Annotated in this window: 43 protein-coding genes, 1 tRNA gene and 1 pseudogene; 9 read left to right on the forward strand and 36 right to left on the reverse strand. The window is 64.7% G+C overall.

Annotated elements, in window-relative coordinates:
• Both ACIQ09_RS08875 and ACIQ09_RS08880 read right to left on the reverse strand, forming a co-directional pair.
• Positions 1-300: pseudogene (locus ACIQ09_RS08875) on the reverse strand (malate synthase A); the annotation flags it as partial.
• A 36-nt stretch (positions 301-336) separates the two neighbouring features.
• Positions 337-1,029, reverse strand: a complete 693-nt coding sequence (locus tag ACIQ09_RS08880; protein WP_398308314.1) for a haloacid dehalogenase type II — start codon at positions 1,027-1,029, stop codon at positions 337-339.
• Between the two features lie 187 nt (positions 1,030-1,216).
• Here ACIQ09_RS08880 and ACIQ09_RS08885 point away from each other — a divergent pair, with 187 nt between their 5' ends.
• Positions 1,217-2,125 carry a LysR family transcriptional regulator gene (locus ACIQ09_RS08885; protein ID WP_398308316.1) on the forward strand — a complete coding sequence of 303 codons (909 nt, stop codon included), beginning with the start codon at positions 1,217-1,219 and terminating at the stop codon, positions 2,123-2,125.
• Here ACIQ09_RS08885 and ACIQ09_RS08890 read toward each other — a convergent pair.
• Positions 2,104-2,694: a hypothetical protein gene (locus ACIQ09_RS08890; RefSeq protein WP_398308318.1), complete on the reverse strand. Its 591-nt coding sequence runs from the start codon at positions 2,692-2,694 to the stop codon at positions 2,104-2,106. The genes ACIQ09_RS08885 and ACIQ09_RS08890 overlap by 22 nt on opposite strands.
• Positions 2,695-2,922: 228 nt before the next feature.
• Between ACIQ09_RS08890 and ACIQ09_RS08895 the strand changes: the two genes are divergently transcribed.
• From ACIQ09_RS08895 to ACIQ09_RS08925, 7 genes are all read left to right on the forward strand, one after another.
• Positions 2,923-3,345, forward strand: a complete 423-nt coding sequence (locus ACIQ09_RS08895; protein ID WP_398308320.1) for a type IV pilin protein — start codon at positions 2,923-2,925, stop codon at positions 3,343-3,345.
• Positions 3,346-3,347: 2 nt separating this feature from the next.
• The gene (locus tag ACIQ09_RS08900) at positions 3,348-3,938 is read left to right on the forward strand and encodes a GspH/FimT family pseudopilin (RefSeq protein WP_398308398.1); all 591 of its coding nucleotides are present in this window, start codon (positions 3,348-3,350) and stop codon (positions 3,936-3,938) included.
• Between the two features lie 8 nt (positions 3,939-3,946).
• Positions 3,947-4,408: a hypothetical protein gene (locus ACIQ09_RS08905; protein WP_398308322.1), complete on the forward strand. Its 462-nt coding sequence runs from the start codon at positions 3,947-3,949 to the stop codon at positions 4,406-4,408.
• Complete coding sequence (locus tag ACIQ09_RS08910; protein WP_398308324.1) at positions 4,383-5,594, forward strand: PilW family protein; 1,212 nt, start codon at positions 4,383-4,385, stop codon at positions 5,592-5,594. The genes ACIQ09_RS08905 and ACIQ09_RS08910 overlap by 26 nt, the downstream gene beginning before the upstream one ends.
• Before the next feature lie 17 nt (positions 5,595-5,611).
• Positions 5,612-6,256 (forward strand): hypothetical protein, encoded by a 645-nt coding sequence (locus ACIQ09_RS08915; protein WP_398308326.1) that lies wholly within the window; start codon positions 5,612-5,614, stop codon positions 6,254-6,256.
• A gap of 29 nt (positions 6,257-6,285) precedes the next feature.
• Positions 6,286-10,095: a pilus assembly protein gene (locus tag ACIQ09_RS08920; RefSeq protein WP_398308328.1), complete on the forward strand. Its 3,810-nt coding sequence runs from the start codon at positions 6,286-6,288 to the stop codon at positions 10,093-10,095.
• A gap of 103 nt (positions 10,096-10,198) precedes the next feature.
• Positions 10,199-10,274 (forward strand) — tRNA-Thr (locus ACIQ09_RS08925).
• A 118-nt stretch (positions 10,275-10,392) separates the two neighbouring features.
• Here ACIQ09_RS08925 and ACIQ09_RS08930 read toward each other — a convergent pair.
• The 33 genes from ACIQ09_RS08930 to ACIQ09_RS09090 all read right to left on the reverse strand — a co-directional run bounded on the left by ACIQ09_RS08930 (position 10,393) and on the right by ACIQ09_RS09090 (position 41,959).
• Complete coding sequence (locus ACIQ09_RS08930; protein ID WP_398308330.1) at positions 10,393-10,650, reverse strand: helix-turn-helix domain-containing protein; 258 nt, start codon at positions 10,648-10,650, stop codon at positions 10,393-10,395.
• Positions 10,651-10,685: 35 nt separating this feature from the next.
• On the reverse strand, positions 10,686-11,300 hold the full coding sequence (locus tag ACIQ09_RS08935) for a hypothetical protein (protein ID WP_398308332.1): 615 nt from the start codon (positions 11,298-11,300) through the stop codon (positions 10,686-10,688).
• 412 nt (positions 11,301-11,712) lie between these two features.
• Complete coding sequence (locus ACIQ09_RS08940; protein WP_398308334.1) at positions 11,713-17,640, reverse strand: PLxRFG domain-containing protein; 5,928 nt, start codon at positions 17,638-17,640, stop codon at positions 11,713-11,715.
• A 140-nt stretch (positions 17,641-17,780) separates the two neighbouring features.
• Positions 17,781-18,134 (reverse strand): hypothetical protein, encoded by a 354-nt coding sequence (locus ACIQ09_RS08945; protein WP_398308336.1) that lies wholly within the window; start codon positions 18,132-18,134, stop codon positions 17,781-17,783.
• A gap of 14 nt (positions 18,135-18,148) precedes the next feature.
• On the reverse strand, positions 18,149-18,391 hold the full coding sequence (locus tag ACIQ09_RS08950) for a helix-turn-helix domain-containing protein (RefSeq protein WP_398308338.1): 243 nt from the start codon (positions 18,389-18,391) through the stop codon (positions 18,149-18,151).
• Between the two features lie 42 nt (positions 18,392-18,433).
• Positions 18,434-18,640 carry a hypothetical protein gene (locus ACIQ09_RS08955; protein ID WP_398308340.1) on the reverse strand — a complete coding sequence of 69 codons (207 nt, stop codon included), beginning with the start codon at positions 18,638-18,640 and terminating at the stop codon, positions 18,434-18,436.
• 22 nt (positions 18,641-18,662) lie between these two features.
• Positions 18,663-19,742, reverse strand: coding sequence for a hypothetical protein (locus tag ACIQ09_RS08960; RefSeq protein WP_398308342.1), 1,080 nt, complete (start codon positions 19,740-19,742; stop codon positions 18,663-18,665).
• Between the two features lie 9 nt (positions 19,743-19,751).
• Positions 19,752-20,444 (reverse strand): hypothetical protein, encoded by a 693-nt coding sequence (locus ACIQ09_RS08965; RefSeq protein ID WP_398308344.1) that lies wholly within the window; start codon positions 20,442-20,444, stop codon positions 19,752-19,754.
• Positions 20,429-21,361 carry a hypothetical protein gene (locus tag ACIQ09_RS08970; RefSeq protein WP_398308346.1) on the reverse strand — a complete coding sequence of 311 codons (933 nt, stop codon included), beginning with the start codon at positions 21,359-21,361 and terminating at the stop codon, positions 20,429-20,431. The genes ACIQ09_RS08965 and ACIQ09_RS08970 overlap by 16 nt, the downstream gene beginning before the upstream one ends.
• Positions 21,358-21,567 carry a DNA-binding protein gene (locus tag ACIQ09_RS08975; RefSeq protein WP_398308348.1) on the reverse strand — a complete coding sequence of 70 codons (210 nt, stop codon included), beginning with the start codon at positions 21,565-21,567 and terminating at the stop codon, positions 21,358-21,360. Before ACIQ09_RS08975 ends, ACIQ09_RS08970 begins: the two co-directional genes overlap by 4 nt.
• Before the next feature lie 49 nt (positions 21,568-21,616).
• Entirely contained in the window at positions 21,617-21,907 is a 291-nt protein-coding gene (locus ACIQ09_RS08980) for a hypothetical protein (protein WP_398308350.1), read from the reverse strand.
• 255 nt (positions 21,908-22,162) lie between these two features.
• Positions 22,163-24,364, reverse strand: coding sequence for a DUF3987 domain-containing protein (locus ACIQ09_RS08985; RefSeq protein WP_398308352.1), 2,202 nt, complete (start codon positions 24,362-24,364; stop codon positions 22,163-22,165).
• Positions 24,361-25,101 (reverse strand): helix-turn-helix domain-containing protein, encoded by a 741-nt coding sequence (locus ACIQ09_RS08990; RefSeq protein ID WP_398308354.1) that lies wholly within the window; start codon positions 25,099-25,101, stop codon positions 24,361-24,363. The genes ACIQ09_RS08985 and ACIQ09_RS08990 overlap by 4 nt, the downstream gene beginning before the upstream one ends.
• Complete coding sequence (locus ACIQ09_RS08995) at positions 25,101-25,346, reverse strand: helix-turn-helix domain-containing protein (protein WP_398308356.1); 246 nt, start codon at positions 25,344-25,346, stop codon at positions 25,101-25,103. The genes ACIQ09_RS08990 and ACIQ09_RS08995 overlap by 1 nt, the downstream gene beginning before the upstream one ends.
• A gap of 101 nt (positions 25,347-25,447) precedes the next feature.
• Positions 25,448-26,017 carry a hypothetical protein gene (locus ACIQ09_RS09000; RefSeq protein WP_398308358.1) on the reverse strand — a complete coding sequence of 190 codons (570 nt, stop codon included), beginning with the start codon at positions 26,015-26,017 and terminating at the stop codon, positions 25,448-25,450.
• A 73-nt stretch (positions 26,018-26,090) separates the two neighbouring features.
• Complete coding sequence (locus ACIQ09_RS09005; protein WP_398308360.1) at positions 26,091-26,288, reverse strand: hypothetical protein; 198 nt, start codon at positions 26,286-26,288, stop codon at positions 26,091-26,093.
• 151 nt (positions 26,289-26,439) lie between these two features.
• On the reverse strand, positions 26,440-26,730 hold the full coding sequence (locus ACIQ09_RS09010; protein ID WP_398308362.1) for a BrnA antitoxin family protein: 291 nt from the start codon (positions 26,728-26,730) through the stop codon (positions 26,440-26,442).
• The gene (locus ACIQ09_RS09015; RefSeq protein ID WP_398308364.1) at positions 26,720-27,019 is read right to left on the reverse strand and encodes a BrnT family toxin; all 300 of its coding nucleotides are present in this window, start codon (positions 27,017-27,019) and stop codon (positions 26,720-26,722) included. Before ACIQ09_RS09015 ends, ACIQ09_RS09010 begins: the two co-directional genes overlap by 11 nt.
• A gap of 125 nt (positions 27,020-27,144) precedes the next feature.
• Positions 27,145-28,506, reverse strand: a complete 1,362-nt coding sequence (locus tag ACIQ09_RS09020; RefSeq protein ID WP_398308366.1) for a tyrosine-type recombinase/integrase — start codon at positions 28,504-28,506, stop codon at positions 27,145-27,147.
• A 410-nt stretch (positions 28,507-28,916) separates the two neighbouring features.
• Positions 28,917-29,996, reverse strand: a complete 1,080-nt coding sequence (gene tal / locus ACIQ09_RS09025; protein WP_398308368.1) for a transaldolase — start codon at positions 29,994-29,996, stop codon at positions 28,917-28,919.
• 81 nt (positions 29,997-30,077) lie between these two features.
• Complete coding sequence (gene gspN / locus ACIQ09_RS09030) at positions 30,078-30,830, reverse strand: type II secretion system protein N (protein WP_398308370.1); 753 nt, start codon at positions 30,828-30,830, stop codon at positions 30,078-30,080.
• A gap of 6 nt (positions 30,831-30,836) precedes the next feature.
• The gene (gene gspM, locus ACIQ09_RS09035) at positions 30,837-31,343 is read right to left on the reverse strand and encodes a type II secretion system protein GspM (RefSeq protein WP_398308372.1); all 507 of its coding nucleotides are present in this window, start codon (positions 31,341-31,343) and stop codon (positions 30,837-30,839) included.
• Complete coding sequence (gene gspL, locus ACIQ09_RS09040) at positions 31,340-32,557, reverse strand: type II secretion system protein GspL (RefSeq protein ID WP_398308374.1); 1,218 nt, start codon at positions 32,555-32,557, stop codon at positions 31,340-31,342. The genes gspM and gspL overlap by 4 nt, the downstream gene beginning before the upstream one ends.
• Positions 32,554-33,504, reverse strand: a complete 951-nt coding sequence (gene gspK / locus ACIQ09_RS09045; protein WP_398308376.1) for a type II secretion system minor pseudopilin GspK — start codon at positions 33,502-33,504, stop codon at positions 32,554-32,556. The genes gspL and gspK overlap by 4 nt, the downstream gene beginning before the upstream one ends.
• A gap of 14 nt (positions 33,505-33,518) precedes the next feature.
• The gene (gene gspJ / locus ACIQ09_RS09050) at positions 33,519-34,112 is read right to left on the reverse strand and encodes a type II secretion system minor pseudopilin GspJ (protein WP_398308378.1); all 594 of its coding nucleotides are present in this window, start codon (positions 34,110-34,112) and stop codon (positions 33,519-33,521) included.
• Entirely contained in the window at positions 34,109-34,492 is a 384-nt protein-coding gene (gene gspI / locus ACIQ09_RS09055) for a type II secretion system minor pseudopilin GspI (protein ID WP_398308380.1), read from the reverse strand. The genes gspJ and gspI overlap by 4 nt, the downstream gene beginning before the upstream one ends.
• Positions 34,489-35,001 (reverse strand): GspH/FimT family pseudopilin, encoded by a 513-nt coding sequence (locus tag ACIQ09_RS09060; RefSeq protein WP_398308382.1) that lies wholly within the window; start codon positions 34,999-35,001, stop codon positions 34,489-34,491. The genes gspI and ACIQ09_RS09060 overlap by 4 nt, the downstream gene beginning before the upstream one ends.
• On the reverse strand, positions 35,001-35,429 hold the full coding sequence (gene gspG / locus ACIQ09_RS09065) for a type II secretion system major pseudopilin GspG (RefSeq protein ID WP_398308384.1): 429 nt from the start codon (positions 35,427-35,429) through the stop codon (positions 35,001-35,003). The genes ACIQ09_RS09060 and gspG overlap by 1 nt, the downstream gene beginning before the upstream one ends.
• Before the next feature lie 10 nt (positions 35,430-35,439).
• Positions 35,440-36,645 carry a type II secretion system inner membrane protein GspF gene (gspF, locus tag ACIQ09_RS09070; protein WP_398308386.1) on the reverse strand — a complete coding sequence of 402 codons (1,206 nt, stop codon included), beginning with the start codon at positions 36,643-36,645 and terminating at the stop codon, positions 35,440-35,442.
• The gene (gene gspE, locus ACIQ09_RS09075; protein ID WP_398308388.1) at positions 36,642-38,108 is read right to left on the reverse strand and encodes a type II secretion system ATPase GspE; all 1,467 of its coding nucleotides are present in this window, start codon (positions 38,106-38,108) and stop codon (positions 36,642-36,644) included. The genes gspF and gspE overlap by 4 nt, the downstream gene beginning before the upstream one ends.
• On the reverse strand, positions 38,105-40,339 hold the full coding sequence (gspD, locus tag ACIQ09_RS09080) for a type II secretion system secretin GspD (RefSeq protein WP_398308390.1): 2,235 nt from the start codon (positions 40,337-40,339) through the stop codon (positions 38,105-38,107). The genes gspE and gspD overlap by 4 nt, the downstream gene beginning before the upstream one ends.
• Positions 40,336-40,989, reverse strand: a complete 654-nt coding sequence (locus ACIQ09_RS09085; protein ID WP_398308392.1) for a type II secretion system protein N — start codon at positions 40,987-40,989, stop codon at positions 40,336-40,338. Before ACIQ09_RS09085 ends, gspD begins: the two co-directional genes overlap by 4 nt.
• A gap of 208 nt (positions 40,990-41,197) precedes the next feature.
• Positions 41,198-41,959, reverse strand: a complete 762-nt coding sequence (locus tag ACIQ09_RS09090; protein ID WP_398308394.1) for a tRNA pseudouridine(65) synthase TruC — start codon at positions 41,957-41,959, stop codon at positions 41,198-41,200.
• A gap of 109 nt (positions 41,960-42,068) precedes the next feature.
• Here ACIQ09_RS09090 and ACIQ09_RS09095 point away from each other — a divergent pair.
• On the forward strand, positions 42,069-42,810 hold a 742-nt coding region (locus ACIQ09_RS09095), incomplete at its 3' end, for a hypothetical protein (RefSeq protein WP_398308396.1).

A 42,810-nucleotide genomic window follows, 5' to 3' on the forward strand; every position in this document is an offset into this window, starting at 1 on the left:
CATCTTGGCTTCGACCGGGCCGGTGATCTCGGTGCGACGACGCTCGAGGGCCTTGGGCAGGGGGGCGATCTTCCAGTCACCTTCGCGGATGGCCTTGGTTTCCGGCAGGAAGTCGAGCTTCTCGCCGGCGTCGATGCGGGCCTGGCGTTCGACGCGGGCCTTCAGCAGCTCCTGGCGGCGGGGCTCGAAGGCGCGGTGCAGCTTGGCGACCAGTTCGAGGGCTTCCGCAGTGAGGATGGTTTCGTAGCCCGGTTGAAGCGGGGCGTTGATCTGCATGCCGGCGGGGAGGGTGAGGCTCATGGTTACTCCTGTGAGGGAAAGTTGGGAAACAAAGGTTCAGGCGCGCTGGCGCGCCACAAAATCGACGACATCGGTGAGCAGGCTGCCCTGAACGGTGGGCGTCACGTCCAGTTGTTCGAGGGGCTGGCCGCTGCGGTTGATCCAGAAAGTCTGGAAGCCATACCAGCTCGCGCCGGCGGCATCCCAGCCGTTGGAGGAAACGAAGAGGATACGCTCGGCAGGGCAGTTAAAGGCTGCCGGAGCAAGGGCGTAGGCGTCGGGGCTGGTTTTATACCTACGCACTGCATCCACTGACAACACGTGGTCGAACAGACCGTGCATGCCGGCGCTCTTGATGGCCACCTCAAGCATCCCGGGCGTACCGTTGGAGAGAATTGCAGTGGGGATGCCCGCTTGCTTGAGGGCCTTGAGGGCGCCCAGATTTTCAGGGAAGGGCGACAGGCAGGCGTACTGGTTCATGAGCTGGGTGCAGCGCACCGTGTCCAGTTCGAGGCCCAGCTTGGCGGCGGCGAAGCACAGACCATCCCGGGTGATGTCCAGGAAGGGCTTGTAGCGCCCGGACAGGCTGCGGATGAAGCTGTACTCGATCTGCTTGCTGCGCCACAGGTCTGCCAGCGCAGCGCCTTTGCCGGGGTAGAGCTGCTCCGCCAGAAGGCCAACTGAATACACGTCAAAGAGTGTGCCGAAAGCATCAAATGCGACAGCCTGGATTCGCGGCGGGTGAGCCATGCTCTGTGACCTTGTGTTTGAAATCAGGGTTGTGGTGGGCTCCTCGGAGGTGCATCTGCCGGGCTCGTGGCCGGGTGGCACCTCTCGGGATCCAGTCTCCTTCACCTCACTGATACGAAGTTTATTCAATGACTAAAGAAAAAAGAAGCCATAATAAAATCAAATTATTTTTTACTTTTAGTATCAAATGAACAACTTCAAGGAAATCGAAGCCTTCGTCAGCGTGGCCACGCGGGGTAGCCTGTCCGCAGCCGCCAGGGCCGATGGCGTGACCCCGGCCATGATGGGGCGGCGTATCGATGCCCTGGAGGAACGCCTGGGGGTGAAGTTGCTGGTACGAACTACCCGCAAATTGAGTCTGACCTTTGAGGGCAGTGCTTTTCTGGAGGATTGCCAGCGCATCCTCAACGATCTGGCCAACGCCGAGGCGTCGGTCAGCCTGGGCGGCGTCAAGGCCAGCGGACACATCAAGGTGTCGGCACCGGCCGGGTTCGGGCGGCGCCACGTGGCACCACTGGTGCGAGACTTCCTGCGCGCGCACGCCGAGGTCACGTGCAGCCTGGATCTGAGTGACCGCCTGGTGGATCTGGTGAATGAGGGCGTGGATTGTTCCATCCGCATCGGCGAGCTGAGCGACTCCAGCCTGGTTTCGGTGCGCCTGGCCGACAATCGGCGAGTGGTTGTAGCGAGCCCTGATTATCTGGCCCGTTGCGGCGTGCCCGAGACGCCGGAGGCGCTGGCGCAGCACGACTGCCTGTCCCTGGACCCCCAGCGCGGCTGGGTGTTTGCTGATCCGGATGCGCCTGGCAAGACGCGAACGATCAAGGTCTCAGGGCGCTTCGAGTGCAATGACGGGACAGTGCTGCACGAATGGGCGCTGGGCGGAATCGGGCTGGCCTGGCGCTCCATGTGGGAGGTTGAGAGGGATCTCGCCGCGGGGACGCTGGTGTCGGTACTCGATGCATTTTCCGCTCCGCCCACGGGGATCTACGCCGTGTTTCCGCAGAATCGGCGTCTTCCCCTGCGGGTGCGCTTGCTCATCGACCACCTACGGGGCTGCTTCGGAAGGTCTGATTATTGGCTCGGCAGCGTCTGAGGCGAGACCGGGGTGGCGATGAAGCCTTCGCTTTCAGGCGAGCCTATTTCAAATTCGATGTGAATGCGGCTTGAAACCCGGTGCCCGAGGATTTCTGCCGGGGTGAAGCGCCATCCGGTGATGGTGCCGGCGTAAGTTGCGGCCGCCTCGCAGATCTTTGGTTCACACACTGACTTGACGCGCATCACCCGGCCGTCCGGCCCTACGTCTACTTCTATCCGAAAGCTGCCAGACGGCGCGCCGGGGGTGGAGGGCCAGTCATCCTGGGTGATCTCGGTGACAAGGGCTGGCAGGCGGGTGAGTGCCTCGATTGGAAATATCGGTTCGGGGCGTATATCCGCTTCGGGAGGCAGGGGCGCCGGCGCTGCCAGAGGCAATACAGGTTGATTTTGGGTTGGTGCCCGGGCGATGGGTACGGCCGCGGGCTTGGCCTCTGGTACAAGCCGGGGATTGGGCGCTTCGAGAGAAAGTGTGGATTGCGCCAGCCTCGCTTTCAAGGGGCTCGCCAGATCGGCGGCTCTGCCAGGTGAGGGTGGCTGTGGCCAACTGGTGATCACCATCAGATGCATGAGGATCGACAGAGCCGTGGCAATGGCCAGAGCGGGCGCTGGAGGGGCTGTGGGGGACGTCATCGAATCAATGTGGCGGTCTCGAGCGCTGTAGAGCGCCCAGCGGAAGGATAGGCCTCTCTGTCCCATTCCCATTGTGCCGCCGGTCTGCAGGCGGACTCCGCCTGTCGCCGCGTGCTCGCGTTCGACAGAACGTGGCGCGATGATCAATCATCGAAGGAGAAGATCATGAAGAGAATGCGTGGGTTCACACTGGTCGAGTTACTGATCGCAGTGGTGATCATCGGAATCCTGGCGGCTATCGCCATCCCGGCCTATATGGATCACATCGCCCGCGGCAGGATCGCCCAGGGGGTTGAGGCCCTGTCCGAGGCCAAGGTACGGATGGAGCAGGTGTTCAACTCCCGGCGGACTTACAAACCCGACGGCAATTGCCCTGATATGAGCCCTTACTTTGCCGATATCCCCTTCACGGTCGCCCATTCGCCGGCATGTACTGACACCAGTTTCACGCTCGTGATAACCGGCGATACCGCGAAGGGCACCGCCGGCTACTCATACTCCATCAACGAAAGTGGCGAAAAGACCTCCACAACACCCACTGCCACCGGCAAGTGCTGGTTGATGAGCAAGAGTCAAACGTCGTGCTGACCATGTCCAGTCGGGCCCAGAGGGGCTTCACCGTTCTTGAGCTGATGATCGTCATGGTGATCGGCGCCATTTTGATATCCGTGGCCTTGCCGTCCTTTACCCAGGTCATCCGCAATAATTCTGTGGGTACTGCGGCGGAGCTCATCCAGAACGCCCTCCGTCAGGCTGAGGGCGAGGCCATTCGGCGTAACGGAGAGGTCGATTTCATGCTCACCGACAGTACCCCCGGCGCTGCGTCAGTCAATAGCCTTGTGGCCAAATCGAACGGGCTGAACTGGGCGATCAGGATGGTCGACAGCACCGCGCCTAATCGTTATGTGAATGGCTACAACACCAGCCAGATGGCCGAGGGCGTGACCTACCAGGGGCCTGCTGGCGTGCGCTTCAACGGCTCCGGACGGGTTCTGGACCTTTCCAGCGCGCCGGTAGGTGGTAAGCAGATTTTCCGGGTCTCCCGGACCGGTGCCGCGGTGGCCTACTGCGTGTTCGTGACGCCGGGTGGCGCGGTCAAGATGTGTGACCCGTCCAAGGCCAGCGGAGATCCTCGGGCTTGTCAGCCCATGTTGTCTGCATCCGATTGTCCGGCTGCTTAGGAGATGTCATGAGAGTCCGCGGGGAACGTGGCTACGTGTTGCTTGAGGCACTGGTGGCTTTGCTCATCTTTTCGCTGGGGCTGCTCGGGATGATCGGCTTTCAGGCCGCCTCGACGCGGATTGCCACTGACAGCCGTTTCCGGACCGAGGCGGCCATCCTGGCCGATGAGCTGATCTCCAAGATGGCGGTGGACAAGCGCGCTGTCGTGGTATCGCAGTATGCCTATGACTCGGCGGCTGGAGGCGGCGGTGCTTCGGCCCATGAATGGTTCTCCAAGCGCGTGAAGGATGCGAGCAAGCTGCCCAACGCCAAGGCCAAGGTGTCGGTGGTGAAGGGTAATGCCGTGGATACCTTCGCGGTCACGGTGACGATCGAGTGGGATCTGCCGAACAGTGGCGGTTCAGACACTGCCGCGGGCAAGAAGAACCTGGAGCATGGAATCTATGTCACCCAAGCAATGCTGTTCTGAGCTCCGCCGGCGCCAGGCCGGCCTGAGCATCGTCGAGATGATGGTGGGCATGGTCGTCGGCCTGATCGCGAGTCTGGTGATCATGCAGAGTTTCTCGTCGAGCGAGGCCTATCGCCGGAATATTTCCGGCGCCGGGGATGCGTTGCAGTCGGCGGCGATAGCTGCCCAGCGGCTTGACCTGATCATCCAGGAGGCGGGTTCCGGTCTTGCGCGTGGGGGGCAATGGGTATGGGGGTGCAAGCTCCTTGCCAATTCTTCCGGCAATGCGGTGCTCCCCAGCGCATCGGCCTACCCCAGTCCGTTTGCATCCGTGCCCCAGACCCTGCGCGCGGTTCCGGCGGCCATCATTGATGGTGGGGAAGAGTCGGATGTCATCATCACGATGGCCGGAGATTCGGCTTCGGGCAACAAAGGCCTGGCTTTTTCTTCGGCCAGCGGGAGTTCCCTGGTAGTGCAGACACCGACGATCGGAATAAATCTGAAGACGTCAGCAGCTGCGGCTGCCTACGATCTGTTTCTTGCTGTGCCACGCAAGATTGCCGACGATCCGGGTGACTGCAGAATTGTCCAGGCAGCGAATACCATGACCGCGCCGGTGATGACCTCCGATGCTTCCCTGGGGCTGAAGGTTGTCACATTCAGCAAGGTGATTCCCCTGAATACCCAGACTTACGGAGCAATTGAATCTTCCATTTACGAGAAGTCTCCGGCGGCTTTCCATCTGGGGCTCCGGGATAATCCCAATTTCACGATGCTGGGGGTCAATAGCGACAAGGAACTGGTGCAGTACGATTTGCTGAAGCGTGTTGATACTCAGGTCGTCGGTGAGAACATTTTCCTGGTCAAGGCTCTCTACGGGCTCGATAACGGTGTGGGGGGCGATATCAACGACAACGCCGTAGACGAGTGGGTCTCCCCCTCGAAGTGGACCCTGGCCAAGCTGATGGACGGCAAGCTGGCGACCCAGCAAGACATCGGTCGCATCAAGGCGATCCGCATCGCGATGGTGGTGCGCTCGTCTCAACCGATTGCCAGCGACGCCCCCATGACCAGTATCAAGCTTTTCCAGGATCTCGACTCTCGGCAATTCAGCCGGACCCTGAGCTCGGACGAGCAGCGTTACCAGTACCAGGTCTATGAATGGGTGATTCCGCTCCGGAACATGAGAACACCCCCCAATATCTGATTTGGAAGTGGATCCGAATGTCCTCGAATAAGCAACACCTCTCTTATGGACGACAGCGCGGCGTGGTCCTGGCCGTAGTGCTGGTGGTGCTGGTCGTCATGATGCTCGGCTCGGTTTCCTTGCTGAACTCCGTTGACACCTCGGCCCTGCTGTCCGGCAACATCGGTTTCAAGCGTGATTCGATCAACAGCGCTGGCGGGGGCCTTAACAAAGCCTTTGAAGCCATGAAGTCGGCTAGTTTCCAAAAGTACCAGGATTCGGTCGCAGGTTGCCCTCCGCCTGCAGGCACCGGAGCCGCCTGCACGGCTGCAAGTGAGTGGGCGAAGCTGAACTTCTATCCGCGTGTCCTGGAAACGGATGAAAATGGGATTCCGCTGATCATCAAGAGCAAGACCCAGTTCGACGCAAAGTTCAACAAGATCGCGCCAGTCAAGGTCAACGGAAATGAAATGCGCTTCCTGATTGAGCGTATGTGTGAAACCTATGGACCCTCCAGCAAGGTGACCTGCGTTCTTTCGACCGATTCACCTCTTGGCGGCGACAAGTGGGCGGACAAACCGGGCTCGACAGCTTCGCCCGTCTATCGCGTCACAGTCCGCACCGACGGTGTGCGCAATAGCCAGACTTACGTCCAGTGGAATGTGACATTCCTGGGCGAGTGATACTGAATACGTTCTGGGGATATGACGAAATGAATGCATCCACGACCCCGTCCGAGGTCTTGTCTCCTCGCTGGAAGTCCTTTACGAAGCGCTTACTTGTCGTGACAGCGGTATGGAATGCCATGCTGCCGGCGGTCCATTCTGCCGAGACGGCATTGGCTGATGTACCCATCGCTGCAAGTAACGAGGCTGTGCCAGCGAACGTGATGCTGGCCCTGTCAGTGGAGTTTCCCACGGCCCAGAGCCATGCGAACTTCAGTGTTGGAGGACCGTCCGGCATTCCTGCACTGCCCGGCAGCTCTGTAGCGGATCCCTACTTCGAGCCATCCAGAAAATACCTCGGTTACTTCGATCCAGCCCGTTGTTATGCCTACAATGAAAGTAATAGCTATTTCTATACTACTGACAAGGTCCAGGGAAGCAACTATACGTGTCCGGGTCAATGGTCTGGAAATTACCTGAACTGGGCGACAATGCACGTGATTGACCTGTTTCGCTGGGCGATGACGGGGGGCGCGCGGGACAAGGATGAGCCGGCGGACTTCTCGGCCAGCAATCCTGCGGGGGAGACCATTCTCAAGAAGGCGTGGTCCAACGGACAGGGGGGGAAGAGCAACTTCCCGGACAAGTCCCTGAAGTCGGAATACATATCCAACTACACACCCCTTGCCACCAACGGAAAGAAGAACCTCGTAGGGACCGTGTTTGACAAGGGTATCAATATCGAATTCACCTATAGCGACAACGATTCCGCCAGTGGGGCCAAGGTTGCAAGCTATCAGGTCAGGGTTCTTGTATGCAGTGGCACCGACACCACCAAGCACGAGCATATCGATCAAGCGTACTGCCAGAAGTATGAGAATGCTGACAAGACCAAGCGGGTCTATAAGCCGGTAGGGTTGATCCAGAAAAACATCGAGAGAATGCGTTTCGGTGCTGTCGGCTATCACAACCTGAACAACCAGACCTATGGCGATGATACGAAGCTCAGGGCGTGGGATGGGGGTGTGCTGAAAGCCCAGATTCGTGACACGAGGGAGGAAATTCTTGAGACAGGTGCCTTCCTTTCAGACCCCTTTCCTGCTGACCGGGGAGGGGATGGGGAGGTTTCCCGGACGGGTGCCATCAACTACCTGAACCTGTTTGGATACAAGGCGAAGAGCTACAAACGTTATGACAACGTGAGTGAAATGTACGCCGTTGCCCTGCGCTACCTGTTGGGGCCGTCCGGAATCGGGCATGTGCCGAGTTACTCTGTGATCCCCCCTGGTGTGACGGCAGCGCAGCGCGTGGAAATCAAGGATGATTTTCCCGTCATCACCAATTGGATCGACCCTGTTCTGCCTGCATCCCACGGGGGGAGTTGCCAGAAGCAGTTCATCATCGGCATCGGCGATACCAATACCTGCGGTGATCAGTGCGACAACAATCTTTCGGGCAGCGGCTACACCATGGACCCCCTGGTTGCAGGCGAGCGTTTCGCAGGCAAGACCGCCAAGGATTGGACGAATGCGATTACGGGCAGAAACCTTGCCTACGACTACATTGCAGGCATGGCCTACGCCGCCAATACGGCACCGCTTCGCTCGGATTTCCCCGAATCCCGGATCAAGACTTTCTGGGTGGATGCCTTGGAATATTCGAGCATGGCAGCCAACAACCATTACTTTAAGGCAGCCAAGTATGGTGGTTTTACCGACAAGGACAACGATGGGGTGCCCGATACGGGCGAGTGGAATGCGCTGGGGCAGGATTACAAAGGAACTACCCTCCCGGACACCTACTTTCCTGCGTCCGATCCAGAGCGTCTTGTTTCTGGCTTGAATTCGGCGTTTAGCCAGATCAAGTCGTTGATCGGGGCCGCGGCAGGTGTGGGTACGACGGGGTCGGTAATTTCCGACAGTCTGGCCACCGATGGTTTTTTTCAGACGGTCTATAACTCCCTGTACTGGTCCGGTGATCTCAAAGGCCTGAAGATTGATTCGATCGACCTTAATGCTGGAACGATCAATACCTCTCAGGTTTGGAGCGCGGCCACGAAGCTTGATGCGCTGGTAAGCGGTTCTGGCTGGAATTCGGCCCGCAAGGTGGTTACCTTGGCGCCGGACAGCTCCGGCACCCTCAAGGGCGTTCCATTCCGGGTTGCCAATCTGTCCGCAGCGCAGCTGGCAGCCCTGGGTTCATCGACAGAGCAGGCTAAGGTGCTGAACTACCTGCGGGGCGATACCACCAACCAGTCCACTCTCACCGCACGCAAAGCCTACCGCTACCGTGCCTCGGTTCTCGGTGACATTGTTGACTCCGGTGCGCTGTTTGTCGGTCCTCCGAATCAAGACTACTCGGACGCCTACAACCCCGGCTATTCGATATTCAAGGCCAATAATGCGTCGCGTAAGCCCGTGGTTTATGTGGGTGCCAACGATGGCATGCTCCATGCCTTTGACGCGCAGATGACGACTGCCGGGGGGCAGGAGCTGTTTGCGGTCGTGCCCAATGCCACCTACCTTGGCCCGGATGGAAAACCGGCGGAGAGCGGTCTCAAGGCGCTGAGCGACAATGCCTATCTGCACCGCTACTATGTGAATGCCACGCCTTTCGCCCGGGATGTGGATTTCAAGCGGGCGGGAGGAACGATTGAGTCGAACCCCGATTCCCACGACTGGAGGTCCTTGCTGGTTTTCGGGCTGGGCAAGGGTGGCCGGAGCTACGTTGCCCTGGATATTACCGACACCCCGACAACGTCGACTACTGAAACCACGATCGCCAATAAGGTGCTTTGGGAATTCACCGATGAGGATATGGGCTTCAGCTACGGACGTCCTGGCATCGTCAAGACCCGCAAATGGGGCTGGGTGGTCATCATCGCTGGCGGCTACAACAATGTCTTGGGGACATCCAAGACCAGCGTTCCGGGCCAGGGCGTGCTGTTCGTGCTTGATCCCAAGACCGGCACCCTCCTGCAGAAGATATACACCAACGAGGGGAGTGCCGCGAATCCCGCGGGTCTGGCGCATTTCACCGGCTATGTTCAGGACTATGCTGACATGACCGTTGACTACGTATATGCGGGTGACCTGCTGGGTAATATGTGGCGTTTTGATTTCTCCAGCCCCACCAACAACGTCCCCAATCCGACGTCGCCGATTCTTCACTTGCGGGATTCGCTGGGCAACCCCCAGCCCGTCACGACTGAGCCCCGGGTCGATCCTGGCCCTGATCTGGTCAGATATCTGTTTGTCGGAACGGGGAGGCTCCTGCACACCAATGATCGGGACAATAAGCAACAACAGACTTTCTACGCATTGCGGGATGGCACCGCTTCCGATCCTTATTCTTCGGCGGCGAATGCCACCAACCCGCTCCCGAGTGGTGTGAGCTTTCCAGTAAAGCGTACCAACATGGTTCAGGTAGACAGCCTGATTACGGGTGTCATACAGGAGTCGTCCAAGCCGATGGGCTGGTTCTATGACCTTACCGGTCTCCGCGGCACTCTTGCCGAGCAGGTGGTTATTCATCCGCAGGTCAACGAGGGGGTCGTATCCTGGATCGGAACCCTGATGAACCAGGATAAATGCAATCCCGGTGGTGAGAGCGCAGCTTATGCCGTCAAGTATGGTTCGGCCAAGAGCACATTTGCCAAGATCGTGGATAACGTGCGGGTGCCGATTGCCTTCGTGACACAGGACTCCGGCCTGGTTGGCTCAAAGATGGTTCGCCTCGGCTCCTCCATCCGCCTGCTGGGCTCCGATGGAAAAGGGGGCGCGCCAGCCCTTGTTGGAAGTCAGGTTGGTGGTTTCGGTGATCCCCGCGTTCTCAACTGGCGGATCGTCGGACAGTAAAGTAGCCGCAGCCCCCACCCGGAGAACGGTGCAGGGCGCGGCTTTTCCGCTGGATAGGCTTGCACAGCCTATGCGGGCAATGTAATATGTTGGGCTGTTGTTAGCCGCTGTAGCTCAGTCGGTAGAGCAGCGCATTCGTAATGCGAAGGTCACCAGTTCGATTCCGGTCAGCGGCACCAACAGAAACAAGCACTTAGGGCAATCCTCCGGGGTTGCCCTTTTTGTTGGGGTTACGCCGGGGTTACATGAATGGGGCACGAAGGGGGGCTCATTCCCGGGTAAAGCCAGAAATTGGCCTTATCGATCAGGGTAGGAATCGGTACCACGACGCCCCCTACGTCGCCCGCCCGCACTGGCAGGTAACGGCACTCCACGCCGCTCTGCCGTCTGCTTGATGATCTGATCCTCCAGGTACTTCATGACGTGGACCGTCATCATCACCCAGGCCCGGCCGACCTTGGCCGCGGGGATGATCCCTTCGTTGATCAGGCGCTCGACCGTCTTGGGATGAACCTTCAGCGCTTCGGCGGCTTCGATCACGTTCATCGTGGACATTCTTTCTCCTCTCGGTTTCGGGGTGACGCATACATTCACGCATCTCCTTGCACCCCATGCAAGTGCCCCCCCCTCCCCAGCATCCCCCGCAAGGCAACATCCACCAACCCCCCGTGCTTCTCCACCAGGCGCTGGAAGGTCGCCGACTTCATCCCCGCCGGCTTGTCGCCCTGGGGGTTCAGAATCCCGGCCCGCCACCCCAGCCGCTCCCGGATGGATTCAGCCTTCAACCGTGCCCGCCCGGCTGCCCGCTCCCGTTGGCTTGGGTACGCCAAGTTGAGGCAGCGCCGGCAGGCATAGGCGCCGTGGCCCTTCGCGTAGAGGATGCCCACCCGGCGGGCGCAATCGGGCTCAGGGCACACGAACCAGGCGCGCTGGCCTCCCAGGTTGCACGGTGACCATGCGAGCGCCAGGAGGCCGGAATCGGCCTCCCATGCCCCGCTCGCTGCACGGTGGTAGATCTCCACGAAGTCGGCGTGAGGCCTGGCCAGGAGGCTGGGCCGACGTTCGCCCCGGTAAGCCCATGCGAAGGTGTGCCCGGGGATCAGCTGGCCAGCGCCCTGAAGTCGCCGCACATCCAGGCTGGGGAAGTCCGTGGTCAGGTACTTGGCTGTGCCGGTCCAGCGCCGGCCGCTCCCGATTCCGCCCATCTTCGTTTCCGTTCTGCCGAAATCCGTTGGAATGTTGGAAGGCAGTTGATGCTCTGCCTATACTCAAAATTCATTTTTTGAGGGTGCGCCAATGTGGTGTTTCCGGTGGTCCATCATCGCATGTGCCTCGCTACTGCTTCAGGCCTGTGCCACGCCATCGACCGGCGTTGTCCCGATTGGAGATGGCATCTCCAGCGTCACGCACCAGGGGGCCGGTGCTTGGGTCAGCACGAACAGTTTGAAGGCGGCAGCCCTCCAGGAGGCCGGTGTCAGCTGCCACCAGGCAGGCAAGGGGCTCCGGGTTGTTCATACCAAGGAGATCCCGGCCGGAGCATTCGGCCGGTGGCCGGAAGCCGAAGTGCTCTTCCGGTGCGAGTGAGCTCCAGGCGGCCAGGCGCCGCCGTACCCTCGATCACTCCAGCGAATCCAGCCCCAGGCTACCCCGCATCCGCCGCGGCGTGGCTTTCACCGCCCGGGATTTGGCATCCCAGTGCAGCTGCCACACGGCCCGCCTAACAGCCTCGGGTTGCAGGTAGATCTCCAGCTCCGGATTCCGGCGGTTCCAGGCGTCGATTCGACTCATGATCTTGTCCTGCTCTTGCCGGTCGTCGTCCCGAACCGCCACGGCGTACTGGTGGAGGAACTGCGCCTGCATGTCCTTCTGCGCGGTCACGTCCTTCATTAGGGCGCTGATGCCGCGGTTCGTGGAAGCAATCGACTGGGGCTGCAGGCCGATCCCCTTCAACACCGACTCGGTCTTCGTGACTTCGCCGACCTTGGCGCCGCGGCTATTCCGGTACTCGCCGGTCTCCCACATGCTGGCGCCCTTGGCGGCGTTGGCGATGGCCGTGGGGGCCATCTCCTTCAGGCCGGCCAGGAAGCCCTCATCGGCGCCACGGTCCATGGCGTTCTGAACCTGCTGGCCCAGGCCGCCCACCGGTCCCGCGATCTCCACCAGGCCGCGCATGAGCTCTGATGGCGTGCGGGCCGTCATCCACTGGGTGGGCAGAATCCGGCCCATGCCAAGCCGCTGCATATCGAATGGGGTCAGGCTTGAGAGGCCGTACATGAATAGGTTGCGGCCCTTCCTGGCGTACTCCTGGGCCACCTGATCATCAAAGCCAATGGCCAGCGCCTCGCGAAGCAGGTCTTCGACCATCTCCCGCTTCGTTCTGGTCACGTTGATGTGATAGCCCGCCCACCGGGCAAGGAAGGTGGCCACGTCCTCGATGTTCAGGATGAAGGGCAGGCCTTCCTCCCCGGCCGCCATGAGCATGACGATCCCCATCATCAGCAGCGCGCGGCGCCCCTCCGGCCCGCCGGCCTTCAGGTAGCGCCCCATCTGTTCGAGGTAGGCTATTTTGAACTGCTGGAAGATCAGGAGGGTGCGCCCGACTGCACCGCGGGCCACGTTCGGGCGGTTTATCTTGTCGAAGATGCCCTGGGTGTTGTCAACCACATCTACAGCGGTCTCAAAGGCCTTCCTGTCTCCGGCCTCCCTGGCCATGGTGTAGGCCGCGATGAACGATACCCGGCGGTTGAGCGACTCGCCCATGGCGAACATGCTGCCCCACAGGTTGCCGAAGGCCTGCAGGCGCACCTGCGCGCTCGAGCTGGCGTGGTTGAAGGTGTTCTTCGCTCCGGGGATGGCGGCAAGGCGAGACGCGGCCCAGGAGGCGAAGTTGCGGGCGCCGGCGGAGTACAGGTGATAGATCTCCTGCGCCTCGACCACGCCCAGCTGGCTGGCACGCTTGAGAGCGTCGCGCAGATCCTTGTCGGTGATCTCCTTCTTGCCGAGAGCGTAGGGGAGGGCGGCCGTCAGGTGCTTGGCCGCTTGAGCATGTCCGCCCCGAAACACCAGCTCGGGGAAGGTCTGCAGCGGCACCTGGAAAAGCTGGGTGATCGCCGACCCGATGTTGCCGCCTATGAACCAGGTGAAGGCGGCCGTCGATACTCCGCTGCCGGCATCGTCCGTGCTCTGCAGCACGTCGGTGATGAGCCGCTTGGCCTCGGTCTGGGCGTCGCCCTGCTCCATGAAATGTGCGGTCTCACGGATCTCCCTCATGAACAACTTCTGTGAGGCGTACCGGGCGTTGCTGGTGATGAAGGTCGCGAGCGTGCGCTGGATGTCCTCGGACCATCCCGGGGTGTTTTTCCGCTCGAGCAGCCGCTTCATCACAGATCGTTCCGACACGACTGCTTGAATTAGTCTTTCCGTGGCCTCCTGCTCGCCGAGGATGTCACCGAACATGGCGATGGTCTCGGGTGAGACGCCGCTGTAGAGCTGATACTTCTCGTCTGTCGTCTTGCTCCAGCTCACCCCGGCGTCATCCCGGCTGACATACTTCGCCTCCAGCTGGCCCTTGGCGAAGCGTGCCTCGCCCTCCGTCTCGAAGTGGTGGCGCTCCAGGGTGATCGGCTGCCCATCGGCCCCTCGCTGCAGCTCGCCCGACTCGGGATCGATGGCCCGAACGGTGACCACGTACCGCCCGAAGCGCATCAGCGGGGCATAGCCGGCGGCCTTCAGGGCTTCCGCCCGCTCGAAGATCGCCTTGACGTTGGCGATGGCTTGCTCCTGGGTTTCGAGGAGGCGGCGGAGGGGATTCGCCCGGTCGTCGGTGTCTTCCACGCCACGCAGAATCAGCCGGGTCACGTTGGTTGCGCGCTCCAGATGATTCGTGATGCTTGCCCGGGTTGATCTCGGATCGTCAATGGTCTCTTCACGGACAGCGCCCTTGAGGTAGGCGAGCAGCCCATGGGCGGCGGAGAAGGCTTCGGCGGCCGCGACTTCATCCAGGCTGGCGTCGATGGCCGCCCGGGCTTGCTGGTACAAGCCCCATGCCGCCTCGCTATCGCCGAAGCGCGCAGCAAATTCCTCGCGGGTCCAGACCTTGCCCTCGAGAACGGTCTGGCCGTTGGTGGTGCCAGCAAACAGCGCCTGGGCGGCAATGTGGCGCTCCTGCTGCCGCGACTTCAATGAAAGCAGCGTCTTGAAGGCCACTCCGGGAGAATCGATCTTTGGGAGAAGGCCCGGGGCAAGCTCGGCCGCCCGGTTGGCGGTGCGAGATAGCGCGGCCTGCATCCCACGGGCGAGCCGCCAGACCCGCCCGTAGGCCGGCATCAGCTCCGCCTTGCGCTTCTGGGTGTGCATGGCGTTGCCGATGACCCCAATCTCGTCCAGGGTGTCGGCTGCCCGTCGAAGGGTGCGGCGGAATGAGGGCTCGGCCGGGAAGTCACCGTCGCGAGATGCTGCCGGCGCATCGTCGCGGAGCTTGCCGAAGATCTCGCGCACCAGGTCGCGGGCTTCGTCGTGGGAGACGCTGCGGTAGGCCGTGGCCCATTCGTGAAACCCGAGGCGCTCGGCCATCTCGGCCAGCCACTTGAGAACCGCCCGCTTGGCCGTGGCCACCACTCCGGTGTTTCGATAGCCTCCCTCGTTCGTTTCCGCCAGCTCGGCCAGGGCCTCATCGACGCCACGCGCCAGGGCGTAGGCACTGCCTTGAGCCTTGGCGTCGCTCGCCTCGTCGGTGGCAGCCCAGGCGTCTGCCTTCGCCTTGATCCAGGCGTCACGACCGTAGAGGCGCTGCATCTCGGCGATATACTGGCCTTGGTTCAAAAAACGACGGAGGCCGTAGTGGAGCAGCTCATGCCAGAGGGTTCGGACGGCCTCGCCGGTGTCGGTGATGCCATCCCGGAAAAGGAACACCCGGCCGCCCATCGTCATCCCGGAAGTGACGCTCCCGTCATTCTCGGAAGCGCCCCGCAGATCGACTTCGTCAACGCTGTCCCGAATGACGATGGGCGGCTGGTGGCGAAACTGGGCCAGGCGCTCCTCGACTACCTGAGCAAGGGCGCCGACTGATAGCTGCCGGTCTGCAGGCACGCGGGGGTGCGCGGTTGTGGTTGAACGAACGGTGGTCGGGCCCGGCCCGTCGGCGGGCTGCCTCTCCCATGCAGCCCTGGCCCGCTCGGCTGCAGCGCCCTCTTCGGCCCTTTGCATCGCAGATTCAAATTCCGCCTTCGCGGTGGCCGTGGCCGCCGTCACCTGGTCAGCAGGGAGCACACCTTCGGCGACCTGGGCGGCACCGGCCTGGCCTGGCACCGTCGGTTCAGGGGCCAAGCCATAGAACTGCCGGAGCGTGGCCGCATCGTTCCCCGCGGCCTGGATGGCCCGCAACTCTGACGCCTCGAAGGAGGAAAGGCCGGTCGGTGCAATCTCCTGGGTGATGACTCCATCGATGCCAGGCACGAAATCCACGGAACCACGCTGCTGCTCGCGCAGGCGCCGGAGTCGCGTTCTGGCGAAGTTGAGGACATCCTGGTCGGACACCTCTTCGATGCCAGGGGCCTCGGGCCTGGCCGGCTCGAAAGGCACCTCGGGCACCGGCTCAGCCGCGACCGGCTCATCTTGCCGGCGGATCGCATCCTGCTCGGCTGCCTTCTCGATCTCCTGGCGGATGATCGCCATGGCCTCGGGGTTGGACACGGCAACCTCGATAGCCCTCTGCCGGGTTACCGGATCGTTCTCGTTCACCAGGTCGAGATAGCGGACGACATCGGCCTCGGCCTGCGGATCTACCGCTTGACCGGGTTGAACTTGTTGGCCGGGCTCTCCGACGGTGGAAGGCAGCACCATCTCCAGGGGGATGCCGGCCTCCTGGGCAAGCTCGCGCACGATCTGGTCGGCCGATGCGCTGGGCGTGGGCGCGGCGGCGGCCGGCTCTTGCTGCTGGCCGGGCTGCACCGGCGCGGGGGCGGGGGCGGGCACGGCAGGGGCTTCCAGCTGGATCGGGGCGTCCGAGTCCGCGGGCTTCGCCTGTGGCGTGAGCTCCACCCGCCCATCCGGCGTAACAGCGGCCTCGGGCGCCGGCCGGCCAGCCAGCCCGTTCTTCCACGCATCCATGGCGCTGGCCCGGGCACCTTCGGCCGAACCCGCAGCGTCCCGCTCCTGGAAGAAGCGCACCGCAGCCGAGGCGCCCGTGGTGCCTCCGGCCATCATCCCGGACTGCAGGATGGTCTGGGCAATGGTGTCGCCCACCTGCTTCAGGTAGTCGGCGCCGGTGGCATCCGGGGTCAGGCCCACGCCGCCGGGGGCGAACTTGTCGGTGCCAAACTGGCCGGTGGTGGTCAGCAGCTCGCCCGGCACCTCCTTCTTGAGGGCCGACCACAGAAAGGCCGCGATCTGGTCCGTGGGCATGCCCTTGGCCGCGCCCTTGAGGGCCTGCAGGGTTTCGCCCAGGCCGAACTTCTCGCCGATCACCTCGAAGGCGGCGAAGATCCCCGCCCGGGCGGCCGCCTGGCCGGCGTCTTGGCCACGGGCCTTGCCGTCGCTGTACTCCTGGCCGAAGGACTGGAAGGCCATGCCGGCCAGCGGCACCGCCTGACCGGCTGACACGCCGGCCAGCAGCAGCGGGAGCTGTTGGGTGATGGAGCTGATCGCGCCCTCCACGTTGCGGCTCATGAAGTCGCCGCGCTCGCCGATGGCCTGCTCCTTGCCGCGCAAGGTGCCGCCCACGCGCTTGCCGGACTCCGCCATGCCGTCGATGCCCAGCACGTCGCCAACAAATTCGGTGTAGCCGGACACGGCCTTGCCCAGCCCCAGGCCGCCCTTGGCAACACCCCGGGCAAGCGGGTTGTTCAGGCCGTTGGCGCCCTGGTTGGGGTCAAACAGGTTTTTGGTGTCGAAGTCGTAGGTCGATTCCTGCACCGACCCGGAAACCTCCTGGCCCGGGAGGATGCCGGCCCGGGCCGCCCGCGGAGCGATGCCGGCCGCTGCGGTCGGGTCCAGGCCGTCCTTCACCAGGCGGGCGCGGCGCGCCTCGGCCCGGGGGTCCAGGGCGGCAGCGGTGGGCGCATCCGGGGTCTTGGCGAAGGATGCGTCGCGCTCGCGGGCAAGCTGGCCGCGCCAGTCGTCCAGGGCGGCAATCTGCTGGCGCTGCTCCGGCGTCGCGGCATCCCACTGGGCATTGAACGCGGCCCGCATTTCCGGGCGCACCGGGACCGTGCTGCGCTGGCCCTGCGGTGTGGAGGCGCCTTCCATCAGGGGCTTGGTCGGTTTGAGCACGTCCAGCATGTTGGTGCCGGCCTTCGTCAGCACATCCTTGGCCTGGTCGATGAGCCCCGGGCCGTCCTTCATGTCCAGGAACTGCTGGCGGAGCGTGTCGCGGTCGCCGCCGGCGTGCGGGGCAATCCAGTGATCGAAGTAGGCTTCCTTGGCCTGGCGCTTGGTGGCGTCGTCCAGGGCGAGGAATTCGGGCTTCTTGGTGATGTCGGCCCACTTGGGGGCCTTGGTGATGTCGGAGGCGGCCGGGGGCGCTGAGGGCGCATTGGCGCTGGGCATGGTGCCTCCGGCCTCTCGAGCATCGTTCAATCCGATGGGGGGGGAAGGGCGGCGGGGCGGCCTGTCCTGGCTCGGCTGAGTGGTGGGTGCATCGGGCAGTGCGAAACTTGCGAGCCCGTCGGACTCAAGGCCGGCGGTGCTCATCGTTTGGCCCCTCGCTCGAGAAGACGGCGCAGGTCAGCCGCGATGGACACGAGCAGCCCTTCAAGCCGGCCAATGTTGGCGGCGTGCTCTCGCAGCACCCAGGTCTGATCCCGAATCGCGCCAAGATGATGTCTCTCCGACTTCTGGATGGCGGCGGTCTGCAGATGGATGGCTTCAGCGATCAGCAGCGCACCGGCTGCATCCGGTCGGGATGCGTTCTTGGCAAGCTCGTCGAAATCCGCCAAGGAGCGGCGAAGGGCTTCCCTCACCTCCGCCCGGGTTGCGTCAATCTCATTGGGCCGCGGGGCGGTGGTCGCCGGCCCCTTCTTCATGTTCTCGGGGGGAAGCATCGGGTGATGACCTTTCAGGTACGTGGGGGAGTGCGCTTGCGTCGCGTGATGTAGCTCAGCGGAATGCCACGCCGGACGGCTGTCTGCTGGATGACTTGGTCTTCCAGGTACGCCATGAGGTCGGTCTTCAACATGACATAGGCTCGCCCGATCTTTGCCGCCGGGATGGTGCCGTCGTTGATCAAGCGCAGTACTGTGTTGGTATGAACCTTCAGGAAGTCGGCGGCTTCATCGACATTGAGGGTGTCCATGCTCATGACGAGGTCTCCTTTGCCCCGGCCGAAGCCGGGGTGGTTGGGTTACTCGACCTTGGGGGGCGGCTCGGCAGCCGGCTCCTGCGCCGCCTTCTCGGCAGCCTGAAGCGTCTGCACGGCGGTGGAGCGAATGCCGATCACCAGGTTATCCACGCGCTCATGGGCCAGCTTGCCGAGGCCTTCCAGGACAAGATTCACCTGGGCCAGGTTGAAGGTGAAGGGGATGGGGACGTTTTGTGCGCTGGTGCTCATGATTTATAGTGGTGGTGTGAAGTCAGGGAATCCCGATCAGTGACTTGATGCGCGGATCGGTCCTGCCGGGTACTGCCGGCCGACTGGGGTTGCCGGTACTGGGCTGCGGAGCTGAAGGTGCCCCACCTCCGCCCTGGAGCGAGTCATAGACCTTCTCGGCCATGGATGCGGTGTCCCGCTCGCGACCCGGCATCGCGTTCTTGGCCACGTAGTCCATGACGAAGGCGCTCCGGGTCTTCTCGCGGGCGGAGCGCACCATCTCCCAAGCTTGCGTCTCGTTCTTGGCTACGCCCTTCTCCATCAGCCATTCCATGGTCTGCACCTCGGCCGGGGCGTGCTGGCCGCGCATGTTCTTGGATTCGGGTGCTGCATACAGTTCGGTGGCTTGGCCGTTCTTGACGCCCACCAGGCGCTCGCCGGGCTTGATCTCCTTCAGGTCGGTCTTGCCCAGGGAGTCGGCCACGCGCTTCATGTGGCTCTGCGCCATCTGGAAGACGGGTTGCCCGTCGGCGCCCATGGCCACCAGGGTCGGCTCGCCGGTCTTCGGGTCCTGGATGACGCGGGCGCTCACCGCGGCAGGCTTCCTGGCGTTGTCCGGCAGCGTGGCGTTCACCCCGTTGATGAACGACACCACCTGACCAGGGTCGCCGGTCTTGGTCACGTCGTAGAGCTTGGCCACCGATGCCACCGCGGCATCGGCATCGCTGAATACGCCCTGGCGCTTCTTCTCGGCGATGGCCCGTGGCAAGTCGTCGAGCTGGAAATCAGCCAGGGTGCTGGCGATCTCTGCTTGCTTGATCGCCGTCGATTGCTGGGTGGGCTGAAGGTCGATTTTGTTGGTCACGTCACCCTGCTCCAGGGCCACCTTGCTGCGCTTCAGATCGGTTTCCAGATCCACCAGGCCGAGGTTCGCCGTGTTCTGCTTCGCACGAAGTTTGGCGCCGGTGCGGGTCGCGTCGGCCAGAGACGGCACGGTAGAGAGCTCCGCCTGCGCCCGCTGGCGCTCCCAGTCAAAACGCTGGGCGTCCCGGTCGCGCAGTTGCTGACGGTCGCCTTCCTTGAAAAACTCATTTGCGGCCACAAGGCCAAGACCCAAGTTCATGTCTCCCCCTTACCAGTCGAACGTGCTGCCGGTGCTCATGTCGCCACCGTTGTAGATGCCGGTGTTGCTGACTTCGGACGGTCGCGATGCCGACCCGCTACCCAGCCACCCGCTTACGGACGTTGCGCCGCGTTGCAGCACCGACCCCAGCGCCCCGGCTTGTTGGCTCGCCTGGCTGTAGCCAAGATTGGCAAGCCCCATGCTGGTGTTTGCCGCCTGAGCCAGCCCGGTGGAGGCCGTTGCAGCCAGCCCCTTGCCCAGACTCAGAGCATCGGTCTTACGTGCGTAGGCGGTGTCCATGACGTTTTTTCGGGCCAGGTTCTGGGCCGTGGCACCGCTCGCGGCTTCCTGAAGGCCAAGCCGGGTCATCCCAGCCTGATAGGCAGCGCTGCTCGGGTCGAGGCCAGGGGTGCGCGTCAGTTGCTCGCGGGCCTTGGAAAACTGACCGGAGACCGTCGCCTGTGCATTTCCAGCCGCCCGGGCGTAGTTCTCGTCCGAGTCGTAGTTCTGGGCCTCGCCGACGTACTGCTTCTCCAGCGGCTGGTAGATCTCCTTGTACTGATTCCACTGGTCGCGGGCGATCTCGGCCTGGAGGCGCGAACTGTCCGCTGCGGCGCCGTTGGCAGCGCTTGCGCCGTTGTCATCGGCCAGCATGGAGCCGACGACGGTTGCGCCAACGGCTGCGGTTATTGCTGCTGACATAGCTGTTTCCTCATGGTCAGGGCCTGCCGGTAGTCGATGGTGATCTCCTGGCCGAGGCGCCCACCCTGCATCCCGTGGATGTCTTCGGTGGCCACCAGGTCAAGATCCCCGTTCGGCTTCTTGACGAAGCGGGCGTTCGGCGTGGCCGAGTGATTGGTGTAGCGCCCGGCCGGGGTGCGCTTACCGTCGATCCTGGCAGGGGCGATGACCTCGCCGGGGGCAATCTCCGCCGTAGCGAAAAGGCCCTTCCCGTCGATCAGGGAGTCCGACACGGCCACTTTGTAGTCACCGAAGGGAAACGGGATGCGGTCGCCCTGAAACTCGGTCTCTGCGCGGGCCAACTCGTGGGGGATGCCAAACTCAGCCAGGACCATCCGGTAGTCGATCCGGTCGCGCTCCACCTCAAGGGGAACACGCTGGCGCCGGCGGGCAAGGTCCTCGTCGAGGGTGGCGCTCCGAACCAGGAAGGTGGCTTCCAGGGTCTCCACGTCCGTCTCGTCCGTGGCGTAGATGTTCTGCCACACCATGTCCTCGTGGATGTAGCCGACCTTCTGCCCGGGCTTGCCAACGAAGATCATCGGTGCCACCAACTCGGTGGTGCCGCCCTTGTCGTTCAGGATCGTGACGCGCCCCTTTAGAAAGATGTTCATGTGCTCGAAGCGCTGGAAGTGGCCGACGGCAAACGTGCCGGCCGGCATCGTCACCTCGCGGATGTAGAGCCCCGGGCCAAAGCGGTGGATCACGGGGCATGGCACCTGCTCCAGGTCGAGCAGTTTGCGTTCCAGGGCCTCGATGTTCTGGATCGCCATGGGGTGCGTCAGGGCGGCCTTGATGGCGTCGTCCCAAGAGCCGAAGCGCTCGGACATGAAGGGGTCGGCAACCAGCAGGCTGGCCAGGTCGGTGGTGGGTGTACTCATTGCGCCTCCCGCGGCGTCACCAGCCGGTCGACGTCGTCGGCATTCCACAGCAGGCGGCCGTTCGGGAGCTTGACGGCTGGTGTCAGGCCAAGGAAATTTCCTTTCCGATACAGGACTGTCCTGATAGTGACTGTCTGGACGCGTGCGAGGCGGGCGAGCTCGGGGGTGGAGTAATGCCGCTGGAGAGAGGGAGAAGGGGCGGTCATCGTCGGTCCTCGGTGATGTCGATTTCCGCCGATAATCGCCCCCGAATTTCTATTCGACCCCTTCCGATTGGCGCTTCGTGAGTACCTGCAGCAGAAACGCTTTCAGCGGGTCGGGTGGCTTCGGCTCTGCCTTCCTGACCCACCGGGCCGTCTGCTTGTGCCCGATGCGCTCCACCCGCTCCATGTCGAGAAGGCTGCCCAGGGCATCGATGGTTTGCTTGTAGCCCAGGCCGGCCAGGCGGGCCACGTCTCGGCCACGGAGCGGGACCGGGGACGCCTGGACGACATCGAAGACCTTGCGGCGGATGGTCTGGCGGTTGAGGAGGTGAAGGGCGGTCAAGTCTGGATCTCCCAGGTCTATCTATTTTGGATAGTTCTCAAATTCTCCCCCTCTCTCACACCCCCACTGGCCAAAGGGCAGAATGCCTAGGAATATAGGTAGGAAAGAGAGAGAAGAGAATTAGAGAATTTTCTTTTGAATCCCAGTGCTGGCGCGGGTTTCCTGGTTCTCCCGCAGTCGAGAACTACCCGAGAACTTGAGATCTTCCCCCTGGCCAAGTGGGGGAAATTCTCCGAGAACTAGGGGCAAATTCTCCTACCGCTGGAGAACGTAGAGAACCTTGTCCTTGCCACTACTGGGGACCTTGATCACTTCAATCTGCTGCGACTCCAGCAGCGTTGAAATCAGGTCTTGAAACTCCTTGGCTTTCATCTTCATCAGCTTCAAGAGCTTCGCGTGCGGCATGTAGCCCTGCTGCAGATCGTCCGAAAACTTCCTATCGTCGGCGTACTTTCGAGGATTGCCGATGATCTCCACCACTCGCTTGCACTGGCGGTCGAAATCCGTTTCGTGCATCTCTCGCCCCATGCGCTGAAGCATGCTTTCAATGCTCCATCGGACAAAACGATGTGCCCAATCGATGTGGCGGGTCGTGATGGTTCTGCCGTCGCCGACGGCGAGGACTCCCGCAACCCGAATCATCAGCTCCTCTGATCTGGACCACATGGCTGCAAACTCGCCCAGCGCGTCATTGGCCATCGCGGTCGCGAGATCGACCATAAGTTCATGAGCTCCGTCGTCGTAGCCAATTGCTCCACTGGGCCCAAAGTTGCCGAACTGGGCATTGATCTCTCGCTCAAGGTCCGCCGGCACCTGGTCGTCCACGAATCGATTGATCGGCTCCATACCGACAGCCTCGACGAACAAAAAGCGGTTCATGAGCCCGGATTCAACGGACCGGCGGTTCAGCGCTTCCATCAGCTCAGTGGATGTCGTGGTGCCCATCACACACAGGTAGGGGTTCTCGATCGGATCGATATTGAGCTTGGCATCTGAGTAGCACCGGCCGGTATAGACGCTCCTCCCCAGGCCGAAAAGGCTCAAGATCTCCTTTGTCAGCTCCTTGAGGTGAATCGACCCGTGGTCTGCAAGTGCCGCCTGCAGGAACATCCCAAACTCATCAGTGAGCAGAAGCCGGTTCGGTTCGACCGCCATGGCTCGAAGCAGCGCTGGTCCAGACGCGACCCCCTCAACCACTCCACCGATGCGGCCTACGATCTTGACCAGGCGCTTCACCCCGCGGCGAGGTTCTTCCTTCCCCTTGCCTGTTTCGCCGATCATACAAGTGTAGAGGTTCAGGGCGGTATTGCTGCCCTCCACCCAGGAGGTCCCACGGATCAGAAACGAAGCCGTGATCAGGGCGGCCACGATCGCGTAGCTTTTAACCCCGCATCGAGACGCTGCAAGAACATGTTCGGCCATCCGCCCAACAAGCCCCGGCGGAAAGTCGAGATCGAACGAAGGCGCTGGTGCCTCTGGAAGCTGCGGTAATGCGGGGAGTTGGGGGAGGGGCTGCCCCTGCCCGAGGATGCCCGAGGTGTCCGCCCCCCCCATGCGCGCCGCGTTGCTCATCGGATTGAGCCACCCGGCCCGCTGCGCTTCGGCAAAGACCGCCTGGTAGCTAGTCGTGGCCGGATGGAACGTGTCCCACTGGCGTGCATCAGGTGGTTGCCACTTGTCCGAAGTTTGGGACCACTCCAGCCACAGCGCCCGGCCCGGCTCGCCGATGGTCTTGAGCGCGTGCCCCATCCTCACCCACGTGTCGCGATCATCGGCCCGCAGCGCCGTCAATGCGCTGCGCAGGTCTCTTTGGACAGCCGCATCCACATACTGCGCTGGGGCGGCCTCTGGCGTGGTCGTGGGGGCATTGCTCGCCATGCCCTTGTGCATGGGAGCAAGTCGCGACGCCACGAAGTCGGATAGGTCGCAGGGCTCCCCGATCCCGGCCCCCTCGCCCGTGACGGTGAAAAATCGCCCGGCTGCATAGGCTTCGATCCCGGTCGAGTTGCTGCCTAGGGCGGGGAAGTGGGGGCCGTAGCCGATCGCGTGATAGCCGCGCCCGCTGGGGCTGGTTTCGGTGTAGCCCGGCAGGTCGGGCACCAGGTCGCCCAGCTCGGGTCGGTCAGGCACGTTGTCGAGGTCAACACCCTGCCAGCACCCCCCCTCCTCATCGGGACCAAGCGCGAAGCCAAGGCCGGTATAGGCGCCGGATTTCAGCACCATCACGGCCTGATCGAAGGTCACCAGCCGGGCGCGGTCGGTTTCGGTGTCCGCTCCGCCGCGCCTCGCGCCGTCGGCGTAGTAGGGGACCTTGCGCGGCTTGCCCGTGCCGTACCGTTCGGCTCGCCACACCAGCCAGCGTCGGGCCTGCTTCATGATCTCCGGGACATCGGCGAAGGCGTCGTCAGCTATGCCAGGCTCTGAGCTCTGGAGGGAGTCGGGGATGGTGGGATTCATCGCTCGCCCCCCTTGCTGACCTTGTGCGGTTTGCCTGCGCCGAACGTCCCGGCCTGCTTTATGGACTCGAGCGCGTCGCCGAGGGCGCCTCCTTTCTGCGGCGTCAGGGTGTAGAGGGCGAACCTGTGGAGGTTCCCGGACTCGGTCGGCGCCGTCGTCCAGACGGTGTCGATGCGAAACCCAAGGCTGCGAAGCTCCAGGACGCGCTGCGCCGGGTGCGGGCAGTCGAGCCAGCGGCGGGCTTCAACAGTGGTCAGGGCGGCGAGGTGCAGGGCCTCAAGGATGCGTGCGCGTTGGGCCGATGCGCCGTTGCCCGGGTGACGGGCGGCGATGGCCTGGAGCAGCAATCGAGGGAGTCGCGCTGGCTCAGGGTCCTCTGAGCTGTCCCCACCGTCGTCGTCCTGGTGGTCGATGATGGTGGGTGCCGAGGTCCCAGCAGATCCGCCGGCCTCGGTGCAGTCGGTCGGCTTCTGGGGCTCGTTGATCGGTTCGTAGACCGTGAAGAAGGCGACCCCGCCACCTGTCCTCGGCTTGCAGTCAAGGCGCCGGCTGCAGCCCTTTGGTGGCCGCTCGCTGGAGTCGAACCAGGCGACAACGTGGGCGCGCTTGCCGCGACGATGGCCACGGGTGAGGGTGGTAGAATTGGCGCTGTCCGGGCGCTGGCTTTCGTGGTTTGAAGGCTGGCGCTTTTTCATTGCGCTGGAGCCTTTGGGGCGGCGGATCACTTTGGACCCCATTATGCAGTCGCCCCGGATTCATGCGTGCGACGCTCCAACCAGGCCTCCAGGTCTGCGCGGCGATACCGTACCTTGCGGCCGATCTTCAGATAGGGGAGGTTGTAGCGGCCCGTACTGCGCCAGACAGAGAGTGTGCCGGGAGAGACGTCAAGAAGCGCTGCTGCTGCAATATCGTCCAACAGATCGGGGTTGGGCGTAATGGCGGCCCGCGTGGTCCGGGCCGGCGTGTTGGTCTGAGTTTGCATGGTTCGCATCCGTGTAGTCCCGCTGTTGTGCGGTATGGGTGCGAACTTTGAATTAACAGTGATCCGAAAAAACCAATTGGCTGTTTATTTCCGAATTGGTTCTAATCGATCCGGCGGTCAAGTGCCAAGGGGATTTGCTTCAAAATGGTTGAGACCGTCCCAAGAGAGAGCTTTGCGCCGATCATCTCTGTTGCTTCAACGATCCGCTGTGCCGTCCCTCGCTCGGAATGGTTGATGTCCGCTTTTTCGCACAGCGCCGCAACCACGATCAGCGCGGAGTTGTACTTCTTGGTTTCGGAAGACTGGCGCGGAGGCGGGGGGGGCTGATCAATCCCACGTCCGATTGCATCGAGATCCGGGAGCTTGTCAGTACGCCAACCGAAGACGGAGTAAGGACTTCCTAACCCGCGAGCGACTTCCCGGGGGGGTAGGCCAATCCGGCCCCCGGCTTGCCATGCGTACTCAGCCGCCAGTGCATCAAGGGCGACGTGCCTTGCAGTCTCGTCGGCCAGCAGAAAGCGGCCGAAACGATCCCATGTGTAGATGCCATTTTCAACTGCGCTGGCCAGTGTTCCAACAGGGTACCCAAGTTCAAGAAGATCGCCGAGACGGACAAAGGGATTGCCATCATAGTCGTCCTCGTCCGGAGGAGTGTTTTGTGTATTCGTCATTGGAATATGGAGTGTCAGGCACGCCGCCTTGTGAAAGGGTGCGGCGTGCTTTTCCTATATCTCGCAGCGGTACTCAGGCAGCAACCGATGAGCCGGTAAGCTGAGCAAGAGCCTGGTCGAGCAGGTCGCGGGCTGCCCAGGCGGCATCCTGCAGGGTCTCCCGCTCATGCTCGCTGGGGTCGAAGGCCCCCAAGAGGCTGACGACAGCCTTTGCTTGCGCGAGGCTGCGGATGACTTGTTCGAGGTTGTTGTCCAAAATAGAGGTAGCCATGGGTGAAGTTCCTTTTCACGTTGTGGTCAGGGCCGTCAGGTGTTGCAGCACCTGGTCGGCCCGATTCGCCTGAAACCGTCAGGCAGCGGTGTTTATTCAGCTGGAGATCCGCGGCATGGCGCCCGGTCCTTCTCTTTCTGGGTAAGGCAGCTCAGACGGCCGAATGCTCTTTCAGCCACTCACGCAGCGCGTCATTCATTCGGGTTTGCCACCCAGCTCCGCCAGCCCTGAAGGCGGCGAGAACATCGCGATCAATCCGAATGGCGACCTGCTCCTTAGAGCCAGTTCCAGCTGGCCGGCCGCGACCCCGGCGGGCGGCTTCAACACCGGCGCGCAGCTCATCGTCAGTGGCCGGCCGGTCGTCTTCATCCTTACCGTCCCAGACATAATCCTGATCGTGAGTCAGGGTACGCACAGCGGACAGCACCTGATTACGGTTCATCGCATTCGTTTTCGAGCCAGGCATCGTACACCTCACGTTCTGGGCCGCTTGCGCGGCGAAAGCTGATAACTCGCGTGGTTTGGTCACGCTCGACATGAACCACCGTCAAAACGGCCAAGAAGCCCATCGCGTAGGACAACGATTGAACCCGGAGCTCACCGCCGCGCGTTACGGGAATGTCCAATCGAAAACGCGATTCCAGCACCTCACCCGCATCAAAAAAATCCAATCCATGCTTCGCAAGGTTGCTTTGGCGCTTTGCCTCATCCCAAGTGTAGGGTGGTTGCATTTATTTATTGTAGATGCGTTATTTTGACGGGTCAAGAATATTTGTCGATGCAATAATTGGGCTCAAGCAGCACGCAGCCCCGGCGCCCATCCCTCGCCCAGCTGCTTGATGCCGCAGCAAGGTGGTCAGGCTGCGCCTCGCTTCGTCGGCAGCGGTAGCACGGTCGCCCCTTCCTTCAGGCCGGCCGCCTCCAGCATCGCCGCGGTGGCGGTGTTCACTGACTGGCGAACCGGATCAAGGTCGAGGCGCGCATAGATGGCGGTGGCCTGATGCGTCTTGTGGTTCAGGCTCTTGCCGATGATCGACAGCGAGGCGCCGGTCTTCGCCTGCCAGCTGCCCAGGGTGCGGCGCAGGTCGTGAATCCGAAGATCGGTCATGGAGAAGTCGGCGGGGTTGATCTGGGCGTTCAGGGCTTCGGCGTGATACCGCTCCTCGGCGGGGGATAGTCCCTGCTCCAGCAGGGTATCGGCCTCCTGGCGGGCGGCATCATCCAGCTTGAGCGCTTCCAGCAGGCTGAGCAGGCTGGCGGTGCGCAGGATCGTCGACCACGCCCTTTTCGGCTCCACAAGGTGGCCAGTCTTCCCGGTGCCGGGGAAAACGAAGGGAGAGGTATCGGCGTGATCCTGGCGGGCGCGCAGCACCATGACGGCTTCGGGTGACAACGGGACGTTCTGCGGCGTGCCGTTCTTCGTGTTGCCGATGCGCCACACGGCACCGGGCAAATCGAGGTCACGCCAGGCCATCGCCTGCACATTGGAGCGGCGGGCGCCGGTCAGGAGAGACAGGAGGAAGTAATCGGATTGGCCGGATCTCGCAACGGCGTCGAGCAGGTGGGGTAGCTCATGGCTCTGTGCGAAGCGGTCCCGGTCAGTCGCGGGGTTCTTCTGGACACGGCTGGCCGGGTTCGGTCCGGAGAAGACTTCCTGGTCGATCATGTAGGTGAAGACCGACGACACAACGGCTATTGCCCGGTCCGCCTGTGCAGCGCTCTTGGCCGTGGTCTTCTTGTGGATCGCCTTCAGGTCGGTCCGCTGGATCTGGGACAGCTTCTTTGCCTTGATGGGGGAGAGGTACATCCGGAACACGTCTTGGTAGTCCCGCTTCGTGCGTTCCCCCAGGGGCGAGCCATCGCGCTTGCGCTTGCCGGTCAGAAAGTCGTCGAAGGCTTCGGCAAAGGTTGGCTCCTCACGGACCGCACGGCGGACCTTCGCCGGGCTCGCGCCGGTCTCGATCTCGGCGTTCACCGCTGCAGCCGCTGCACGGGCCTGCTCCACCGTCATGGCCGGGAATCGACCCAGGGTTATGCGTTCCGGTCCGCCACCCTTGGTGCGCCGGTACATGGAAAAGGTCTTGACCCCGCCGGACGTGACGCGCAACTGCAAGCCGGGCGTCTTGGTGTCGTGATAGGTCGCCCGCTCGCCTGCTGCCGGGAGCGGAAGTTCAGTGATCTTGGCCTTGCCAAAGAGAAACCGGGTCTTGTCGTTCATCACCTTGCCCCTGTGTGCTGATTGGTCTGGGGTTACGCTGGGGTTACGGTTCCGGTAAAAAACGAGCAAATTTCGTGTAACCCCGTTAAGGTGAGTATAGGGCGAAACCCTTTGTTTGTGCGGGTTAGTTAAGGTCGGGGCATCTAAATTAAGGTTGGAGCCTTCTAATTCGTAATGCGAAGGTCACCAGTTCGATTCCGGTCAGCGGCACCAACAGAAAAAGCACTTAGGCCAACTCTTCGGGGTTGGCCTTTTGTTTTTTGGCGCACGCAACGGAGAGGCCGTATTCCGTGGCTGCCTGCCACATGAATACGGCCTCGCATGGGATGGACTGCTTTCCGGCTATCTGGTTGCTGGCACCTTGCGGCCCTTGCCCCCGGATCCGGAAGAGCCCCGAAACTTGCAGGTGCTCAGGCCGTCAATTCAAGCAGCTTGCCAAAGGCGGTGGCGAACTGGGCGAGGCCTTCTTGCTGGAGGCGTTCGCCCAGCACGTTCAGGTCGATACCCTGGGCGTCCAGGGCAGCAATGTGGGCGCTGGCTGCATCAATCTCGCTGGCCACGGTGTTGCCGCTCACCACGCCGTGATCCAGGAAGGCGGCGAGGGTGGCGTCGGGCAGGGTGTTGACGGTTTCCGGGCCGATCAGTGGTTCGACGTACATCAGGTCGGGGTAGGCCGGGTTCTTGGTGCCGGTGCTGGCCCACAGCATGCTCTGGGGGCGTGCGCCCCGGGCGGCGAGGGCGGCAAAGCCGGCGCCGTGGAAACGGGCCAGGTAGTGCTGGTAGGCCTGGCGGGCGAGAGCGACGCCAGCCTTGCCGCGCAGGGCCAGGGCGGCGTCGCTGCCCTTTTCTTCGAGAAGCTTGTCCACCAGGGTTTCCCAGCGGGACAGGAACACGCTGGCGACCGAGCGCACCTTGCTCACATCACCACCCCTGGCGGCCAGGGCCTCCAGGCCACGCTGGTAGGCGCCGGCCACGGCATCCACGTGGGCGAGGGAGAACATCAGGGTGACGTTGAGGCTGAGTCCTTCGCCGGTCAGGGTCTCAATGGCGCGGATGCCGGCCGCGGTGGCGGGGACCTTCACCAGCAGGTTGTCCCGGGCCACGGCGGCGCGCAGGCGGCGGGCCGCCGCGACGGTACCGGCGTCATCGTCGGCGAGGGCCGGCGAGACTTCGAGGCTCACGTAGCCGGCGTCGCCCTGGCTGGCATCGAACACCGGCCGGATCACGTCGCAGGCACGCTGGACGTCTTCGATGACCAGGCGCTCGTAACGCTGCTCGGCGCTCAGGTTCTCGCCGCGCATGGCGTCCAGAGCCGGGCGGTAGTCTTTTCCCTCGGCGATGGCCTTGTGGAAGATCGCCGGGTTGGTGGTCACGCCGGCCACGCCCTGCTCGATATGCCGGGCAAGGTGACCTTCATTGATCAGGGAGCGGGAGAGGTTGTCGAGCCAGATTTGCTGGCCGGCAGCGCGAGCGGCTTGGATCGGATTCATGGACGAAGAACCTGGAGGCGATGATGGGTGGAATGAGCCTGACATTCTGGCGGAATCGGCAGGGGGATGAAAGGAAGTTCGTCAGGGCGGCGGCCAGTGGATCTCGAAGTGGCCAGGCTCGCCGGTGGGCCGGGCAGCACCCCCTGCGATCGACGGCAGACGGTTGAGGAACTCGGGTTCTCCCTTGAGGCTGCCTTTGAAGCTGGGCGTGCGGCCAGGCGCTGCCTCGCCGCTGCCGTTGGCGATCACGTCGCCAGCAAGGGTGCGCAGCGTGTAGCGGAAGTGTCCGTCCCGGGCCGTAAGCTGAATCTCGTAGTCGCCGAACCTGCGCCCGGGGAAAAGCGCGGCGCGGGCACCGCGCCAAAGCACGCGGGCTTCGCCGCTGCAGGCGCCGTTGGGGGCGCAGTGCCAACGCGGTGCAGCGATGCTCAGGTCGCCTTGCCAGCCGGCCCGGGCAACCGGGTGAGGGATCGGCGTGAGGGCGGCGTCGGCGGGGGCGTGGAGTGTCAGGTCGGTTACATCCAGCCCTGCGATGCCGGCCTCGATGCGTCCGATCGGCGTGCCACTGCTGGAGAAGGTCCAGGCCGCCGCGAGCCGCGCGAGGGCGCCAATGTCGAAATCCCAGGCCACGGGCAGCCAGGGCGACAGGCTGCGACCGCTCGCGTCACGGCTCGCCAGGATGCCACGGCCCTGCCATAGGGTGCCTTCGGCGCGTTGCAGGCGCAGGCCCTCGGCGGTGAAGTGGGCCAGCAGACCGTCCACCAGGCTGGCCGGCGCCTTGACCACCAGAAAGCCCAGGCCCAGGGCCAGCAGGAGAAGCAGCTTCCTCAGCATCGCCGCTCAGGGGCTCGCCGGGCTGGCCAGCACAGCATCCACGCTGGCCAGACTGCCCTGGCGCTGGATCTCCATGCGCACTACGCGCAGACCCTGGTCCTTCTGGAGGGTGGCGAGCCAGGCTACCAGCGCGTCGAAGCGGGCCTGCCCCTTCAGGTGCAAGCCTTCGCCGCCGCCCTGCACGCCAATCTCCAGACCGCGACTCTTTGCCGATGCCTGAACCGCCGCGAGCAGCGCAGGGCCGTCGGGGTGGGCGGCTTGCGGCGCGGCGCGCAGGCGGTTGATCTCGGTGGCGGCCTCCTGGACCTGGTTCAGGCTGGCTTCGGCGCGAGGCAGCCTGCGTGCCAGGCGCTGCCCTTCGGCGCGGCTCCAGTCGAGCAGGCCGACCGCCGCGCCAATCGTCACGACGGTCGCGGCGATCATTACCAGCCGCTGCTCCCGCGGGCTGATGGCCTGCCAGTGGCTGTGGAGATGGGCGATCGGGCCGGATACGGCTTTGCGGGGGGCGTTCATTGCAGATTCTCCTGGCGCAGCAGCAGGTGTGTGGCGCTGCCTTCCTGGCGCAGGTTGGCGAGCAGGCCACGGCTGGCCAGCAGCCCGACCAGGGCCTCGGCACGGGCGGCAGCGGGGCCGCTCAGGGTCAGGTCGAGGCGGCCTTCTTCAAAGCGCAAGGCGGCGATGCCATCGGTGGCGTCGGTGCCCAGGGCCTCGGCGGCCTGGGCCAGCAGGGCCAGGGCGTCGTCATCGCGGAGCAGGCCATGGCGGGCCCGTTCGACGTTCAGTTGCTGGCGCATCTGGGCGGCAGGGGCGACCACCGGTGCATTGGGGAAGGCGCTGCGATAGACCCTTTCGATACGCGATTCGAAACCGCCCAGAACATGTCGCTGCCACAGCACCTCACCCACATTGGTGGCCAGCCAGAGGCCCAGTGCAGCCATCGCCAGCAGGGCGGGGGCGCGCAGTCGGCCGATCCACGCCGCGCCCTGGTCGCGGCCGGCGAACTCGCCGTGGAGCAGGTTGGTGGCCTGGCGCTCGTTTCCCTGCCACCACAGGTAGGGCGCGGCGGGGCGCAGGCTCAGGCCGCTTTCGGCCTGGGCGGCAGCGAGGTCGAGGGCGGGGCTTCCCGGGGCAGAATGCACGTCGACTTGGGCAGGGGCGGCGTTGGCTGCCCGGGCGCTGGCGGCCTGGGCGGCCAGCAGCGGAATCAGGATGTCCCGGTCGAGAGCCAGCCCGGCGCCCGTGCCGGTGCGCAGGATGGCGCCTTCGGCGCACAGGCTGAGATGCCAGGCTGCGTCGTCGGCTGGGGCGCTCTGCAGTTCGGCCACGATCCGCCGAGGCACTCGCCCGATGGCAGCGAACTGGGCCATCAGGTTGCGCAGGCGCTCCCGGGAGATGACCAGCACGCCGGCCAGGTCGCGCTCGCCATCATCTGCGGGGCGACGGTGGCTGAGGGTGAGGTGCTGGGTGTCCGGGTCCTTCAGCAGCCGGTCTTCAAGGGCGTAACTCAACAGGCGCGGCAGGTCACGGCGGGCGCCGCGGGGCAGCAGCACATCCAGCCACAGGCACTGGGCGCCGGTCAGCACAACCGTGCATTCGTCGGCGGCCGGCCAGTGGCGGGGGGCGGAGTGCCCTTCGGAGAGGGGCTGGCCGTCGGGCCCGAGGAGCACCCAGGCACATTCGGGGCGGGTCGGCCAGTGTTCGTCGATGGCAAGGAGGAGGCGGGTCATAGCAGTTTCTGCCAAACGATGGTGGACCATTTCTGGCCCGTGGGGCGGTACAGGAGGACTTCCATGCGCACCATGGATACGCCGAAACGGGCGCGGCCGGTGGCCAGGAAGTGACGGCTCTGGACGTCCAGGCTGGTGGTGTTGGCAGGGAGGTTGCGGTTCTCGAGCCAGGCATCGACGCTGGCCACGCTGGTGAACCAGGCCCGGCTGCGTTCGACGGCCATGATGCGGGCGGTGTCCAGGGGCAGGTCGGCAATGGCCGCCGCCAGCACCTCCGGCGGGGCCGTGTTGACGTTGATCAGGCTGTCGCTGCCCGGCAGGGCGGCCACGAAGGGGGTCAGGCGGGCCACCAGAGCGGGGCTGAAACCGCGCACTTGGGTCAGTTCTCCAACGCTGGCCAGCGGCCCGTTGGCCGGGCTGCGGGGAGGTTGCTGGGTGCTGTACCAGGAGGACTCGGCGCCGCCCGGAAGGGTCGGGCTGTCATTCCGGTCGAGCCAGTCGATCAAGGCGTTGGTGAGATCCAGGGCTTCGGAGTCTCCCACCCCAAGCAACTTCAGCAGACGCAGGAACTGGTCCCGCTCCTGCAGTGTGGGGCCATCGATCTGGACCAGCTTGTTGAGGTTGATGCGACCGGACAGATCCTGCAGCTCACCGCTGACTTCGCCTTCTTCCACCGGCGTCGGCGGCACCTTCACGGCCCAGGCCTCGCCCAGGTGGTCCACGTTGTTGCGGCTGACATCTTCGGCCAACACGTTGCGCGCCCAGTCCACAGCGCCGCGCGCCAGCTGGCGGGCCTGGGCCTGGTCGTGACGACCGACCACCTGATCCATGGCCACCCCCAGGTCGCCCACGGCAGCGGCGGCGATGCCGGCGACGAGGGCCACGGTGAGCAGCGCGAGGATCACCGCCGCGCCCCGTTGGGGGCCGGCAGTGGCAGGAGAGTGCATAGGGCGGGAGCTCATCAGCGCAGGGCGATCAGCCGCGTGAGGGTGCCCACGTCGGCCAGGTCGAGTTCAAGGATGATGGCGTCGGGCAGCAGGCTGCGGCGGTCTGCCGGGGGCCAGGCGTCGGTCCGCACGTTGTCGAGCAGGAAACGCCAGCGCATGCCGCGCACGCCGTCGAGCAGGGGATCGACGCTGGGCTGGCCGAGGGCCTCGCGGCCGCTCCAGCGCAGCCATTCGAGGCGCCCGTCCACCAGGCGGAAGCCCACCCGGCGCACACCCCGGGCATCGTCAAGGCGCAGGAACTGGAGCTCCGGCCCGCCGCTGGCCGTGCGGCCGAGGATCATGCCCGGTGCGGCCAGGCTGGCGCCTTCACTTGGAAGGCTGGAAGCGGATGCGGCAGGGGAGACGACCTGCTGCAGATCGGTATCGATGCGCTGCATGCTGCGGCCGATGGCCCGCCAGCGCTCGAAGCCCGCCTCCAAGTGGGTGCGGCTGGTGGCCACTTCGGCGAGCCCGCGGTAAGACAGGACACCCAGCACCGCAAAGATGGCCAGGGCCACCATCAGCTCGATCAGGGTCAGGCCGCGCTGGGCCGGGGCGGCGCGTTTCATCGCAGGGGCCGGGCCACGTAGCCGGTAAGCCGGGCGATGGCGTGGGTGTCGGATTCGGGGGCGAAGACGCTCACGTCCACCCGGCGGAACAGGGGGTTGGCGGTGGTCTTGACCTCTTCGCGCCAGCGGTAGGTTCGCCCGGCTTGATCGGCTGTACCCTCGTTGGTGCCGGCGCCGGGCCAGGCGCCGGTCGCGCGAAGCTCTGCCAGACGGTTCTCGGCCACCCAGTCGCCCACCATGCGTTCGCGCAGCTCGGCGGCGCTCTGGGCAGTAACGCCCATGGCGCGGAAGGCGGCGGTCAGGGCAATGGCCAGGATGGCCAGGGCAACCAGGGTTTCCAGCAGGGTGAAGCCGCGGGCGCGGCCGGGCTGCCGCCTCATGAGGCGGTCCGGCCCGGCATCTGCAGCAGCACCTCGCCATTGGCCTTGCCGGTCAGGCGGGCTTCGCCGCCGGGGGTGGTGACGCGCAGCTCGTATTCCGGCGCCTGGGAGCCGAACTGCAAGCGGGTGGCGCTGGTCTCGCTGCCCCCTTCCAGGCGCAGCCCAGCCCAGGCCAGCCCCGCGGGAAAAGCCTTTTCGGTGAACACCGGCGGGTCGTTGAGGGGGCGCCAGTTGTCGTCGGGGTCGAGGGCCGAGAAGCGGTAGCCGTCGGAGAGCAGTTCCAGGGCAATCGGCCGGCCACGCACGATGGCCCGGTCGGCGGTGGCCTCGAGAACCAGGCGCAGGCGCTTGAGGGCTTGGTCGGCATCACGTCCGCGCAGGCTGTCCAGGCCGATGCTCAGGCCGGTGGCCATGATGCCCATGATCACCAGCACGACCATCACCTCGATGAGGGTGAAGCCGGTGCTGCGCCGCCGTCGGGGCGCGGTGTTCATGGGACGGAAAAGCACTACAGGCTCCAGGAGCCGATGTCGGCGTCGAAGCCTTCACCGCCGGTGACACCGTCAGCGCCGAAGCTCATCACATCCACCTCGCCCTTGAGGCCGGGCATGACGTACTGGTAGGGCTTGCCCCAGGGGTCGAGGGGCAGCTTGTCCAGGTAGGACTTCCAGTTCTCGGGGACCGGGGCGGTGGTGGGCTTGGTGACGAGGGCCTGCAGGCCCTGTTCGCCGCTGGGATAGCGGCGGTTGTCGAGCTTGTAGAGCTTGAGGGCCTGCATGATGGCCGAGATATCCTGGCGCGCGGCAACGACCCGGGCTTCGTCCGGGCGGCTCATGACCTTGGGCACCACCAGCGCGGCCAGCACGCCGAGGATGACGATCACGACCATCACTTCGATCAGGGTGAAGCCGCGGCTGCGGCGCAGGGTCTTGAGCATTGTGGTTTCCTTATTTCATCAGGGTGTTGATTTCGATGATGGGCTGCATCACGGCCATCACGATGAGCAGCACGAAGCCACCCATGGCCAGCAGCAGGACGGGCTCGAGCAGGGCGGTGAGGGTGGCGGTGCGGTTTTCCAGTTCGGCCTGCTGCAGTTTGGCGGCCCGGTCGAGGAGCTCGTCGATGCGGCCGGTGGCCTCGCCGTTGGCCAGCATGTGGATCAGCAGCGGCGGAAACTGGCGGCTGGCACCGAGGGCCTTCGACAGGGGCTGGCCTTCGCGCACCCGCTCGGCGGCCACGCCCACCGCATCGGCCAGGGGCAGACGGCTGATCACCTGGCGGCCGGCCTCCAGCGCGGCCAGCAGGGGCACGCCGCTCCCGGCCAGGATGGCCAGGGTGCTGGCAAAGCGGGTGGCGTCGAGGGTGCGCAGATGGCGGCCCAGTACCGGCAGGCCGAGCAGCCAGGCATCCCAGCGGCGGCGCACGCTGGTGTCGCGCAGGGCCGCACGGCCGGTGAAGAAGGCACCGGCCAGGGCCAGCACCATCAGCCAGCCCCATTCCCGCAGCAGGGTGCTGACCAGGATCAGGCTGCGCGTGAGCAGGGGCAGGGCCTGCTTGCCCTGCTGGAAGACGGACACCACCTGGGGCACCACATAGGTCATCAGGCCGACGATGACCAGCACGGCCACCCCTGCGACGATGGCCGGGTAGAGCAGGGCCTGGAGGGTCTTGGTGCGCAGGGCGTGGCTGCGGTCCAGATAGTCGGCCAGTTGGTTCATGACCTTGGCCAGCTCGCCGGATTTCTCGCCCGCCGCCACCGAGGCCCGGTACAGGGTGGAGAAGGCCTGGGGATAGCGGTCGAGGGCGGCGCGCAGGCTGTAGCCGGCCAGGATCTCGGAGCGCACGCCGGCCAGCAGCTGTCGGGTGCCCTCGGTCTCGGCTTGCTCGATGAGGGCTGCCAGGGCCTGCTCGACGGTCAGGCCGGAGGCCAGCAGGGTGGCCCACTGGCGGGTCAGCAGGGTGAGGTCGGCATCCCGGAGCTTGCGCCGGACCGTCTTGTTGCCGGTGGCACCGTGGGCCACCGACGCCACTTCCAGCGGATAGAGGCCGCGTTCGCGGAGCAGGCCGCGGGCGGCCTTGCCGGTATCGGCTTCGAGGACACCGGCGGCTTCCTTGCCGGCAGCGTCGAGGGCGCGGTAGCGGAAGGCGGTCATTCGCGGGTAACGCGGAGCAGTTCTTCGGCCGAGGTCTGCCCGTTGGCGAGCAGGCGCAGGCCGTCGTCACGCAGGCTGCGGGTGCCGTTGGCGATGGCGTGGGCGCGCAGTTGGGCTTCGCCGGCGCCGGTGTGGATCAGGCGCTGGAAGGTCTCGTCGGCGACGATGAGTTCGTAGATGCCGCTGCGCCCCGCGTAGCCGGTACGGGAGCATTCCGGGCAGCCGGTGGCGTGCCACAGCTGCGCCGGGGTGTCCGGCCCGATCAGCTCGCGATCGGCCGCGCTGCTGGGGCTGGCGCTGCGGCAGGCGGTGCACAGCTTGCGCACCAGGCGCTGGGCCAGCACGCCACGCAGGGTGGAGGCTAGCAGGAAGGGCTCGACACCCATGTCCACCAGTCGGGTGACGGCCGAGGCAGCGTCGTTGGTGTGCAGGGTGGCCAGCACCAGGTGGCCGGTGAGGCTGGCCTGCACGGCGATCTGGGCGGTTTCCAGGTCGCGGATCTCACCGATCATGATCACGTCCGGGTCCTGGCGCAGGATGGCGCGCAGGGCCTTGGCGAAGCTTAGCTCGATGCGCGGATTGACCTGGATCTGGCCGACGCCGGGCAGGTCGTACTCGACCGGATCCTCGACGGTGACGATGTTGCGGCGCTTCGCGTCCATGCCCTGCAGGGCGGCGTAGAGGGTGGTGCTCTTGCCCGAGCCGGTGGGGCCGGTGACGAGGAGGATGCCGTGGGGCTCCTTGAGCAGCTCGGCGAAGGGCCTCACGGTGTCGCTGGCCATGCCCAGGCTGTCCAGGCTGCGCTGGCCGCTGCCCTTGTCGAGCAGGCGCAGCACAATGCGCTCGCCGTGGGTGGTGGGCAGGGTTGAGACACGCACGTCCACCTGGCGGCCGGCCAGGCGCAGGGCGATGCGGCCATCCTGGGGCAGGCGCTTTTCGGCGATGTCCAGGCTGGCCATGATCTTGATGCGCGAGGCCATGGCGGCGTGGAGGGCCCGGTGAGGTTGGGCCACGTCCACCAGCACGCCGTCGCGGCGGAAGCGCACCACCGAATTGCGCTCGTAGGGCTCGATGTGGATGTCGCTGGCCTGCTGGCGCACCGCCTGGGTGAGCAGCGCGTTGATCATGCGGATGATCGGCGCGTCGTCCTGGGTGTCGAGGAGATCCTCCACCGTCGGCAGCTCGGTCATCAGCTGGGTGAGATCCACCTCCTGGCCCACGTCGGCGACCACCTCGGCGGCGTTGTCGTCGGTGCCGGAGTAGGTCTCGGCGAGGCGTGCTTCGAAGGCGGCACGGCCTATGCATTCAATCTGCAGCGGCAGCCCCAGGCTGCGCCGCACTTCGGCCACCGCCGTCAGGTCGGCCCCTTCACGCATGACCACCTCGGCGTGCTCGCTGCCCAGGGCGGCCACGAGGATGCCATGGGCCTTGGCGAAGGCGTAGGGCAGGGCGGGGGCGCTCATGGGGTGTAGGTGGGCCCGGCCTGCTGGGGCACGTGCGGGACCACCTGGGGTGACGGGGGCAGGGGCTCTTGCGGGCGGTTGTAGGGCACTGCCGGCGGCGGGCTGCCTGGCGGCGGGAGTTGCGGCGGGTTGGTCTCGCCACGCATCAGCGCATCGGCCCTGTCATTGGCGCGCTGCTGCCCGATCACGTAGTTGTAACGGTCGGCGGAGATGCCCTGGATGCTGGCCGCGTCACGCAGGATGACCGGGCGCAGGAAGACAATCAGGTTGGTCTTGCCGCGCTTGCGCGAGTCGTAGCGGAAGAACTGGCCGAGATAGGGAATGTCGCCAAGCAGCGGGACTTTCTCCTGGCCGCCGCTGTAGGTGTCTTCCACCAGGCCACCCAGGGCGATCATGGCGCCGTCGTCCACCAGCACGGTGGATTCGATGGAGCGCTTGGTGGTAGTGGGGCCGGTGGTGCTGGTGGCGGTGGAGTCGATCACCGAGGAGGCTTCCTGGTAGATCTGCAGGCGCACCGTGCCGCCTTCCGAGATCTGCGGCTTGACCTTCAGGGTCAGGCCCACGTCGCGGCGCTCGACGGTGGTGAAGGGGTTGGCGGTAGCCGTGTTGCCGGTGGTGGCATAGGTGCCGGTGACAAAGGGCACGTTGCGGCCGACGACGATCTTGGCCTCCTCGTTGTCCAGGGTGACGAGGTTGGGTGTGGACAGGATGTTGGCCTTGGTGTCCGACTCGAGGAAGCGGGCCAGCATGTTGAGGTTGGCGATCTCGCGCCCGCCGACAGTGATGGTGCCGCCACCCAGCAGCAGGTTGAGACCGTTGCCGGGGAGGGCGGTGGAGCTGCTGGAGGCCAGGCTGGTGGCCAGGTTGAGGATGTTGTTGCCGCCGCTGTTGAAGGTGGTGCCGCCGAAGGCGGTGGTCGAGCCAAGCTTGCCGGCCTGCCACTGGATGCCGATCTCGGCGGCCCGCTCGGTGCTGACTTCGGTGATCAGGGCTTCCACATAGACCTGTGCGCGGCGCCGGTCGAGCTGGTCGATGACCTTGCGCACGTTGTTGTAGATGGCGTCCGGGGCGGTGATGATCAGGGCGTTGCTCATCGGGTCGGCCTGGACGATGCCGTTGCCGGTGGCCCCCATGCCGGTGCCGGAGGTGCTGCTATTGCTGCTGCCGAAGGACGAGGTGCTGCCGACACCGCTGCTGCTGCCGGTGGAGGTGCCACTGCTGCTGCCCGTGGAGGTGGGGGCGAAGCTGCTGCCGGATGTGCTGCTGCCGGTGCTGCCCTGGCCGGTGTTGCCGGCTTCGCCGGAGAGTACCGCGCGCAGGGTTTGGGCGACCTTGGTCGCTTCGGCGTTCTTCAGGTACACCACGTGGATGTTGCCGGCGGCACCAGGCTGGTCCAGGTTGGCCACCAGCTGGCGCACGGCGTTGAGCTTGGAGGGGTTTTCGGAGCGAACCAGCAGGCTGTTGGTGCGCGGGTCGCCGATTACCGAGACGCGCTGGCTGGCGTCACCGCCGACACCGGGCGTGCCGCCGACATTGCCGCTACCGGTGTCGTTGAGCAGGCGATTGACCGTTTGGGCGAGGTCGAGTGCCGAGGCATGCTTGAGGTTGATGACCCGCATGTCGCCCTGGGGGACGTCGATGGATTCGATGATGCGGGCAATGCGGCCGATGTTCTCGGCGTAGTCGGTGACTACCAGGGAGTTGTTGCCCGGGTAGGCGGTGACGGTGTTGTTGGGGGACACCAGGGGGCGGATCACCGGCACCAGCTGGGAGGCCGATTCGTGATGCAGGGTGAACACCTGGGTGGTCAGGCGGTCACCGCCGCCAGCGCCCTGGCCCTTGCCCACCGGCACGGCATGCAGCTTGGCATCGGCCTCGGGAACGATCTTGGTAACGCCCTGGCCCTCGATGGCCGCGTAGCCCTGCAGACGCAGGGCCGAGAGCAGGATGGAGTAGCTCAGGTTGCGCGGCACCGGGCGCGCCGTGACGATGTTGAGGGTGCCCTTGACCCGCGGGTCCACCACGAAGTTGCGTCCCGAGATCCGGGAGATGGCCTGGATCACTGCGCCGATCTCGGCATTCACGAAGTTGAGGGACACCGTCTCGCCGGTGCCCGCTTCGTTGGCCAGGGCCGGTGCGGCCGGCAGGGCGAGGGGCAGGGCGACGGTGGTGGCGAGACAGGCGGCAAGAAGCCGGCGGGCGAACCCCGGGTTGCAGCGGGCGTGTTTCATTGGCTGGGGACGGGTTGGACCTGAAAGCCGGCGGGAAGGCCGATGGGAGAGGGGCGCGGGCCCGAGTCCGGTGCTTCGGTATTGTTTTCGGTGAAGGATGAGGGCTGCAGCTGGGGCAACTGGGCGATGCCGGCCGGCAGGGGGGGGCTGCTGCCGGGTGCGCCACCGACGCTGCCCCGCTCGGTGAGGCGGACGGTCTGGCGCGCGGCACCGCCGGTGGTGATCTCGATGCTCTCGGCCGATACCCGGGCAAGACGCACACCGGGCTGGAACTCCTGGCCCTCGACGATGCCCTGCTGGGGGCCGCCATCGACACTCAGTACGGCCCAGCCCGGGCGGCCGCCACTTCCCGTCACCACCGCCTGCAGGGCGTAGCGGCTGGGGGCGGCGATAGCCATCCCGGCAGGGCCGGCGCCCTGGGCAGCGTTGCCCATCAGGTGTCGGCTGGCAATGGCCTGGGCGGCGAGCTGGGGGTCGCTGGGGCTGACTACCGGCAGTGCCGGGGGGCGTGGGGCGCTGAAACGCCAGAACAGATCGGCTCCCACCCAGGCCGTGACGGCCAGCGCCGCACCCCAGGCAAGCGCGGGGCCGATGCGCATGGCGAGCTGCCAGTTCAGGCGGGTTGGATCGAAACGGTCGGCGAGCTTCATCGGGGGCACGGCACAAAAGGCCGACAATCTTAGCCGGCCTGTGTTACGGGCGAAAGCTCCGTTTTGTCGCGGCGTGTTTGCGTGCCCTGCCGACAGCAAGCGAATTGCTGTCGCCCTGGGGGCGCGTGCCGCTGATGGAGGCAATCCGCCTGTCGGTACTGCCGTTGCAAACCTTGTTCCCGGCGCCATGGGCTGTGCCACACCTGAGTCAGATTGCTCCGGCGTCACGGCGGGTCACGAGGGTGGCCGGGAGGGCCGCCTGCCAGCCCAGGGCATCCACCACGCGGGCGAAGTCCCCGTCGAGGGGGGCGAGCATATCCAGGGGCTGTCCGCTGACGGGGTGGACCAGTTGCATCCGGGCACACGCCAGCAGCATGCGCTGGCAGCCGAAGAGTTCCTGGAACAGACGGTTGTGGCGGCCCTTGCCGAAGGTGGCATCGCCGATGATCGGGTGGGCGATGTGCTTGAGGTGACGGCGGATCTGGTGACGGCGTCCGGTAAGGGGGCTCAGTTCGACCAGGGCGTAGCGGCTGGTCGGGTAGCGGTCGACGGCATGGGGGAGTTCGCAGGTGGCCAGACGCCGGAAGTCCGTGATGGCGTCCTGAGCGTCGTCGGCGCTGCGGCTGCCAACCCATTCGGCGTCGTCCCGGCGGCGGGTGAGCGCATGGTCAATGCGCCCCTGCTCGGCCGGGTGGCCGCGCACCACGGCCAGGTAGGTCTTGCTCACTTCCTGGCGTTCGAACTGGCCGCCCAGGTGGCGGGCACTGTCCTTGTCCAGCGCAAAGACCAGCACGCCGGAGGTGCCTCGGTCGAGCCGGTGGGCGGGGTGGACGTGACGACCGAGCTGGTCGCGCAGCAGTTGCACGGCAAAGCGGGTTTCATGACGATCCAGCTCGCTGCGGTGGACCAGCAGGCCTGAGGGCTTGTGGATGGCGACCATGTGGTCGTCCTGATAGAGGATGGGCAGCATGGGCGGAATGGTAACCGCGGATGGTGCTAGGGTGCGCCGCCTATGGAGAGGGCTGCTCTGCGGCATGTTGCAGTGAACCAAGTGCTACGGGCTGAGTCATACTCGCCCTATGCAGAATACCTTTACCGTCTCTCCGGACAGCGTGCTGGCGTGCATCCACGCAGCGCTTCCCCCTCAACGCCATAACCAGCGGAACCTGCCCGGGCTGGCGAAGCGTTTGTCCAATCTTGTGCTGGCCGAGCATCTTCCGGATCGTCTGGATGCCTGGCGTTCAATGACTGCCTGGCTTTCCGGCGGATCCCTGTGGAACGACGTCTATATTGACTCCGCTGACGTGCACGGGTCGGCGACCCAGCGTTTTGCCGTGCTGATGGATGTTTTGGCGGCCAATCCGGCGCTGGCAGCGGCCGTTCGCGGCGCGCTGCGCTGCATCCTCGAGGAAACCGAGGGCGCCAACCTGTTTGGCGAGGTCGGCATCCCCAGCGACCGGGGCTTCCTGTCGGAGTTCGGCGACCGCCTCACGTCCAAGCTGATTCCCTCGCCCCGGGACGATCACGACCTCGGGCACCTGATGAGCCGCAGCTACCAGAGCCGGCGTGACCTGACCCTGATCCGCGGGCTGCAGCCCTCCACCTTGCAGCGCGCGGTGGACATCCTGTTTCCGGCAGATGCACCGGAGATGACTGCGGCCATGGAGTGCGCCATGGCGGATGGCTTCCGTCTGCTCCTCGCCCGGGTGCAGGGCCAGGGGCTGTCCCTCAAGCTGCGGGCCCGCAGCCAGCCCGGGCCGGTGGCCCGGTCGCCGTTCAAGCGTCTCGCCGATAGTGGCGAGAACCTGCTGTGTGCGTGGG

The sequence above is a fragment of the Zoogloea sp. genome, from assembly GCF_044344315.1.
Classification (GTDB): domain Bacteria; phylum Pseudomonadota; class Gammaproteobacteria; order Burkholderiales; family Rhodocyclaceae; genus Zoogloea.

What these genes read in the sequence shown, in the direction of transcription:
- ACIQ09_RS08880 (WP_398308314.1), bottom strand. Translation starts at nt 1,029, where the DNA reads ATGGCTCACCCGCCGCGAATCCAGGCTGTCGCATTTGATGCTTTCGGC.
- ACIQ09_RS08885 (WP_398308316.1), top strand. Translation starts at nt 1,217, where the DNA reads ATGAACAACTTCAAGGAAATCGAAGCCTTCGTCAGCGTGGCCACGCGG.
- ACIQ09_RS08890 (WP_398308318.1), bottom strand. Translation starts at nt 2,694, where the DNA reads ATGCATCTGATGGTGATCACCAGTTGGCCACAGCCACCCTCACCTGGC.
- ACIQ09_RS08895 (WP_398308320.1), top strand. Translation starts at nt 2,923, where the DNA reads ATGAAGAGAATGCGTGGGTTCACACTGGTCGAGTTACTGATCGCAGTG.
- ACIQ09_RS08900 (WP_398308398.1), top strand. Translation starts at nt 3,348, where the DNA reads ATGTCCAGTCGGGCCCAGAGGGGCTTCACCGTTCTTGAGCTGATGATC.
- ACIQ09_RS08905 (WP_398308322.1), top strand. Translation starts at nt 3,947, where the DNA reads ATGAGAGTCCGCGGGGAACGTGGCTACGTGTTGCTTGAGGCACTGGTG.
- ACIQ09_RS08910 (WP_398308324.1), top strand. Translation starts at nt 4,383, where the DNA reads ATGTCACCCAAGCAATGCTGTTCTGAGCTCCGCCGGCGCCAGGCCGGC.
- ACIQ09_RS08915 (WP_398308326.1), top strand. Translation starts at nt 5,612, where the DNA reads ATGTCCTCGAATAAGCAACACCTCTCTTATGGACGACAGCGCGGCGTG.
- ACIQ09_RS08920 (WP_398308328.1), top strand. Translation starts at nt 6,286, where the DNA reads ATGAATGCATCCACGACCCCGTCCGAGGTCTTGTCTCCTCGCTGGAAG.
- ACIQ09_RS08930 (WP_398308330.1), bottom strand. Translation starts at nt 10,650, where the DNA reads ATGTCCACGATGAACGTGATCGAAGCCGCCGAAGCGCTGAAGGTTCAT.
- ACIQ09_RS08935 (WP_398308332.1), bottom strand. Translation starts at nt 11,300, where the DNA reads ATGGGCGGAATCGGGAGCGGCCGGCGCTGGACCGGCACAGCCAAGTAC.
- ACIQ09_RS08940 (WP_398308334.1), bottom strand. Translation starts at nt 17,640, where the DNA reads ATGCCCAGCGCCAATGCGCCCTCAGCGCCCCCGGCCGCCTCCGACATC.
- ACIQ09_RS08945 (WP_398308336.1), bottom strand. Translation starts at nt 18,134, where the DNA reads ATGCTTCCCCCCGAGAACATGAAGAAGGGGCCGGCGACCACCGCCCCG.
- ACIQ09_RS08950 (WP_398308338.1), bottom strand. Translation starts at nt 18,391, where the DNA reads ATGAGCATGGACACCCTCAATGTCGATGAAGCCGCCGACTTCCTGAAG.
- ACIQ09_RS08955 (WP_398308340.1), bottom strand. Translation starts at nt 18,640, where the DNA reads ATGAGCACCAGCGCACAAAACGTCCCCATCCCCTTCACCTTCAACCTG.
- ACIQ09_RS08960 (WP_398308342.1), bottom strand. Translation starts at nt 19,742, where the DNA reads ATGAACTTGGGTCTTGGCCTTGTGGCCGCAAATGAGTTTTTCAAGGAA.
- ACIQ09_RS08965 (WP_398308344.1), bottom strand. Translation starts at nt 20,444, where the DNA reads ATGTCAGCAGCAATAACCGCAGCCGTTGGCGCAACCGTCGTCGGCTCC.
- ACIQ09_RS08970 (WP_398308346.1), bottom strand. Translation starts at nt 21,361, where the DNA reads ATGAGTACACCCACCACCGACCTGGCCAGCCTGCTGGTTGCCGACCCC.
- ACIQ09_RS08975 (WP_398308348.1), bottom strand. Translation starts at nt 21,567, where the DNA reads ATGACCGCCCCTTCTCCCTCTCTCCAGCGGCATTACTCCACCCCCGAG.
- ACIQ09_RS08985 (WP_398308352.1), bottom strand. Translation starts at nt 24,364, where the DNA reads ATGAATCCCACCATCCCCGACTCCCTCCAGAGCTCAGAGCCTGGCATA.
- ACIQ09_RS08990 (WP_398308354.1), bottom strand. Translation starts at nt 25,101, where the DNA reads ATGGGGTCCAAAGTGATCCGCCGCCCCAAAGGCTCCAGCGCAATGAAA.
- ACIQ09_RS08995 (WP_398308356.1), bottom strand. Translation starts at nt 25,346, where the DNA reads ATGCAAACTCAGACCAACACGCCGGCCCGGACCACGCGGGCCGCCATT.
- ACIQ09_RS09000 (WP_398308358.1), bottom strand. Translation starts at nt 26,017, where the DNA reads ATGACGAATACACAAAACACTCCTCCGGACGAGGACGACTATGATGGC.
- ACIQ09_RS09005 (WP_398308360.1), bottom strand. Translation starts at nt 26,288, where the DNA reads ATGGCTACCTCTATTTTGGACAACAACCTCGAACAAGTCATCCGCAGC.
- ACIQ09_RS09010 (WP_398308362.1), bottom strand. Translation starts at nt 26,730, where the DNA reads ATGAACCGTAATCAGGTGCTGTCCGCTGTGCGTACCCTGACTCACGAT.
- ACIQ09_RS09015 (WP_398308364.1), bottom strand. Translation starts at nt 27,019, where the DNA reads ATGCAACCACCCTACACTTGGGATGAGGCAAAGCGCCAAAGCAACCTT.
- ACIQ09_RS09020 (WP_398308366.1), bottom strand. Translation starts at nt 28,506, where the DNA reads ATGAACGACAAGACCCGGTTTCTCTTTGGCAAGGCCAAGATCACTGAA.
- tal (WP_398308368.1), bottom strand. Translation starts at nt 29,996, where the DNA reads ATGAATCCGATCCAAGCCGCTCGCGCTGCCGGCCAGCAAATCTGGCTC.
- gspN (WP_398308370.1), bottom strand. Translation starts at nt 30,830, where the DNA reads ATGCTGAGGAAGCTGCTTCTCCTGCTGGCCCTGGGCCTGGGCTTTCTG.
- gspM (WP_398308372.1), bottom strand. Translation starts at nt 31,343, where the DNA reads ATGAACGCCCCCCGCAAAGCCGTATCCGGCCCGATCGCCCATCTCCAC.
- gspL (WP_398308374.1), bottom strand. Translation starts at nt 32,557, where the DNA reads ATGACCCGCCTCCTCCTTGCCATCGACGAACACTGGCCGACCCGCCCC.
- gspK (WP_398308376.1), bottom strand. Translation starts at nt 33,504, where the DNA reads ATGCACTCTCCTGCCACTGCCGGCCCCCAACGGGGCGCGGCGGTGATC.
- gspJ (WP_398308378.1), bottom strand. Translation starts at nt 34,112, where the DNA reads ATGAAACGCGCCGCCCCGGCCCAGCGCGGCCTGACCCTGATCGAGCTG.
- gspI (WP_398308380.1), bottom strand. Translation starts at nt 34,492, where the DNA reads ATGAGGCGGCAGCCCGGCCGCGCCCGCGGCTTCACCCTGCTGGAAACC.
- gspG (WP_398308384.1), bottom strand. Translation starts at nt 35,429, where the DNA reads ATGCTCAAGACCCTGCGCCGCAGCCGCGGCTTCACCCTGATCGAAGTG.
- gspF (WP_398308386.1), bottom strand. Translation starts at nt 36,645, where the DNA reads ATGACCGCCTTCCGCTACCGCGCCCTCGACGCTGCCGGCAAGGAAGCC.
- gspE (WP_398308388.1), bottom strand. Translation starts at nt 38,108, where the DNA reads ATGAGCGCCCCCGCCCTGCCCTACGCCTTCGCCAAGGCCCATGGCATC.
- gspD (WP_398308390.1), bottom strand. Translation starts at nt 40,339, where the DNA reads ATGAAACACGCCCGCTGCAACCCGGGGTTCGCCCGCCGGCTTCTTGCC.
- ACIQ09_RS09085 (WP_398308392.1), bottom strand. Translation starts at nt 40,989, where the DNA reads ATGAAGCTCGCCGACCGTTTCGATCCAACCCGCCTGAACTGGCAGCTC.
- ACIQ09_RS09090 (WP_398308394.1), bottom strand. Translation starts at nt 41,959, where the DNA reads ATGCTGCCCATCCTCTATCAGGACGACCACATGGTCGCCATCCACAAG.